At 39.7% G+C, this 57,671-nt stretch carries 57 protein-coding genes and 3 riboswitches; of the genes, 19 read left to right on the top strand and 38 right to left on the bottom strand.

Annotation, left to right across the window (positions count from 1 at the left end):
• Positions 1-247: 247 nt before the first annotated feature.
• From brnQ to AC25Y6_RS04935, 3 genes are all read right to left on the bottom strand, one after another.
• On the bottom strand, positions 248-1,603 hold the full coding sequence (gene brnQ / locus AC25Y6_RS04925; protein WP_482105079.1) for a branched-chain amino acid transport system II carrier protein: 1,356 nt from the start codon (positions 1,601-1,603) through the stop codon (positions 248-250).
• A 360-nt stretch (positions 1,604-1,963) separates the two neighbouring features.
• Positions 1,964-5,041: an AAA family ATPase gene (locus tag AC25Y6_RS04930; protein WP_488142221.1), complete on the bottom strand. Its 3,078-nt coding sequence runs from the start codon at positions 5,039-5,041 to the stop codon at positions 1,964-1,966.
• Positions 5,038-6,198, bottom strand: coding sequence for an exonuclease SbcCD subunit D (locus tag AC25Y6_RS04935; RefSeq protein WP_482105081.1), 1,161 nt, complete (start codon positions 6,196-6,198; stop codon positions 5,038-5,040). Before AC25Y6_RS04935 ends, AC25Y6_RS04930 begins: the two co-directional genes overlap by 4 nt.
• A gap of 148 nt (positions 6,199-6,346) precedes the next feature.
• Positions 6,347-6,450: riboswitch (TPP riboswitch) on the top strand.
• A gap of 107 nt (positions 6,451-6,557) precedes the next feature.
• On the opposite strand from AC25Y6_RS04935, the gene tenA reads away from it, so the two are divergent.
• Genes tenA through AC25Y6_RS04955 form a run of 4 tightly spaced genes read left to right on the top strand, consistent with a single transcriptional unit; the run spans position 6,558 to position 9,694 of the window.
• Complete coding sequence (gene tenA, locus AC25Y6_RS04940; protein WP_482105082.1) at positions 6,558-7,250, top strand: thiaminase II; 693 nt, start codon at positions 6,558-6,560, stop codon at positions 7,248-7,250.
• A complete protein-coding gene (locus AC25Y6_RS04945; protein ID WP_482099860.1) occupies positions 7,237-7,986 on the top strand; it encodes an ABC transporter ATP-binding protein in 750 nt (249 codons plus the stop codon). Before tenA ends, AC25Y6_RS04945 begins: the two co-directional genes overlap by 14 nt.
• Complete coding sequence (locus AC25Y6_RS04950; protein ID WP_482105084.1) at positions 7,983-8,723, top strand: ABC transporter permease; 741 nt, start codon at positions 7,983-7,985, stop codon at positions 8,721-8,723. The genes AC25Y6_RS04945 and AC25Y6_RS04950 overlap by 4 nt, the downstream gene beginning before the upstream one ends.
• Positions 8,720-9,694 carry an ABC transporter substrate-binding protein gene (locus AC25Y6_RS04955; RefSeq protein WP_488142222.1) on the top strand — a complete coding sequence of 325 codons (975 nt, stop codon included), beginning with the start codon at positions 8,720-8,722 and terminating at the stop codon, positions 9,692-9,694. The genes AC25Y6_RS04950 and AC25Y6_RS04955 overlap by 4 nt, the downstream gene beginning before the upstream one ends.
• 48 nt (positions 9,695-9,742) lie before the next feature.
• On the opposite strand, the gene AC25Y6_RS04960 is transcribed toward AC25Y6_RS04955, so the two are convergent.
• The 6 genes from AC25Y6_RS04960 to AC25Y6_RS04985 all read right to left on the bottom strand — a co-directional run bounded on the left by AC25Y6_RS04960 (position 9,743) and on the right by AC25Y6_RS04985 (position 15,212).
• Entirely contained in the window at positions 9,743-10,678 is a 936-nt protein-coding gene (locus tag AC25Y6_RS04960) for a metal ABC transporter substrate-binding protein (RefSeq protein WP_482105086.1), read from the bottom strand.
• Positions 10,679-10,710: 32 nt separating this feature from the next.
• Positions 10,711-11,571 (bottom strand): metal ABC transporter permease, encoded by an 861-nt coding sequence (locus AC25Y6_RS04965; protein ID WP_488142223.1) that lies wholly within the window; start codon positions 11,569-11,571, stop codon positions 10,711-10,713.
• Positions 11,568-12,308, bottom strand: a complete 741-nt coding sequence (locus AC25Y6_RS04970; RefSeq protein ID WP_488142224.1) for a metal ABC transporter ATP-binding protein — start codon at positions 12,306-12,308, stop codon at positions 11,568-11,570. The genes AC25Y6_RS04965 and AC25Y6_RS04970 overlap by 4 nt, the downstream gene beginning before the upstream one ends.
• 208 nt (positions 12,309-12,516) lie before the next feature.
• Positions 12,517-13,779: a hypothetical protein gene (locus AC25Y6_RS04975; protein WP_488142225.1), complete on the bottom strand. Its 1,263-nt coding sequence runs from the start codon at positions 13,777-13,779 to the stop codon at positions 12,517-12,519.
• Positions 13,780-13,919: 140 nt separating this feature from the next.
• A complete protein-coding gene (locus AC25Y6_RS04980; RefSeq protein ID WP_482099867.1) occupies positions 13,920-14,294 on the bottom strand; it encodes a nucleotide excision repair endonuclease in 375 nt (124 codons plus the stop codon).
• Positions 14,295-14,372: 78 nt separating this feature from the next.
• Entirely contained in the window at positions 14,373-15,212 is an 840-nt protein-coding gene (locus AC25Y6_RS04985; protein WP_482105090.1) for a TetR/AcrR family transcriptional regulator, read from the bottom strand.
• 145 nt (positions 15,213-15,357) lie between these two features.
• Between AC25Y6_RS04985 and AC25Y6_RS04990 the strand changes: the two genes are divergently transcribed.
• On the top strand, positions 15,358-18,474 hold the full coding sequence (locus tag AC25Y6_RS04990) for an efflux RND transporter permease subunit (RefSeq protein ID WP_488142226.1): 3,117 nt from the start codon (positions 15,358-15,360) through the stop codon (positions 18,472-18,474).
• Positions 18,475-18,930: 456 nt separating this feature from the next.
• Positions 18,931-19,791, top strand: coding sequence for an SAM hydrolase/SAM-dependent halogenase family protein (locus tag AC25Y6_RS04995; protein WP_482099870.1), 861 nt, complete (start codon positions 18,931-18,933; stop codon positions 19,789-19,791).
• A 79-nt stretch (positions 19,792-19,870) separates the two neighbouring features.
• On the opposite strand, the gene AC25Y6_RS05000 is transcribed toward AC25Y6_RS04995, so the two are convergent.
• Entirely contained in the window at positions 19,871-20,302 is a 432-nt protein-coding gene (locus tag AC25Y6_RS05000; protein ID WP_482099871.1) for a YkvA family protein, read from the bottom strand.
• Positions 20,303-20,949: 647 nt separating this feature from the next.
• Here AC25Y6_RS05000 and AC25Y6_RS05005 point away from each other — a divergent pair.
• Positions 20,950-21,612: a DUF3298 and DUF4163 domain-containing protein gene (locus AC25Y6_RS05005; RefSeq protein WP_488142227.1), complete on the top strand. Its 663-nt coding sequence runs from the start codon at positions 20,950-20,952 to the stop codon at positions 21,610-21,612.
• Positions 21,613-21,805: 193 nt separating this feature from the next.
• On the opposite strand, the gene AC25Y6_RS05010 is transcribed toward AC25Y6_RS05005, so the two are convergent.
• The 7 genes from AC25Y6_RS05010 to AC25Y6_RS05040 all read right to left on the bottom strand — a co-directional run bounded on the left by AC25Y6_RS05010 (position 21,806) and on the right by AC25Y6_RS05040 (position 28,837).
• On the bottom strand, positions 21,806-22,513 hold the full coding sequence (locus AC25Y6_RS05010; RefSeq protein WP_488142228.1) for an NAD-dependent deacylase: 708 nt from the start codon (positions 22,511-22,513) through the stop codon (positions 21,806-21,808).
• Between the two features lie 15 nt (positions 22,514-22,528).
• Positions 22,529-23,203, bottom strand: coding sequence for an SOS response-associated peptidase (locus AC25Y6_RS05015; protein WP_488142229.1), 675 nt, complete (start codon positions 23,201-23,203; stop codon positions 22,529-22,531).
• 154 nt (positions 23,204-23,357) lie between these two features.
• Positions 23,358-24,959, bottom strand: coding sequence for a BCCT family transporter (locus tag AC25Y6_RS05020; protein WP_482099875.1), 1,602 nt, complete (start codon positions 24,957-24,959; stop codon positions 23,358-23,360).
• 324 nt (positions 24,960-25,283) lie between these two features.
• The gene (locus tag AC25Y6_RS05025) at positions 25,284-26,471 is read right to left on the bottom strand and encodes an MFS transporter (RefSeq protein WP_488142230.1); all 1,188 of its coding nucleotides are present in this window, start codon (positions 26,469-26,471) and stop codon (positions 25,284-25,286) included.
• Entirely contained in the window at positions 26,464-26,874 is a 411-nt protein-coding gene (locus AC25Y6_RS05030; protein ID WP_482099877.1) for a MarR family winged helix-turn-helix transcriptional regulator, read from the bottom strand. Before AC25Y6_RS05030 ends, AC25Y6_RS05025 begins: the two co-directional genes overlap by 8 nt.
• Positions 26,875-27,134: 260 nt before the next feature.
• The gene (locus AC25Y6_RS05035; RefSeq protein WP_482099878.1) at positions 27,135-27,605 is read right to left on the bottom strand and encodes a DinB family protein; all 471 of its coding nucleotides are present in this window, start codon (positions 27,603-27,605) and stop codon (positions 27,135-27,137) included.
• Positions 27,606-27,616: 11 nt separating this feature from the next.
• Positions 27,617-28,837 (bottom strand): MFS transporter, encoded by a 1,221-nt coding sequence (locus AC25Y6_RS05040; protein ID WP_488142231.1) that lies wholly within the window; start codon positions 28,835-28,837, stop codon positions 27,617-27,619.
• Positions 28,838-28,972: 135 nt separating this feature from the next.
• On the opposite strand from AC25Y6_RS05040, the gene AC25Y6_RS05045 reads away from it, so the two are divergent.
• Together AC25Y6_RS05045 and AC25Y6_RS05050 are read left to right on the top strand one after the other, a co-directional pair.
• Entirely contained in the window at positions 28,973-29,551 is a 579-nt protein-coding gene (locus tag AC25Y6_RS05045) for a nitroreductase family protein (protein WP_488142232.1), read from the top strand.
• Between the two features lie 41 nt (positions 29,552-29,592).
• Positions 29,593-30,516, top strand: coding sequence for a DsbA family protein (locus AC25Y6_RS05050; RefSeq protein WP_488142233.1), 924 nt, complete (start codon positions 29,593-29,595; stop codon positions 30,514-30,516).
• A 2-nt stretch (positions 30,517-30,518) separates the two neighbouring features.
• Here the strand turns inward: AC25Y6_RS05050 and AC25Y6_RS05055 are convergent, their stop codons facing one another.
• A complete protein-coding gene (locus AC25Y6_RS05055; protein ID WP_488142234.1) occupies positions 30,519-30,644 on the bottom strand; it encodes a hypothetical protein in 126 nt (41 codons plus the stop codon).
• 132 nt (positions 30,645-30,776) lie between these two features.
• Here AC25Y6_RS05055 and AC25Y6_RS05060 point away from each other — a divergent pair, with 132 nt between their 5' ends.
• Positions 30,777-31,139: a hypothetical protein gene (locus AC25Y6_RS05060; protein WP_482099882.1), complete on the top strand. Its 363-nt coding sequence runs from the start codon at positions 30,777-30,779 to the stop codon at positions 31,137-31,139.
• A 28-nt stretch (positions 31,140-31,167) separates the two neighbouring features.
• Here the strand turns inward: AC25Y6_RS05060 and AC25Y6_RS05065 are convergent, their stop codons facing one another.
• Positions 31,168-31,773, bottom strand: coding sequence for a YitT family protein (locus AC25Y6_RS05065; protein ID WP_488142324.1), 606 nt, complete (start codon positions 31,771-31,773; stop codon positions 31,168-31,170).
• A 216-nt stretch (positions 31,774-31,989) separates the two neighbouring features.
• On the opposite strand from AC25Y6_RS05065, the gene AC25Y6_RS05070 reads away from it, so the two are divergent.
• On the top strand, positions 31,990-33,585 hold the full coding sequence (locus AC25Y6_RS05070) for a catalase (protein WP_488142235.1): 1,596 nt from the start codon (positions 31,990-31,992) through the stop codon (positions 33,583-33,585).
• Positions 33,586-33,825: 240 nt separating this feature from the next.
• Positions 33,826-35,682: an LTA synthase family protein gene (locus AC25Y6_RS05075; RefSeq protein WP_488142325.1), complete on the top strand. Its 1,857-nt coding sequence runs from the start codon at positions 33,826-33,828 to the stop codon at positions 35,680-35,682.
• 84 nt (positions 35,683-35,766) lie between these two features.
• Here AC25Y6_RS05075 and AC25Y6_RS05080 read toward each other — a convergent pair whose 3' ends face one another.
• The 3 genes from AC25Y6_RS05080 to AC25Y6_RS05090 all read right to left on the bottom strand — a co-directional run bounded on the left by AC25Y6_RS05080 (position 35,767) and on the right by AC25Y6_RS05090 (position 36,636).
• Entirely contained in the window at positions 35,767-36,072 is a 306-nt protein-coding gene (locus AC25Y6_RS05080; RefSeq protein ID WP_482099886.1) for a magnetosome magnetite crystal formation protein family, read from the bottom strand.
• Positions 36,073-36,217: 145 nt separating this feature from the next.
• Entirely contained in the window at positions 36,218-36,373 is a 156-nt protein-coding gene (locus AC25Y6_RS05085) for a DnaJ family domain-containing protein (protein WP_488142236.1), read from the bottom strand.
• Between the two features lie 23 nt (positions 36,374-36,396).
• Complete coding sequence (locus AC25Y6_RS05090; protein ID WP_482105107.1) at positions 36,397-36,636, bottom strand: hypothetical protein; 240 nt, start codon at positions 36,634-36,636, stop codon at positions 36,397-36,399.
• 151 nt (positions 36,637-36,787) lie between these two features.
• On the opposite strand from AC25Y6_RS05090, the gene AC25Y6_RS05095 reads away from it, so the two are divergent.
• The gene (locus AC25Y6_RS05095; protein WP_488142237.1) at positions 36,788-38,050 is read left to right on the top strand and encodes an erythromycin esterase family protein; all 1,263 of its coding nucleotides are present in this window, start codon (positions 36,788-36,790) and stop codon (positions 38,048-38,050) included.
• A 361-nt stretch (positions 38,051-38,411) separates the two neighbouring features.
• Here AC25Y6_RS05095 and AC25Y6_RS05100 read toward each other — a convergent pair whose 3' ends face one another.
• Both AC25Y6_RS05100 and AC25Y6_RS05105 read right to left on the bottom strand, forming a co-directional pair.
• A complete protein-coding gene (locus AC25Y6_RS05100; RefSeq protein ID WP_488142238.1) occupies positions 38,412-38,897 on the bottom strand; it encodes a PaaI family thioesterase in 486 nt (161 codons plus the stop codon).
• A 49-nt stretch (positions 38,898-38,946) separates the two neighbouring features.
• Positions 38,947-39,666: an AAA family ATPase gene (locus AC25Y6_RS05105; protein ID WP_488142239.1), complete on the bottom strand. Its 720-nt coding sequence runs from the start codon at positions 39,664-39,666 to the stop codon at positions 38,947-38,949.
• 122 nt (positions 39,667-39,788) lie between these two features.
• On the opposite strand from AC25Y6_RS05105, the gene AC25Y6_RS05110 reads away from it, so the two are divergent.
• The 3 genes from AC25Y6_RS05110 to pepF all read left to right on the top strand — a co-directional run bounded on the left by AC25Y6_RS05110 (position 39,789) and on the right by pepF (position 42,610).
• The gene (locus tag AC25Y6_RS05110) at positions 39,789-40,217 is read left to right on the top strand and encodes a hypothetical protein (RefSeq protein ID WP_482105109.1); all 429 of its coding nucleotides are present in this window, start codon (positions 39,789-39,791) and stop codon (positions 40,215-40,217) included.
• Positions 40,218-40,368: 151 nt separating this feature from the next.
• Positions 40,369-40,665 (top strand): hypothetical protein, encoded by a 297-nt coding sequence (locus AC25Y6_RS05115; protein WP_482105170.1) that lies wholly within the window; start codon positions 40,369-40,371, stop codon positions 40,663-40,665.
• 124 nt (positions 40,666-40,789) lie between these two features.
• Positions 40,790-42,610: an oligoendopeptidase F gene (gene pepF, locus AC25Y6_RS05120; protein ID WP_482105171.1), complete on the top strand. Its 1,821-nt coding sequence runs from the start codon at positions 40,790-40,792 to the stop codon at positions 42,608-42,610.
• Positions 42,611-42,674: 64 nt separating this feature from the next.
• On the opposite strand, the gene AC25Y6_RS05125 is transcribed toward pepF, so the two are convergent.
• Genes AC25Y6_RS05125 through AC25Y6_RS05135 form a run of 3 tightly spaced genes read right to left on the bottom strand, consistent with a single transcriptional unit; the run spans position 42,675 to position 45,179 of the window.
• Positions 42,675-43,487 (bottom strand): MetQ/NlpA family ABC transporter substrate-binding protein, encoded by an 813-nt coding sequence (locus AC25Y6_RS05125; RefSeq protein ID WP_488142240.1) that lies wholly within the window; start codon positions 43,485-43,487, stop codon positions 42,675-42,677.
• A gap of 17 nt (positions 43,488-43,504) precedes the next feature.
• A complete protein-coding gene (locus AC25Y6_RS05130) occupies positions 43,505-44,176 on the bottom strand; it encodes a methionine ABC transporter permease (protein WP_488142241.1) in 672 nt (223 codons plus the stop codon).
• The gene (locus AC25Y6_RS05135) at positions 44,166-45,179 is read right to left on the bottom strand and encodes a methionine ABC transporter ATP-binding protein (RefSeq protein ID WP_488142242.1); all 1,014 of its coding nucleotides are present in this window, start codon (positions 45,177-45,179) and stop codon (positions 44,166-44,168) included. The genes AC25Y6_RS05130 and AC25Y6_RS05135 overlap by 11 nt, the downstream gene beginning before the upstream one ends.
• Positions 45,180-45,281: 102 nt before the next feature.
• A riboswitch (SAM riboswitch) is annotated at positions 45,282-45,392 on the bottom strand.
• Positions 45,393-45,561: 169 nt separating this feature from the next.
• Here AC25Y6_RS05135 and AC25Y6_RS05140 point away from each other — a divergent pair.
• Positions 45,562-46,728 (top strand): aminotransferase class I/II-fold pyridoxal phosphate-dependent enzyme, encoded by a 1,167-nt coding sequence (locus AC25Y6_RS05140; RefSeq protein ID WP_488142243.1) that lies wholly within the window; start codon positions 45,562-45,564, stop codon positions 46,726-46,728.
• A gap of 189 nt (positions 46,729-46,917) precedes the next feature.
• Here AC25Y6_RS05140 and AC25Y6_RS05145 read toward each other — a convergent pair whose 3' ends face one another.
• Both AC25Y6_RS05145 and AC25Y6_RS05150 read right to left on the bottom strand, forming a co-directional pair.
• Complete coding sequence (locus AC25Y6_RS05145; RefSeq protein ID WP_488142326.1) at positions 46,918-47,760, bottom strand: aldo/keto reductase; 843 nt, start codon at positions 47,758-47,760, stop codon at positions 46,918-46,920.
• Between the two features lie 68 nt (positions 47,761-47,828).
• Positions 47,829-49,028, bottom strand: coding sequence for an MFS transporter (locus tag AC25Y6_RS05150; RefSeq protein ID WP_488142244.1), 1,200 nt, complete (start codon positions 49,026-49,028; stop codon positions 47,829-47,831).
• A 189-nt stretch (positions 49,029-49,217) separates the two neighbouring features.
• On the opposite strand from AC25Y6_RS05150, the gene AC25Y6_RS05155 reads away from it, so the two are divergent.
• Positions 49,218-49,589 (top strand): winged helix-turn-helix transcriptional regulator, encoded by a 372-nt coding sequence (locus tag AC25Y6_RS05155; protein ID WP_482099897.1) that lies wholly within the window; start codon positions 49,218-49,220, stop codon positions 49,587-49,589.
• Positions 49,590-49,708: 119 nt separating this feature from the next.
• Here AC25Y6_RS05155 and AC25Y6_RS05160 read toward each other — a convergent pair whose 3' ends face one another.
• From AC25Y6_RS05160 to AC25Y6_RS05170, 3 genes are all read right to left on the bottom strand, one after another.
• On the bottom strand, positions 49,709-50,305 hold the full coding sequence (locus tag AC25Y6_RS05160) for a hypothetical protein (protein ID WP_488142245.1): 597 nt from the start codon (positions 50,303-50,305) through the stop codon (positions 49,709-49,711).
• A 52-nt stretch (positions 50,306-50,357) separates the two neighbouring features.
• Positions 50,358-51,119, bottom strand: coding sequence for a class I SAM-dependent methyltransferase (locus tag AC25Y6_RS05165; protein ID WP_488142246.1), 762 nt, complete (start codon positions 51,117-51,119; stop codon positions 50,358-50,360).
• 183 nt (positions 51,120-51,302) lie between these two features.
• Entirely contained in the window at positions 51,303-52,154 is an 852-nt protein-coding gene (locus AC25Y6_RS05170; protein ID WP_488142247.1) for a GNAT family N-acetyltransferase, read from the bottom strand.
• 142 nt (positions 52,155-52,296) lie between these two features.
• Between AC25Y6_RS05170 and AC25Y6_RS05175 the strand changes: the two genes are divergently transcribed.
• Positions 52,297-52,884 (top strand): uracil-DNA glycosylase, encoded by a 588-nt coding sequence (locus tag AC25Y6_RS05175; protein ID WP_488142248.1) that lies wholly within the window; start codon positions 52,297-52,299, stop codon positions 52,882-52,884.
• A gap of 116 nt (positions 52,885-53,000) precedes the next feature.
• On the opposite strand, the gene AC25Y6_RS05180 is transcribed toward AC25Y6_RS05175, so the two are convergent.
• The 6 genes from AC25Y6_RS05180 to ribD all read right to left on the bottom strand — a co-directional run bounded on the left by AC25Y6_RS05180 (position 53,001) and on the right by ribD (position 57,374).
• Positions 53,001-53,444, bottom strand: a complete 444-nt coding sequence (locus tag AC25Y6_RS05180) for a hypothetical protein (RefSeq protein ID WP_488142249.1) — start codon at positions 53,442-53,444, stop codon at positions 53,001-53,003.
• Positions 53,445-53,452: 8 nt separating this feature from the next.
• Positions 53,453-53,800, bottom strand: coding sequence for an ASCH domain-containing protein (locus tag AC25Y6_RS05185; RefSeq protein WP_488142250.1), 348 nt, complete (start codon positions 53,798-53,800; stop codon positions 53,453-53,455).
• A gap of 150 nt (positions 53,801-53,950) precedes the next feature.
• Positions 53,951-54,415, bottom strand: a complete 465-nt coding sequence (gene ribH / locus AC25Y6_RS05190; protein ID WP_482099903.1) for a 6,7-dimethyl-8-ribityllumazine synthase — start codon at positions 54,413-54,415, stop codon at positions 53,951-53,953.
• 13 nt (positions 54,416-54,428) lie between these two features.
• Positions 54,429-55,622, bottom strand: a complete 1,194-nt coding sequence (locus AC25Y6_RS05195; protein WP_488142251.1) for a bifunctional 3,4-dihydroxy-2-butanone-4-phosphate synthase/GTP cyclohydrolase II — start codon at positions 55,620-55,622, stop codon at positions 54,429-54,431.
• Positions 55,623-55,634: 12 nt separating this feature from the next.
• Positions 55,635-56,288 carry a riboflavin synthase gene (ribE, locus tag AC25Y6_RS05200; RefSeq protein ID WP_482099905.1) on the bottom strand — a complete coding sequence of 218 codons (654 nt, stop codon included), beginning with the start codon at positions 56,286-56,288 and terminating at the stop codon, positions 55,635-55,637.
• 270 nt (positions 56,289-56,558) lie between these two features.
• Positions 56,559-57,374, bottom strand: coding sequence for a bifunctional diaminohydroxyphosphoribosylaminopyrimidine deaminase/5-amino-6-(5-phosphoribosylamino)uracil reductase RibD (ribD, locus tag AC25Y6_RS05205; protein ID WP_488142252.1), 816 nt, complete (start codon positions 57,372-57,374; stop codon positions 56,559-56,561).
• A gap of 59 nt (positions 57,375-57,433) precedes the next feature.
• Positions 57,434-57,582, bottom strand: a riboswitch (FMN riboswitch).
• Positions 57,583-57,671 lie beyond the last annotated feature (89 nt).

The following is a 57,671-nucleotide window of genomic DNA, read 5'->3' on the forward strand; positions in this document are numbered from 1 at the left end:
CCTTCGGCAGAAAGGGCTTTGTTTTGTACAGCAAACTCACCCAATTGTACATAGCCTTATATGAAGTTCGTGTTCCTCAGACCGGAGGTTTGCCGCTCGCTTCCTTCAGATTCCATGTCACCATGGACACCCTTGCGTTAAGCTAACTGTTACTTCTGCCTTCACAGTTCGGGACTTGCACCCTATAGACTACGCCCATGCTGGGCACACTGTAAAAAGCCGGCCCTCAATGAGGACCGGCTTTTTATTATGCTTCTGTTATCGTTTTTTTCTGTATGCGTGCAATTATTCCAGTTATTAATATGACTATGAACACCGGTAGTAACCAGCCAAGTCCTTGACTATAGAAAGGAAGCACTTGTTCATAAAATGATACAATTGGCGCTAACCAGCCAAAATAATCTATTTCCAGTGAAGTACAAAGTGTTTTGAATCCATCAATTACACTAATCATAAATGCTACGACCGTAGCTGATACATACACCATACGTGAATGGTTGAATAATGGTGATAAGAACGTTAGGATCATTAATACGACTGCGAGTGGATACAAAAACATCAATACTGGAATTGAATACGTAATGATATTTGCCAATCCAAAATTCGCAATTACAAAACAGAATGTTGAGAAGAAAATTACGAATGCTTTGTAGCTGATTTTCGGTAGAATTGTATTGAAATATTCACCACATGCTGTGATCAATCCGATACTCGTGGTCAAACATGCGAGAATGATTACAACAGCGAGCATAACTAATCCAAATGTCCCTAAGTAATGAGAAGATGCGCCACTCAAGACTGGGCCACCTGTGTCTAGCAGACCAAATAATTCCGTGCTTGTCGCCCCTAAGTAAGCAATCCCCACATAGATAAGACCCAGAAATGCTGTCGCAATCGCTCCTGTTTTGGCTGTAGCTAGTAAAATATCACGCTTACTCGTCACACCCATCGCACGGATGGCGTTAATGACGATGATTCCGAAGACGAGTGAAGCGAGTGCGTCCATAGTATTATAGCCTTCCATTACTCCTTTTACTAATGCGCCACTTGTATAATCGCCTTGCGGGGGCTGAATTACACCCATTGGTTTTATAATAACCATGGCCAACAAAGCCATTAGCAGAACGATGAGTGCTGGTGAAAGGATTTTACCAACCCGATCAACAATTTTCGCGGGATTTAATGATAACCATAATGTTAGACCGAAGAATAACAAAGTAAAGATGATTGAACCAATCTGAATATAATCCTCGCTAATAAATGGAGCGATTCCGATATCAAATGCAACTGCACCAGTACGTGGAGCTGCGAAGAGCGGACCAATTGTTAAATAGAGAAGTGATGTGAAAATAATTGCATAAACTGGATGAATCCGACTTGCTAGTTGTTGTAGATTTTGGCTTCCTGAGAAGCCCATCGCTAGGATACCGAGAAATGGAAGCCCAACGCCAGTAATCAAAAACCCGATTACAGCCGGCCACATGTTCGTTCCAGCGTATTGTCCAAGCTGTGCTGGGAAAATAAGGTTCCCTGCTCCGAAAAATAGTGCGAATAGCATCAAGCCAATGGCAAGATACGATGAAAATGATAACTGCTTTTGCATAATTCTAGTTCCCCCTCGATGTTAGCGTCCATTTTATGTATGCAATATATTGCTAAAATAATAATACGCTTATTTCTTCCTAAATGCAATATATCACTTTAAGTTAATTAAAGATACCTGTTGTAGCTCATAACAGCAACAGGTATCTTTTTACAACTCTAAATATTCCCTTTTATCCTTAAAATCGTCATCAGTCTACCCTTTTCTGGAACCCTTATTCAACTTTAGTCCGAGATCTAAATTAACTCATGTAGCAATCTCGAAAATGCGCAACGCCCTGACAAATAACGATTTCGTCCGAAGCATTAATTACAATCCTGATTCCGTAGAAAGTTAACTTCACCTAAGCTACTCAATGGGTTACTTAATCAAAAACTTTGCTTGACTATGCCCTTCTTTCGACTTTTTCACTTCAAGAATCGCAGGGAATGCCGCTTTCAGTTCTTCAACGTGAGAAATGACACCAATCATGCGCCCTGACTTTTGCAGGTCAATTAGCGTATCAATCGCTTTGTTCAGTGACTCTTCATCAAGTGAACCGAATCCTTCATCAATGAACATCGTATCGATTGAAACCGATCCTTGGAAGCTTTGAATGACATCCGCCATACCTAATGCCAAGCAGAGAGATGCATTGAACTTTTCACCGCCTGACAGTGTCTTCACATCCCGCGTTTGCCCTGTATAAGCATCGTAAACGTCAAGACCTAGCCCACTTTGCCTGCCTCTCACTTCCTGCCTATCACTTCTGATTAAGGCAAATTGGCCATTCGACATTTCTTTCAACCGTTCATTCGCAGATTGAATGATTCGTTCCAAGTATTCAATTTGAATATAGCGTTCGAATGATAGCTTCAATCCGTTCTGTCCTCTAACAACATCGTAAAGGTCAGTAATTTTTCCGTATATCCGCTCAAGTTCAATCACTTTTGCAGACGATTCCACAAGTTTCGCTTTCAAACCAAATGCAATCTTTTCATATTCCGATGATGCATTGTAATCAGTAAGGGCTGATTCATAACCATTTTTTAATTCAGTCACTTTTATTTCCAGGGTAGCTAGATCCGTCATTTCTTTTCCTTCGAGCATCAATCGTAACTCAGCTACAGTTTCGCGCAAAGTATGAAGCCGCTGTTTAAACTCCACAACTTGTTCCTTCAATGAATTACGGTCTGCTTCAGTCATTTTTGACTCACGATAAGCCTGTTCAGTCGGAAACGCCGATTTCTGTAATACTTCTTTGAATCTATTTTCGGCATGGTTTCTCTTCTCTTCTATTTCCTCTAAAGATTTTACTGCATGAATTTCAGAGGATTTTGCCGTTGTCAGTTGTTGTATTGCTTCTTCACGTACTTTCTGCACCGTTTCCCAAGCACGGTCCAACTCCGATTTACTCTTTTCTGTTTCGAGAATTCGCTGCTGTAAAAGAGAATGGATGCGGACGTCTTCCGGGATTGTCTGTACTGTCGATTGCAAAACGGCTAATTGAGTATTGTAAGAAGATTGCTGTTGAAACAATGTAAGTTCCATCTCAGATTTAGTTGTCACGAATCGCGTGGCAATTATTTCTTGCTTTTTTGCTTTCTCTTTTAGTTCAACCAGTAGTTTCCTTTCATTACGAAGAACAGCTACTTCTCTTTCTAAATTTACTTTGGACTCATGCAGATTATTTTCATCTACTTCTATTGTAAGCCGTTTCATTTCCAATTCTATGCCATTTCTCTGTTCGACCGCATTTTGATAGGTGATTGTCGTATTTCGGAATTGCCCCTCGACTTCTGTTAACCGAGCTTTTTCCGACTCAAGCTGTTCCCTTGATACGACCACTTCAATTGTTTTATGCGATTTGACGGGATGATGTTCGCTTCCACACACCGGGCACGATTCCCCGTCTATAAGTGACTCTGCCAACATCGCTGCCTGGTTATCCAACCACAGTTGTTCCACTGCATCATATTCCGATTTACACGTCTTATAATTCGTTTCTTGGACGCTCTTTTCTTTTTCCAATACATTCACCCGATTTTGCATGGCGATGAATTCATCCAGCACTTTACATTTTTCATTCACTTCATTTAGTTGATCAATACGTTCATCATACATAACAAGCCTTTTTTCAAAGTTATCGATTTCTAGTTTCAAACTGTCAAGCTTACCATTTTCTTCTTCTGTTTTCCCAACCAATGCAGCGAGCTCTTTTTCTAAACGAATGTTTTCTTTTTTCAGTACATCTAAAGCCTCTTCTTTAGCCGCTAAACTTGCAACTGCCGGAAGATAGTCATTTAATCGAGTCAAGTTTTCAGCCAGTTTTTCACGTTGCACTTTTCTTCCTTCTTCAACATGAAATTGGTGTTTAGCATCTTCCATCTTTTCTGCTGCAACCTGCACTGCTTGCTTGGCTATCTTAAATTCATTTGATTTGGTTACAGCTTCCGCTTTCAATGAGAGAAACTGCATCTCGATTTCACCAATGGAAACAGCCCGTTCCGCATTGACTATCTGGTGCTCTTTACGCTCCATAATTGGCAATTGTTCTATTAACCCATTTAAATTCGACTCTTTTTGCTGCAGTTCAACGAAGCGTTCATTCATGCTTTTCGCAGCGTGATACATTTCTTGCATTTTTGTATGCTTCAAATAGGCGTCATCATAGCTTTTTTTAACGATAACTGTATTTTCTTGATAAAATGTGAGTTCCTCTTCCAATCCTAGTACGACTTGGTTCACGTTATAATATTCATTTGCCAAGACAGTAAAAACTGAGGATTCCCGTTCCGGCAGTAAGGATGTTATTTGACCAATATGCCCTTCGCTTAATTGCATTTCTTTGGTAAGCGTCGCCTGTGCACCGTCTTTCTGCCCTTTCAACTGCTCCACAATTTCACGGTACTGATCCGTCTTGAATATTTTACGCATAATTGTTTCTTTGTTTTCTGTATCAGATGTCAGAAATTTCCGGAACTCTCCTTGAGGCAACATAACAATCTGACTGAATTGCGCCTGTGTGAAACCAATCAGTTCTTCCGCCTTTTTGTTGATTTCAGAAACGATTTGCCTATCGACCAGCGGTACTTCCCCGTTTACCGTAAGTTCATAAAACTCGCTGCGCGCAGCCGTTTCGGACTTGTTTCCTTTTTTCAGATAAGGGATTTGACGCATGATACGGTACTTCTTGTTATGTATCTCAAATGTCAGCTCGACGGCTGTCTGGACTGTATCGTCAGCAAAGTCGCTTCGCATCGCCCGGATATCCGTCCGGTCTTCTCCACTCGCCTGGCCGTACAATGCAAAACAAATTCCATCGAATATCGTCGTTTTCCCAGCCCCGGTCGCACCTGAAATGACGAATAGCCGATTGTCTTTCAATTCCCTAAAATCGACTGTTTCCGTCCCTTTATACGGACCGAACGCTGTCATCGTCAATTGAATAGGTCTCAAAGTCCCGTCCCCTCCTTCTGCATAACTTCATGGAGAACTTGCGCAAACAATTCTTCCGTTTCCGCATCTGCCGCCTCGCCTTTCATTTCTTCGTAAAATGCTTTAAATAATGTTAAATCATCGTGTTTACCATGTTCCGTCCTCTGTTGTTCGTCCACTCTATTCGCAGTCAGCTTGACCATTTTACGCTCAACATGCATCGCATTCGGATAGACCGAACGAACTTTTTCCATTGGAAATAAAACCGGCGTTTCATCCAGCAATTTCACGAAAACATAATCCTCACTTATAGGATGCAATAAGATATCTTCCATCGTACCTTCGACCGTCCGCATATCATGTTCCGGTTTCAACTCACGTTTTTCAATAATGGTGTGTCCATCAGCGTCCATATCGACAATGAAAAAACCTTTTTTATGATGTTCTTCTGAAATCGAATATTTCATCGGCGAACCTGCAAAACGGACTGACTCATTCAATACATAATGCGCCTGATGCAAATGACCAAGTGCCGTGTAATGGAACGGTTCAAAAAGATGTGCCGATACGTATTCCGCACCGCCAATCGCGAGTGGCCGTTCCGAATCACTTGTGTTGTCTTCGCTTTCTCCATGAGGTGTTACAAACGCATGTCCAACAAAAACGTGTCGCGCACTATTTGACATCTGGGAGCGAATCCCTTCTATCACTTTTTTCATCGCGTCATTATGATTCGCAATCGTTTCATCTCCATGTATATGTTTCACGACGGAAGGATCTGCAAATGGAACCAGGTGAAAATGGACTTCGCCGAATTCATCCGTCAAAACGACCGGCTCAATAACTTTCGTCAGTTGACCGGCTATATGATAACCGTTTGCTCGCATCAATCCGCTGCCAAAATGGAGACGCCCAGGACTATCATGGTTACCGCTAATAGCGAGGACCGGCGTCCCTAGTTCTATGGTGATTCGTTCGAGCACTTCATCGAGCAACGCAATGGCTTCTGTTGGCGGTACTGCCCGGTCATACAAATCCCCTGCGATGACGACCGCATCGGGCTTCTCCTCTATGATTGCCTCTATAAATTGGTCAAGAACATACCGTTGTCCGTCTGTCATGTAAATGCCTTGAACAAGCTTACCTAAATGCCAGTCTGCAGTATGGAAAAACTTCACTGTCATTTCCCCTTTCAATGATCTTTTCTACTACTTTACAGGACAAACCGAGAAAAATGAAACATGCATTCCTTTTTTCAATTCCAAAATTAAGGTTGACCTCCCAATTTTTCTATGCTTATATTAGAGATGAATCCAATTTCATAAGATCCACCGCTAGGGGTGCTCTAACAGAGCTGAGAGAGGCATGTGTCTTGACCCTTATAACTTGAACTGGTTAATACCAGCGTAAGGAAGAGGTGCTGACACAATATTTCTGCCAGTCTGTTTTTGCAGATACAATTGACAGTCTACAACCCACTTCTTTTTCAAGGAGTGGGTTTTTTGGTTGGCTATCAATTTTAGGGAGTGTTGGAGAGATGAAGTTTACTGACCGCTTACTGGAAAAAATAACACCAATTTGGAGACAGAATCACAGCCATCCGTTCGTTCAAGGGATTGGCAATGGTACCCTAGACCCCGATAAATTTAGATTCTACATGGTACAAGATTATTTATATTTGATTGATTATGCAAAAGTTTTTGCAATTGGTGCTGTAAAAGCCGACGACTTGGAAACAATGGGCAAGTTCGCTACGCTACTTGATGGCACACTGAATACAGAAATGGCACTACATCGTAGTTATGCGCTCCGGTTCGGTATTTCTGAACATGAACTAGAAAATGCAAAGCCCTCTCCTATCGTGCTTGCCTATACGCACTACATGTTACATGTCAGCCAAAACGGTACTGTCGCCGAAGTTATGGCTGCACTTCTTCCATGCGCGTGGAGTTACTGGGAAATAGGTAAAGAGCTAAATGCGATTCCAGGTGCAGCTGAACATCCGTTATACGGTGATTGGATACGCATGTATTCGTCCGAAGATTTCGGCGACCTCGCAATCTGGTGTATCGATTTGATGAATAAATCTGCAGAAGGAAAACCTGAACATGAACTATTAAAGCTCGAAGAAATCTTCCTTAATACAACTCGCTATGAATATATGTTTTGGGATATGGCCAATACGAAACAGATGTGGCCCGAGGTTGAAAACTCCAATGTTATCGTTTGACAATGTATCATTCGCTTATCATTCAAGCAACAACATACTGGAAAATCTATCATTTAATGTACTACCCGGTGAATTCATTTCAATAATCGGGGTTAGTGGTTCCGGTAAAAGTACCATCTTCCGACTTGTAACAGGATTAGATGAACCTACTTCTGGCACCATTTCACTCGATGGGGTTCAAAACAACCGCCGCCTTGGTAGCGTCGGTTATATGCCGCAGCAGGATTTGCTTCTGCCTTGGCGCACGATTTTAGAAAATGCATGTCTCCCACTTGAACTAAAAGGGATGAAACAGCAGTCTGCAAGCAATCAGGTATTACCGTTATTAAAGGAGTTCGGTCTTGGCGGTACAGAAAAAAAATATCCGGCAGAACTTTCTGGCGGGATGAAACAGCGAGTCGCTTTTTTGCGCGCTGTCCTTTCCGGAAATTCCCTTCTCCTGCTGGATGAACCCTTTTCTGCATTAGATGCAATAACTAAGTTATCAATGCAAGAGTGGCTAATTGATCAATGGAAGATACATCAATCTACTGTGTTATTCATTACACATGACGTTGAAGAAGCGCTATTTTTATCAGACCGTATTTTCCTGTTAAGAAATGAGCCGGTGACTTCATTCGAAGAAATCAGAGTTCCACTTGAAAGGCCTAGAACAAGAAGTGATTTACATCGAACGGATTTGCTTGAGCTAAAGGAACAATTGCTAAATACGCTACGTAGGGAGGTAATGCAATGAAAAACATTACCCCCCTTCTGATCATTGCATTATTCGGTAGCATCTGGGAGCTAGGTGCAAGACTTTACGATAAACCATTCATCTTGCCTTCTCCTATTCAAATTTTAATCCGTTTTTGGGAGCTAAAAGAAATACTGTTGTTAAAGCACTTACCGATGACTTTGCTAACAATTATCATCGGACTAGCCATTTCAATTATTTCAGGAGTTGCAATCGCCGTTTGGATGTCTTCCAGTCCCAGAGTTCGAAAAGCGCTCTATCCGATTTTAATAGCTTCACAAATGATTCCTATTATTGCACTTGCACCTATTTTTGTACTCTGGTTCGGATACACAATTTGGAGTAAAGTCGCAGTTACAGTACTCATCACCTTTTTCCCGATTACTGTAAATACATACGACGGGCTATCTTCTGGAAGTAAAGAAATGCGCGAGCTTTTTTTAACAATGGGCGCAAAAAAACAGGATATTTTCTTGAAATATTCTGTTCCCACTGCCCTACCCCACTTCTTTTCAGGATTGAAGATTGCCGTTACACTGAGTGTGATTGGCGCAGCAATCGGGGAATGGCTCGGGGCGCAGGCTGGTCTTGGATACTTTAGTCGCCGAATGATGACGCAGTTCGATGGTGCAGCTGTATTTGCACCTATTCTTGTACTGACCCTCGTTGGAATTACATTTTTCATGGGAATCACATTCATTGAAAATCGACTGTTAAAATGGAGGACTAAAAATTGAGGAAAATCATATTATCCCTATCATGCATCGCACTTATTTTACTGCTGAGCGCTTGTAATGCAGAAAAAGACAATAAAGTAAGCATCATGCTCGACTGGTATCCAAATGCAGTTCACAGTTTCTTGTATGTCGCACAGGAAAAAGGCTATTTTAAAGAAGAAGGAATTGAAGTTGATATTCAATTTCCTGCAAATCCAACAGATCCCATTAATCTTGCAGCCGCTAGTAAAGTAACTATGGGAATCACCTATCAACCGGATGTCATTATTGCAAAATCCGAGCAGAACATAGATGTTAAATCGGTCGGAGCCCTAGTCCGATCTCCGCTTAATCATGTCGCATTTTTAAAAGAAACCGGGATTAAAACACCTAAAGATTTAGAGGGGAAGACAATTGGTTATACAGGGATTCCACTGAACGAAGCCATTCTCCAAACAGTGATGGAAGCGGACGGAGCCGATTATAATAAAACGAAAATGGTAGATGTAGGATTTGAATTGAATTCATCACTCGTTTCGAAAAGTGCAGAAGCTGTAATTGGTGCATACATCAATCATGAAGTACCCCTGCTCGAATTTGAAGGTTACCCAACTGGGGTGATTGATCCTACAGATTACGGCGTACCCTCGTTTTATGAGCTTGTTGTCGTAACGAGTGATGATACATGGGAGAAAGATCAGAAGAACATTGAAGCATTTTGGCGAGCTTCCGCAAGAGCGTTTGATGATATTGAAAAAGATCCTGAAGCAGCACTATCGATTCTATTGAAAAATCAGGATACAGCCAATTTCCCACTCGTAGAAGAGGTTGAAAAAAAATCTCTGTCAATTCTACTGCCCAAAATGAAAGCTCCTCATACATTTGGGGAACAAGATGAAGAAACATGGAAAGTAACTGCCGAATGGATGAAGGAATATGGATTATTAAAGAAAGATGTAAATCTAGATGGTATTTTTATTAATCTAAAATGACAAAAGCGGTCTGAACTTTCCATTTGAAAGTTCAGGCCGCTTTGTAGTCTATTGGTCATTCAAACCATTAAAAATCATGTCCGTGTTCCATTTCAACATTTTTATATACGTATCCCCATCTTCACCTGGTTTCCCTAAGGAATCTGTAAATATTTTCCCTTTAATTGGCACATTAGTTTCGCGAGATACCATTTCCATGCTTCGGGGATCGACACTCGTTTCTAAAAATAAGCCCCGAGCATTTTCGCTTTTAATTGTAGAAATGATATTTGTCAGCTGTTCAGGAGTTCCTTCATGATGTGAATTGATTTCCCAAATGTAAGCCGCACTAAAATCATACGCATCTGAGAAATACTTGAACGCACCTTCGCTAGTTACGAGTATACGGTGTTCTTTAGGAATTTCATTCATTTTTTGTATAATCTCTTCATGAAGGGCTTGAAGTTCAGCACTATAAGCATCCGCATTAGCATCATACTTAGCCGCATTATCTGGGTCTAATTTCTTCAATGCGTCACGGACATTCTCTGTGTACTTTATGCCATTTCGTACATCGAGCCAAGCATGGGGATCTTCTTCCCCTTTATGGTCCTCCGAATTGAGGAGCATCGGCTTAACTCCTTCACTTACACGATATACTGGCGCATCAACGCCCGACTTCCCGGCCGTTTCCATCAATTTCGTAAACCATGCATTTCCTTCTTCTAAATTTAGCCCATTATAAAAAACAACATCCGCATCTGTCGTCAAAACGACATCTTCCGGAAGTGGATCGTATTGGTGTGGGTCTGATCCAATCGGTGCCAGACTTCGAACATCAACCAAGTCTCCTCCGACATTTTTTACAATATCGTAGATAATTGAATACGTTGCAACAACCTGCAGTTTTTCACCCTTCTCTTTTGGAGCAGACGTACCTTGGCCACATGCCGACAAAAAGACTCCTACAACAATCATCGCAACCAGCATAATATTTTTTTTCATAAAAAAACTTTCCCCCTATTTTGAATTTGCATTTAAGAAACGGCTGATTTTTGTTTATTTGTTCGAATAGCCCGCCACAATAGTCCTTGTTTCGGTGATAATATAAACGCTGTAAAAAATAATGCAGTTGCGACGAGTACAATCGTTGCGCCAGAAGCGAGATTGTACGTAAAACTCAAATACAAACCGATGACCGCTGAAATCGTTCCACATATTGCTGATAAGAAGATCATTGAAGATAGTCGGTCAGTCAATAAATAAGCTGTAGAAGCAGGTGTAATGAGCATCGCAACTACTAAAATGATGCCTACTGTTTGTAACGATGCAACAGTGACAAGTGTTAGCAAAACCATTAAAAAGTAATGAATCATTTTAGTCGGAAGTCCATATGCCTGAGACATAATCGGGTCAAACGAGCTGACAAGCAATTCTTTATAAAATAAAAACACACTTAACAAAACGAAAATACCAACAACAAGTGTCATCCACATATCAGAAGGTCTAACCGCCAACACATTCCCAAAGAGGATATGATACAAATCCGTGCTGCTCTTTAGAAAAGTGATTAGAATAATCCCAGCTGCAAATGCTGCTGTAAACATGATGCCTATTGCTGAATCATTTTTGATACGGCTATTCTGGTTGATGAAACCGATACCTACAGCCGTTAAAATACCTGTTATTACTGCCCCGATAAAGAAATTGATGCCCAGCATAAAGGAAATTGCGACACCAGGTAATACAGCATGAGATATCGCATCCCCCATGAGGGCCATTCCTCTTAAAATGATAAAACAACCAATGACGCCACTAATGATACCAACCATCACAGATGTAATAAGCGCTTTTTGTAGAAAACCATATTGCATGATAGCTTCTAAGAAATGAATCATTTCGCCATCACCTCATCTAAAAATGATAATTGTCCGCCGTACGCTTTTGAAATCATTTTAGGCGTGAACACCTCTTTGACACTGCCCTTCGCAATTAATTCCTTGTTTAATAACAGCAGTTCATCAAAATACTTTTCCGCTTTATTCAAATCATGGTGAACAACAATGATCGTTTTCCCTTCATCTCGTAACTCTTTTAAAATCTTCACAATCATCTCTTCACTCGTAGCATCAATCCCTACAAATGGTTCATCGAGTAAAAACAAATCCGCCTGCTGAGCAAGTGCTCTGGCCAAGAAAACACGCTGCTGTTGGCCACCAGATAACTCTCCAATTTGCCGATTCTGAAACTCTTTCATATCTACCTTCTCAAGACATTTCAGAGCCAATTCTCTCTCTTTCCGACCGGGTCTTTTCAATAGTCCAACTCTCGGATACGTACCAATTAGAACTGTATCTTTTACAGTAATAGGGAAATCCCAATCGATTGTACTGCGTTGCGGTACGTATGCAATTCGTTTACGTACGTCTTTCAACGTGGAGCCAAGGATTGTAATATCACCTTTATCTTTTGAAATCAAATTTAGTAATACTTTAAGCAAAGTGGACTTCCCTGCTCCATTCGGTCCAATGATCCCAACTGATTTCCCCTCAGTTATCCTAAATCCAATATCATGTAACACTTCTTTTCCGAAATACGACACATGCAAATTCGAAACTACTATTGCATCTTTCATATTTACACACCTCCATATATCTATATATATATGCAAAAGTTTCCTTAAGGCAACTTTTATAGTAAATTTTTTTGCCCTAGGGAAACTTTATGATTAAAAAAATGAATCTCACTTTTGTTTCCCTAAGGAAACTTATTATCTTCATAATAAGTTATAACAGATTAAATGTAAAGTATTAGTTTTGCAATTTTTCACATGTAGTAAAGTCTTATATATCTTCCAATAAAATAATTTCACCAGTTACTGCATCTACCGCTTCTGCAGCATCAAGCAATCCGCATAGGATATACTTACCTGTGATTTCGTCATAGACATATGTAGGGTCAAGCGTAATGTAAGAAATCATTTTCTCGAAAGCTTCAACATGTGTCACTACAGTTTCTTCAGCAGGTGAAAATGCATCAAAAATTTCGGCCATCGACCCGTTATCAAAATAATTTAGCACCGCCATCGTTTCAGGGTTCATGAATACTACTACTTTTCGATTGAAAGGCGTTGAATCTATTTCTTTGATTTTACAGTGTGCTTCGATGAATTTTTCTTGACGCTGAAGCTTGGATAGCGTCCATTTTCCAGAGTCATTAGGATATTCTGTCCGTAAGACATCACGAACGATGCTTTTACTCTGTTCAATTTGTTCTTCTGACATCGTCAGTTTTTCTTTACTATCGACGTTGCCGAATGCATCTTCTACGCTTGCTTCAGAAAAAAATGTGATTTCTTCACGATTGATAGGCTCTTCCAACGGCTTGTCCCATTCAATTATTTCTTCTATTTTCATTTCAGAACGTTCATGTTCCATAAACGGGATTACCCGCTCTCCATCCACCGTTACATATACTTCTTCCATTGCATAGACAGGAATAAACCGTTTCTCCGATTCAGATGGAAATTTTACGAGTTGAAGCTGTTTTTTTACGATGGGTTCAATTTCTTCAAGTGTCAACGTGAATTTTGTTTGCTCAACGAGCTCATGGGAAGGCGGTGTTCCGTACCACTGATACGAAGTCAGCTTTCCTGCATTATCAAAATCAACTTCAATCATACAATTCGGAGAAATATAGATTCCTTCGATATCTGATTTAAATTGAAAACCATTTGCAGTCGCTTGCGTTAATTTGAAATCTCGTTTGTAAAGCAGTTCAGTTTCTTTTTCAAGCCACACGGTTACTTCCTCCACGCTTTGATTGGGAAAGTGAGTTTTTGTGGAAAATGATTTACCTTGCACGAATAACACAGAACTAAAGCATTGCTTTTGAATTGCATATTCAACAATCGCTGTGCCCTCAGGATTATAATCTTCTTCGATTGGCTCATTTAACGCTTTAGGAAACCACTCCATATTGAACGAATAATATGCATTCCCGGAAGTGTCCCTTTCTTTACGGATCGAATGTCTTTCCAAGTTGTACGCATCTAAACCAAAAATTTCTTGCGCTTCATCGACAATCTTTTGTAATCTCTTGTCCATGTCTCCACCCTTTTCCTATGTATGTAGTCAAAAAGAAGAGCTGATTGCACATGGCAGTCAGCTCAGTAGTTGCTTAGAAGTTCATGAAATCACATATATTGAATAAATGTGATTTCATTCCTAGGCGCTTCCGCTTTTGATTACTCAAAAAATACTTTATCAACGTTATATTTCGCGCGTTGTGTATTAATGATATACGTTTCATAAATTTCACGGTCCATCGGTTCTTCGACAACGATAATTGAAATCTTATTCACTTCATTGCGGTGGTCTTTAATTGGTGAGACAGCATCTTCAAAGTGCTTTTTCACGCGCTGACGAAGTTTGCGGGCTTTTCCTGCAAATAACAATTCATCTTTGTTGTTATAAAACAAGATGATTCCGCCTTTATCACGCGGTATTTCATGTAAATCAATAAATCCATAAACTGGTTTGATTGGCGCAGCATCCGGACCCATTTCTTGTTTGCGTTGTACAATCGTTACATCAGGATTTGGTATTGTAATTGTGATCAATTAAACGTCACGTCCTCTTCTTTTATGAACTTAAATTCTACCATAAAACTGCTTAGAAAGCGAAGAATGGCTAAGTAGTCACTGATTTAGGAACTGTGTTATTTTATTTACTAGCTCCTCTGTTAAGTCACTTTCCCGCAAATTTGAAATCATACCGAAAATGACGGGTTTTCGAATATTGTTATTTAAAAGTTCTGCTCCAATTACATCTAAACTTATATAAATCCCGTCATCCTTATCTTCAATTTTCTCTTTAATCATGTCAATATCTTTAACTATTTCCTCAAGCTTAATCGAACACACAACTCCGCCAGTACTTATTAACTGTTCTTTCTTTAACAAAGGTTGTGTTAACCCATTAACAATGGAATCCGACCGTTCAACGATGTAGTTTGCCAATTCTGGATAATTCAGCATTTTTAAATTGAACACAACAATTTCCGCATAACCATGGATAATACCATTCAACATGACAACGAGATCAGGCAAATGCACACGAATATCTTCACCATACACTCCTAATAGAAGTGTTTCTAACATCTCATATGCTTTTCCACGTAATTTATTCATGAGGCGAAGCATTTCTTCATTAATAGGACTGGTTTTTTCCTTCATCTGCATTAGAATAAAATCCGAATAACGGGCTATTTCTTCAAATTGAATAATGAAAAATTGTTCATAACGACCTCTTGGTGTGATTTCCATTTGATAGATACCACTCATTCGGTCAAGTAACTTTGTACTAAAGTATTCAAATATCGAAAAAAAAAGACTCTCTTTAGATTTAAATGAGAGATAAAAAGAACCTTTTGAAATTCCACATGCATCTGTAATCTCTTGAACCGACGTTGCCTCAAAACCATGTTTCGCAAAAAGCTCCGATGCTTTTTCGATAATCAATAACTTTTTATCTGACAAATTAAAACCCCCACGTCTAATATTGTTTCACTTGACTCATGACTGACCGGTCAGTTATTATGAAAAGGCATAGTTTTACTAATTATATCCAATGATAAACCATAATGACTAGTAGGTCAAAGCAAAAATTTCAATGGAGGTACATATGAATTCAATTATTAATTTTGTAATGAAGAACAAATTAGCTGTATGGCTTGTCACACTTATTATAACTGCTGCCGGTATTTATTCCGGTTCGAAAATGAATTTGGAAACAATACCAGATATTACAATTCCTATCGTTAGTGTAACAACGGTTTACCCAGGTGCCACACCTGACCAAGTGGTGAATGAACTATCAGAACCACTTGAAAAAGCATTAAATAGCTTAAACGGAGTTACATCGGTTAGCTCCACATCATACCAAAATGCTTCCTCTCTACAAATTGAATATTCGTTTGGGACTGACATGAAGCAAGCGGAAGATGACGTAAACGAAGCTCTTTCTAAAATCACATTGCCGGAAAACGCGATGGATCCAACTGTAGGAAGAATCAGCATCAATGCATTTCCGATTCTAGCCCTTAGTGTTTCTGACAGCAATGTTGACCTAGAAGCGTTAACTGTAAAAGTTCAAGATTCTTTGGTACCTGACCTCGAAGGAATTAGCGGCGTTTCAAGTGTTGCAGTTTCCGGGCAACAAATTGAAGAAGTCATTCTGACATTCGATCAAGAAAAACTAGCCGCAAACAACTTGGATGAAGATACTGTGAAACAAATTGTAAAAGGCTCTGATGTGACGATGCCGCTTGGTTTGTTCCAATTTGATGGAGAAGAGCAATCGGTAGTCATTGATGGTAATATCGCGACTGTTGAAGATTTGGAGAACATACTGATTCCAGTAATGCCAGCTAGTACTCCAAGCGCTGCAATACAACCCGAAGCATCACCTACACCCTCTGTCGGCACGAATCCTACAACTGCACAACTGCCTTCAATTAAACTGGGTGAGATCGCAACGATTGAACATATCGGAAAAGCCGAATCCATTTCAAGAATGAATGGTAAAGAAGCGATCGCTGTTCAAGTTGTAAAATCTCAAAATGCCAATACATTAGTGGTGGTCGATGAAGTAAAAGACCTCATGAAAGATTTTGAAAAAGAGAACGATGGCGTCAAAATTTCAACAACACTTGATCAAGGTGAACCCATTCAACAATCCGTTGATACAATGATTAGTAAAGCATTGTTCGGTGCAATCTTTGCGGTAATTATTATTATGTTGTTCCTACGTAACTTTAAATCGACACTAATTTCAATTGTGTCTATTCCAATGTCTCTTCTAATTGCAATCATATTCTTGAATCAGATGGGTATTACATTGAATATGATGACACTTGGTGCAATGACTGTTGCAATTGCGCGTGTTATCGATGACTCCATTGTAGTTGTAGAAAATATATTTAGACGTATGTCTCTTCCAACAGAAAAGTTAAAAGGTAAAGAACTTGTACGAGAAGCGACAAAAGAAATGTTTAAACCAATCATGTCGTCCACACTCGTTACGATTGCAGTCTTCTTGCCAATCGCTTTAGTTAGCGGCATGATTGGCGAATTGTTCATGCCTTTCGCTTTGACTATCGTATTTGCACTGCTTGCTTCATTAATTGTAGCGATTACAATCGTGCCAATGCTTGCACATTCATTATTCAAAAAACAGCTTTACTCGACTACGAGTAGCCACAAAGAAAAACCGAGTAAAATGGCCGCTTCTTATAGAAAGATATTAAATTGGACATTAAATCATAAACTGATTACTTCTCTCGTTTCAATCGCACTTTTGGTTGGTAGCTTATTCCTTGCTCCTGTTATCGGTGTGAGTTTCCTTCCAGATGAAGAACAGAAAACAATGTATATTACGTTTACCCCAGAACCTGGCGAAACGCTTGAAACTGTAAACAATTATGTTGAATCAGCGGAAGAGTATCTATTGGATTTGAAAGATGTTAACGTCGTTCAAGCTTCCGTCGGCGGAGAAAATCCGATGGCGCCTGGCGCTTCAAACGGGGCTCTCCTGTTTGTGACGTTCGATAATGATACGGCTGATTTTACGAAGGTGAAAGAAACAACAATCTTAGAACTCCAAAAACGCGCAACTAAAGGTGAATGGAAATCACAGGACTTTTCAACAAGCGGTTCCAGTAATGCAGTGAGTTATTACGTTTACGGAAATAACTTAAAAGAAATTGAACCTGTTGTTGAAGACATCGAAAAGATTATGAATGATAACAATGACTTAAAGAATGTCAAAACAAGTTTAACTAGAAAATATAAAGAATATACACTCGTTGCCAATCAAGAAAAGTTAACACAGTATGGTTTAACTGCTGCACAAGTCGGAATGGTCCTCTATCCGAACAACCAGCAAGAAGTGTTGACTAAAATTGAAGATGGTAATAATACAATCGAAGTATTAATCAATGAAGATAAGAAAGAACATAAAACAATCACTGAATTACTTGAAGAAAAAGTACAGTCACCACTTGGTATGGAAATCGCCATTTCTGAATTAGTTGACTTACAAGAAGGCACAACTTCCGATACAATTTCCCGTAAAGATGGTAAATTATTTGCGAGTGTTTCAGCGGAAATAACAACAAAAGATGTTGCAAAAGCGTCTACAGCTATCCAGGAAAAAGTAGACAATCTCGATATCCCTTCAAATATAGAAGTTAATACGGCAGGCGTAACAGAAGATATCGCAGAGGCGTTTACTCAGCTTGGGCTTGCAATGCTTGCTGCCATTGCTATCGTGTATTTGATCCTGGTCGTAACTTTTGGCGGCGGACTTGCACCATTAGCAATCTTATTCTCTCTTCCCTTCACAGTAATTGGAGCGTTGGTTGGTTTATGGATTGCTGGTGAAACAATCAGTGTTTCGGCAATGATTGGGATGCTAATGCTAATCGGTATTGTCGTAACAAATGCGATTGTTTTAATTGACCGCGTCATAAATAAAGAAAATGAAGGAATGGCAACTAGAGACGCCATTTTGGAAGCGGGCACTACAAGACTGCGTCCAATTCTAATGACAGCACTCGCTACAATAGTTGCATTGATTCCTCTAGCTATCGGTGGAGAAGGTAGCGGACTCATTTCCAAAGGACTTGGTGTTACTGTTATCGGTGGCCTAACAAGCTCGACATTGCTTACACTAATTTTTGTTCCAATTGTTTATGAGTTTTTAGGGAAGTTCCGCAAGAAAAACAAGAAAATAGTATAACTTAGAAAATACCAGTCCATCCAGTGACTGGTTTTTTCTTGGTATCTCATTAACCTCGAATCATTTGACTTTTCATTCGAAACCATGTAAATTATTCATTAATATGAATAGGCGATGAAGAGAAAAGTAAAGTGTGTACATTTCTGACAGAAAGCTTCGGCAGATGAAAAGAAGCAGAATGGTTCCACTAGAAAAATGGTCTCTGAGCTCTTCATTGAACGTGCAATTTAGCATTAGTAGATGTTTGCGGGTTTTGGTACCCGTTACCAAAACCACAGTTTAGAATCCGTTATGATTGGATTCTGCACTTGTTGAGGCTACGCATGTGAATGAGTAGCGAAAAAAGGTGGTTACACGAGTTTATATCTCGTCCTTTTCAATCGATTGGCGATTGATTTGGGCGGGATTTTTTTGTTTAGAAGTACATATTATATAAAAATGAGGAGTGGTTTAATAATGACAAAAGGTTTATTAGTTTTTCAATCGGATTTCGGAAAAAGTGATGGTGCAGTTAGTGCAATGCATGGAGTAGCAAACTCAGTTCAACGTGGAATTCCGATTTTTGAGATTACACATCTAATTCCTCAATATAATATTTGGGAAGCGTCCTATCGTTTATTGCAATCGATTGGTTATTGGCCGAGCGAAACCGTATTCGTATCCATCGTAGATCCTGGTGTAGGTTCTGATCGGCGTGCTGTAGTTGCAAAAACAGCAAATGACCAATACATCATTACACCGGATAACGGAACATTAACGCACGTTTCGCAATTCATCAACATTACTGAAGTCCGGGTAATCGATGAAACAAAAAACCGGCTCCCTAACTCTGGCGAATCCCATACGTTCCATGGCCGTGATATTTTTGCTTACACGGGTGCCCGGCTTGCTGCTGGGGTAATCCAATTTGAAGATATTGGTCCTTCAGCTGATCCTTCAACGATTATTACACTACCTTTAAAAATGTCGACAATTACGAATGAAACAATTACAGGGATAGTCGATATTATCGATCGCCCATTCGGCAATCTGTGGACGAATATTAGCAGGTTACAATTCGGGGAAATTGTGGAGCAGTACGGTGATTCAATTGAAGTTTCTATAACAACAGATGGCCGAACCATATATAACAATATAATGACCTTCGGAAGGTCATTTGCAGATTTGCATATCGGTGAGCCCCTCGTCTATGTAAATTCACTCGACAATATCGGTATCGCCATCAATCAAGGTTCTTTTGCGGACGCATACCGTGTTGGCACAGGAACAAACTGGGAGGTTGTTATTCGTAAAACAACGCGAATTGGGTATGAATAACTTTTTATTATTCCAAGAAAACCATTATACCAATCAAAAAATGCTAACGCGGAATTCATTCCCACGTTAGCATTTTCCTTTACAAGAATCGATTGTCTATTTCTTCATCGTGTAATTTATCACCAAATAATTTTTCCAATCTCACTTTTGCTTTTAATTTCATATCAGCGTCAATATGAGAGATAACCTTATATACAGCAGTTGCAATGACACTCGCATCATCAACCAATCCGACTGCAGGTATAAAATCTGGAATGAGATCGATTGGGAATATCAAATAACTAAGCGCCCCTACAATTATCAATTTCGTTGATTTTGGTACCGCTGGACTTTTCGCCGCATAATAGAGGAGCAAACTGTAATAAACGGTTGTCTTCCCTGCTTGCTTCCCGTGCTTCTTCACTTTGTTCCAAAAGTTTTCATCAGAGTAATGGTTTTCTGCCACATGGTTAGATAGTTCCGGATTGAAATTCTTCATAGTATCTTCATAATCTTTTTGTTTTTTATGCATACCTAAACCTCCACCTTAAATGTCCGTTCCCTTAATTGTACACGGAACAGCGTGGAGTGTCATTCGACAGGATACGCGAGTTGCCTATAAAATACCATTTCATTACATAACCAATTGCTTATATGGTGATGAATGAAGTTTGATTAAGCCTTAATTTTACGTAAGAGGAAGTTTATGAATCACAATCCAACTTGAATAGTATTTAAAAACGCTTGCCAAAAGTTTCGGGAGATAGATTTTGATTTGAGTAATACGTTTGAAGTCCAAACAGCAGAAATTGAAGCTCAAGGTTAAAATCTGAAAACTGTAGAAGCAATGCGCGAGATTGGAATTGATATTAGCGAATAATCTTCTCAGCTAATTGATGAAAATGTTCTAGTTATGGCTTAGTTACGTCATCACACTATGTGTAAATCCTAACGACAACTGTCCGATAACTCCTCCTCACATCTCTCACTTGCACTGGGGTTTCAATGATCCTGCTCGTGCGACAGGATCTGAAGAAGAGAAATGGATGGTTTCTCCAAAAAGTACGGGATGAAATTAAAGACCGAATTCAGAAATTTGCTGTGTCCTACAAAAGAGTGTGTGTGTGAAATTCTAATAACATTAGGATTTCATTCTCTGTTTTTTGACTTTCCTAATCCATGCTTACATATGATGAACTACCTCATATAAAGGAAAGGATTGCTGCTATGGATTTACCTGTATCAATTGCAACAAAAAAATTGCCCCACGCTATACCAAACGTCAAAGTCTATTATCCAGTTGTTACCCAATTGCCCAACTCAAATGTTCAAAGCAAAATTAATCACGCTATTATATCTGCACTGAATAAAATACTAGTAGAGCAAAGTTTTTACGATAAAGACCTTGTGGAATTATTAGCCTATTACGAGTTAAAAAACAATCAGCGCGGCATACTCAGTTTGAATTTAATCGTTTATTCATTTACAGGCGGTGCGCATGGGATGACTATCATTAAGTCACTCACATTTGATACAAAAACAGGTAAAGCGTATTCGTTGAAAGAATTATTCAAAACGGACAGTGATTATGTGAAAAAATTGTCAGGTATTATTGAAGAAAGAATTAAAGATTGGGATATCGACCTTCTAGATCCTCCTTTCAAAGGTATTCGCGGCGACCAAGACTTTTATATTGCAGATACATCTCTTGTCATCTATTTTCAGCTTTATGAAATCACGCCATACTATTGGGGATTCCCTTACTTCCCGATTCCTATACTGGATCTCGCGGATATTATCCAACCAGATGGCCCACTTGACCGTATGATGGCGTTCACTTAATTTCACAGTAATAAATAGCCTAATTCTAAGAATCCTATACAGTATTAGGCTTTTCTCTTACTTTTTAAAGTAAATTTAAACATAATAGAATTACACCCAATCTCTTGCTCATAATAAATCTCCTATCGTGTCGATTTATTATTAGTTCGTTTGGCAAACGAGTAAGTTTCGCTTCTTCTGCTTGATTACGGAGTTAATTGAAGTCCGCTTCCATTAGTACTTCACCAATCAGTCGACCATTAATGACTAGATTTGCGTAATCATCAAATAACGTTGGTTCCATATTAACTATAACGAGCTTTGCCCCATTTTGTTTTGCTAGAAGCGGAAACTGATTTGCGGGTGTGACAGTCAGTGATGAGCCTAATACAATGAATAACTCGGCCCGTTCGCTTTCTTCCACTGCCTTCATGAAAGTATCTTCCGGTAGCCCTTCTCCGAATAGAACAACAGATGGTCGCAATTTTCCACCACATTTACAATAGAAACGTTCTTCTTCATACATCTCATTTCCGAATTCTTTCCCACAAGATTCACAATGGACTTGTTGCAGCGTGCCATGCAGTTCCATCACATTTTTCGAGCCAGCAACAGAATGAAACCCATCAACATTTTGGGTAATTACCCCTTGTATAAGCCCATCCTTTTCCCATTTAGCTAAGATACTATGGCCTTTATGCGGTCTACAATCTTTTACTCCAAGCACACGTTGACGGTAAAAGGAAAAAAACCGTTCTACATCAAGATTTAAAGCTTCTGTACTTGCAACTTGATCAGGACTTTCATTTTCCCATAGCCCGGTTTTTGCAGACCGAAAATCAGGTAAACCGCTTTCTGTGGACATACCAGCACCTGTATAGACAATAGTATAATTTGATTTCTCCATTAACTCCGCCAACATTCGAAGTCCTCCTTCTTAACAAACTTCAATAATTAGAGATTTTTCATTGTTTTTCGGCGAATTAACTGCAGAAGAAACAATGTATGCCTCCATTTGTTTTTCATCGAATGGCATCAATAGACTTTTTAATAACTCGATATCTTCAATTTTAGGATCAAGCCAAGCCGCCTCATTTTCACGTTTTAGTATGACAGGCATACGATTGTGAATAGGTTTTACTAACTCATTTGGCACTGTCGTAATGGCTGTACACGAATGAATGATACTTCCATCCGTTGAAACCCATGACTCCCATAGACCCGCAATAGCAAATACCTCATCAGATTTCAATTTGATGCGCATTGGTACTTTTCCATCCTCTACTTTCTGCCATTCATAAAAGGAGTCCGCTGGAATAAGGCATCGTTTCTTCTTAAATGAATTTCGAAAACTCGGTTTTTCTGAAACAGTCTCAGCTCTTGCGTTGATCATTTTATATCCAATTTTCTCATCCTTTGCCCAAGGAGGGATAAGCCCCCACCGCAAATGACCCAATCGATTTTTCCTCCCATCATTGATAATGGCAACAACTTGTTGGGAAGGCGCGATATTATAACTCGGAATATAATCATTTTCCTGAAATGCTACTTCAATGTCAAAGCGTTCGATCATTTCAAAATAAGGGGCAAACAATGTAAATCGACCACACATAGAAATCCTCCTTTGTAAATGGAATTTGTTTACCTAACTCTACCATTGTTGTATGTTTGAATCATGTGAAACGTCGTTAACTGATGAGTATGTAGTCTAATAAAAAAAAGTGCAAGCCCTAATCACCTAGAGGCTTGCATTTTTTGATTATAATTTACTTTTTCTGTTGGTTCCTTCTTTTAGATGAAGGTACTTGCGGTTTATCAGTTCCTGCCTTTTTCTTCGCTTCCTTTTCCACACGTTCAAAATTTCTAATATCTGAAGGTCTGACTGTAATAGGTTCCTTTTTCAACAATTTCCCCATTCCGAATACCAGTAGTAGAAGGAGTACCGTGAATGGCAAGGCAGCCACTAGAGAAGCGGATTGGAGCGCATCCAGACCTCCCGCGTACAATAACACCGCTGCGATTGCGGACATAAGTACTCCCCAGGTCATCTTGACAATTAGGGGCGGAAATAGACTCCCATTTGTTGTCATACTAGCAAGGATATATGTTGCAGAATCTGCGGAAGTGACAAGGAATGTGAATATTAATAGAATTGCCAAACCAGACATTAATCCTGTAAAAGGCATGTGTTCAAATGTCGCAAAAATTGCCGATGTAACATCCGCTTCTACAGCTTCTGCTATTTTTGTGCCGTTATTCAAGTCACTGTATAGCGCTGTCCCACCCAAAGTTGCAATCCACATACATGCGAAAACCGGTGGAAGAACCATCACTCCAACGATGAATTCTCGAATCGTTCTCCCTTTGGATACACGTGCAACAAAAGCGCCCACGAAAGGTGACCAAGCAATTGTCCATGCCCAATAGAATATTGTCCAGTCTTGTACCCAGCTTCCTCCTTGATAAGGTTGCAAACGTAAACTGTATTGAATGAAATTCGTTATGTAATCACCAAGTGCTAAAGTGAACGTTTCTAAAATAAATACTTTTGGACCTACAATAAAGAAGAATAATAGCATCGCAATTGCCAATACTAAGTTGAAATTCCCCAAATACCGAATACCTTTATTCAATCCTGAGGATGCGGAAATCATATAAGATATAAATACAATAAAAATGATGATTAACTGTATAGTGAACGTACTTTCAATCTTGAAAACTGACTCTAATCCCCCACTCATTTGTAAAATTCCGAGCCCAAGTGAGGTGGCAATACCCATGACAGTTGCTATGACAGAAAAGGAATCAATGCCAATCTTCACTTTTTTATTGTTTCCAATGAGTGGTTCTAATGCAGTTGAAATGAGTCCATCTTTTTTCTTTCGGAACTGCAGAAAACCGATTACTAATCCAACAATTCCAAAAATTGCCCATTGTGAAATGCCCCAGTGGAAGAATGAGTAACCCATCGCAACCCGCGCCGCCTGTTCTGAATGCGGCTCGACGCCCTCAATCGGTGAGGTGAAATAATGACTCATCGGTTCCGCTACACCCCAAAAAACAAGACCTACTCCAAATCCTGCCGAAAATAACATACCAATCCATGTGAAAAATGGATAATCAGGTCGCTCTTCATCTCCACCTATTCTAATTGCACCAAATTTACTGATTGCCAGACCAGCTAGAAATACGACTATAATAAATACAGTAAGCAGGTAAAACCAGCCAAAGTTCACCGTTGTAAAATCATACAATAAATTTGCTACATATCCGAATTGTATCGGTGAAACCGCTCCTAATAGCACTAGCACAAAAATAACTGATGCTGAAATTGAAAATACTGGATTCTTCCAAAACTTTTTGTCCAAAGAAAACCGACCCCTATTAATTTAGTTAATAACTATATACCCTAAAGCACTTCACTCTAAAGTGCAAATGTCTACCTAAATGAAATATATTTAAAATATCTCAGTTTTCTTCAAAAAAAAAAAAGATGAACCCATATATTCCAGGTTCAACTTTCACTTATCTATTTTGAGCGCTAATGCCTTCTTAGGGGGAGCCGAAGCCGTTAGACTAGCGGTTAAACCACTTGAGGCGGCCAAGAAAAAGAAATTGTTTAAAACATATTTTTATAGGGAATGAGACTATCTAGGCGGAGTGCATCCTATCAACTCGACTTTTCTATCAAATTATATTGTTTGTTCGTTTCTTTTTCTTCTTCGTATAATTAGTAAATAAAGGATAAATACAGCGAATACTAGAGCACTTGACATGACGTAAACTGATTGATAACCATAATGGAAAGCCACCAAACCTAAAACGTACGATCCAAGAGCAAGTCCCGTGTCAAAAAACGTGAAAAATGTAGCAGTCGCATACCCACTTCTCTCATGCTTTGTCGACTGTACAGCAAGTGTTTGAAAACTAGGTATGAGCGCTCCATAACCAAATCCAATAAACGCTCCTGCCACTAAAAAGGACACTGCCGAATCCATATTTGCTAATAGGAAAAGACCAAGTGCAAATGAAATAAAACCGGGAATGATTACATATTGTGAACCTTTTTCGTCAAATAGCATACCTGTAAATGGACGAGTCAGGAGCATCACAGTTGCAAACACTAGAAAAAAAGCGCTCGCGAGTGCTAGGAGACCTTTTTCCTGTGCGTAAATTGATAGATACGACAATACGCTTGCATATGACAAAGCGATTAAGCTACCAAGCATAGCAATCGGCAACGCTCCTTTTTCAAATAAGTCTCCTATTTTCAATTTAGTTTGTCCAATACTTTTTGCTGAAACATTTCCGGCCGGCGCCAATAAGGATGTAAGGACACCTATAACCATTAGAATACTTAGAACAATAAACAACACATCGAACGAGTAATTTTGAATTAGATATAACGCAATTAATGGGCCAAGAACAACAGCTAAATTGGTCGACATATTAAAATAACCAAGGCCCGCGCCTCTTCGTTTCATCGGTACTATGTCTGCAGCTATTGACAGCGCCGCCGTAGTGATAATGCTAAACCATATCCCCTGCACAAATCGCAATACTAGAAGTCCTGCAAATGGTTGGATAAAATAATAGAGGATTGTGCATATCAAATAGAGGACTAGGGCACTCCATAACATTTTCCGCTTCCCTACAATATCCAATATCTTGCCCGTAAAAGGTCTGACAACAATTGCAGATAGTAAGAATATCGTCATTAATAAACCCGCTTCTTCGTCTGTGCGCTTTAACACGCCAATCGCATATAGTGGCAATGTAGTGACGAGTCCGTAAAATACGATAAAAACTGAAATATTTGTGAAAAATAAACTTATAAAAGGTTTTGTCCAAATGGGTTCTTTTTTCACTAATTTACTCACTTCTTTCCTTATCAAGGCTTTTTAATAAACCCATTAATAACAGCTCATCTTCTTTTGACAGTTCTTTTAGAAACTCATTCTCAAATTCAATAATTGATGCCTCTATTAGCGGGAACTTTGTTATCGCTTCTTCAGAAAGACATACCACTTTTTCTCTTCGATCTATTCCTTCAAATGTCCTGACCCACCCGAGGTCTTCAAGGCGACTGACAGTCCTCGTAATTGTTGGGGCTTCCACATTTAAATACTTCCATATATCTGTTAATTTCATTTCCTCATGCTGCTTAACACAATATAACACCGTCCATTGCGCCGCAAATAAATCATACTTTTTCAGCGTTTTATTTAACTCTTTACTCAACATACGGGTCTTTTGAAATAGTTCATGAAATAGCGGATTCATCCATATTAACTCCTTTGTTTACCTAGCTAACTATTTAATCATACTTCGCCAACCTAAGCTTGTAAAGTAAACAGAAAAAAACAAGCAATCCCAATGTACGGGGATCACTTGTCATATTAATTCAATAAGTTTATAGGACCTTTCCACTTCATCTAGATGAATAGTGTAAGTAATGATACTGCCAACCTTAAAATATATGGAAATGAATTTTAACAATAGACAACTAATTTCTAAGTATCTATGCACATGTTTAGCTACGACTATTCAAATAGCTGTACGTCATGATCCAGCCCACAACAATGGACTAGCATTGAATGAAGTTGCCCCCGATGATGATAGACATGAGCCACTATTTCTAGCAACCATTCATATCTTGAATATGTAGTCCCCCAATAAGAAGTCATTTTCATATGCAATTCTTCAGCATTAAATGTGGCGAATTTTTCTTCTAAAAAAGTATAATTACTCAACAATGCATCTTTAATTTCTTCTAGAGAAGCCAATTTAATCGTTGAATAATACGCTGTCATTTCATCCCTGCTTGCACCTTCAGCGATTTGGTAATCTGCTACACAAATTGTTGCCAAATGCTCCAATAACTCTCCAATTGAATATTCATTAGGCGTAGGTCTAATTTGTAATGAATGGTCATCTAATTGATCTACTAACTCACTAATGGAGTTAATGGAAACCTTCAGCTGGTTTAGTGCATATCCACAATATTTATTCATCACGTTTCTCCTTACAAAGCAGTTTCAGCCGTCATTTTCCGATCACGTGGTAGCGCTAAACCGACAAGACCAATAATCGGCAAGAATGAAACGATAATCATTGTCGGGAAAATACCAAGCTGGTCCATCAACATTCCGATGACGACGGATCCAATCGCTCCCATACCAAATGCCAGACCCACTGTGAGCCCTGCCATCGTCCCAATTTTGCTCGGAACGAGTTCTTGAGCATAGACGACCGTAACTGAAAAGCTGAGCATAATGAAAAACCCAATGGTCATGAGTAATAGGGCAACAGCCCATAACGGGACGTATGGGAGCAGTAGACATAAGGGTATCGGCACAGCGAGCGAAAGAACTATGATATTCTTTCTACCAAATTTATCAGCCATTGGCCCGCCGAAAAACGTCCCCACCGCTCCGAGTGCAAGAAACAAGAATATGTATAATAGCCCTTCTTTATCAATAAGATTATACTTATCCATTAAATGAAAGATGAAAAAGCTAGTGATATTCGTAACGTAAAATGAACGGGCAAAAATGATGACAAGCAGTAATACAAGCGCTGTTCCCACTTGTTTTTTTGTTAGCTTTCCTATGGATGATAGCAACACTTTCTTGCGATTGTTCAACTTCTCCTGATCAAGCTGTTTTTTATACCATGCGGATATTTTTAGTAAGATGAAAATACCAAGTGCTGCGACAAGCATAAATAACGCCGCTCCTATTTGTCCAAGTGGCACTAGAATAAATGCACTGATCAATGGGGCTAGTGCCTGTCCAGAATTTCCACCTACTTGATAAATAGATTGAGAAAGTCCACGCTTCGATCCTGCCGCCATGAAAGATACTCTTGACCCTTCCGGATGAAAAATTGCGGAACCGAACCCGAGAAACATAACAGAGACAATAATCATCCAGTAGTCCGGGGAAAGGGCAATCCCTCCTATTCCTACAAATGAGAACATCATCCCTATCGGTAATGCATATGGTTTCGGTTTTCGGTCACTGAAATACCCGACAACCGGTTGTAAAACGGATGCAACCATATTCAAAGCGAAAAAAATGAACCCAAGTTGAGTGAAGGTAAGTCCCCTTTCCTTTTCAAGGACGGGAAACATTGCAGGAACCACTGCTTGCAGCGTATCGTTCAGCAAATGGACACCACCGATTGCAAACATGATTGGATATACGGGATTTCCCAGTGGACCTGCTTCTTTTATTTTTGTCATTTGGTTCTCACGTCCTTTCTTTGCTGATAAAAACTTCATAGAACAAGTATATATCAATTTCAGAGTATTTGGATGCTTTATAATTCGAAATAAATGATTATAGCTTCTTATGTCGATATACTTATGTAGTAATGATTGACCACCAATAGAAAGAGGCGACTCATCAAAACACGAAGAAGCATTCCACTAGTAACGGAACAGGCTGTACCAGTGGATCTTATTGAAAAGATTATTGAATCGGGTACTTATGCACCCAACCATCATAGGACGGAACCTTGGCGATTCTTCGTATTGCGAGGAAATGGCAGAACAAAGTTAGGTAAAGTCCTAGGAGAGATTACAAGTGCTGAACAGGAAGATCCGCTGTCCGAGAGTAGTCAATCGAAAATTGAACGAAGCAAAAGGAATCCCCTGCGCGCCCCCGTTATTATCGCGGTTGGTATGGAACCGGGAGAAAAAGAGAATATCATTGAAAAAGAAGAATATGCCGCTGTCAGTAGCAGTATCCAAAATATGCTGTTGACTGCTCACGCGTTAGGCCTAGGTGCAATCTGGCGAACAGGTGCAATTTGTTATCATCCGAATGTAAGAGACTTTTTTGGACTATCCGAAAAAGGTGAAGTTCTTGCATTTATCTACCTCGGTTATCCCGAAATGGAACCGAAGTCTTTTAAAAAGACCAATTTTAGTGAATTCACAACTTGGATTGATTAAAAAAATTTGAAGTAGTCATAATATAGAAATGAGGAATCGAAATGGAAACGAAAAACAACATGATGTGCGACTTAGAAACAGGCATATGTGGGCCTGGTGGTGATACCGTAATGGAATTCATCGACCTCTCTGCACCTACCAAAAAAGTCGATCTGTATTATGTAACGGATCCAATTTGTTCCCATTGCTGGGCATTGGAACCCGTACTCCGCAAATTTGAATCGCAATACGGTCAATACTTCAATATGCATACATTGATGGGTGGATTATTGGAAAACTGGGATGGCTTTTCGGATACTGCAAATGGCATCAATGGGCCTGTGGACGTTGCCGATCACTGGAGAGAGGTTGGTGAACATTCCCGCATGCCGATTGATGGAACTCTCTGGCATGATAATCCAATCAAATCTTCCTTCATTCCTTCCCGCGTTTTTAAAGTGATAGATCAGCAAAGCCCGGATCTTGCAAACGCATTTTTACGACGTGCACGGGAGGCTCTTTTCGCTTTCAATAGAAACATTGCAGAAGACGACATGTTAATAGAGCTTGTCGATAGTGTCGGACTTAACGGGGAAGAAATCATTAGACAATCGAAACTGCCAGAAGCGGAAACTTCTTTGCATGAAGATTTTCAGCTTGTGCGGCAACTAGGCGTTCGTGGCTTCCCTACAATCGTTATATTGAATGAAGAGAAAAAAGGTGTCAAAATTGTAGGAGCACGTGCGCTTGAACAGTACATTGCAGCACTACAACAAATCCTCCCGGGGGATACTATACAACCGAAACAACTATCCAACTTATTGACCTTAATCCAAAAAGAGAAACTGTTATTCTCACGTGAAATCGAAGAGTTTTTTGCAATTGAGGAAAAAGATTTTGAAGCTTTCGTAAGTGAACAATTGGTCAATACCGATTTTGAAACAAAGGAAGTACTTGGCGAAAAGTATATTACAATCATCGGATAGCACTACTCGATGATCAATGCAGCGAGACATCGATAGTATTTGAAATCATGAATAATGACAAAAACAAGACCTAGTGGATCGACACTCGGTCTTGTTTTTGTATCCCCTCTTTCACTATCCAACTCCAAATTCCGGTTAAGTTATTCATTCATATCAATCATTCCTAGTTTGTCTCAAAAAACATATCCGCGAGCTTATTTTTCATCATTAATTTGGCAATACTTTAGGATAATCATACAACGGCGGAAGGGAATGCTTTCATGTTTGCTTTGAATGGGGATACTATGCTTTATTACTTTCCTTTCTTATTAATATTAATTACGTTTGAATTGTCTTTGTCTGTTTATAAATCCACTGGTTTAGAATGGACAACTAGAATTGCAGGCGGAAATTTTATTGTCAATGTACTTTGGACTGCGCTACTTTTGTCCATTATATTAAATCCGAACTTGTTCAATCCTGAATTTGTACCGTATATGGTAGAACTCTACGACAGCACTACAGAGAAAATCACTTTCATAATCGACATAAGTAAGACTTCCATCTTATTAGCGATCATCGTGACAAATTCAATTGATATTTACAACGGATTCAATAATGTCGGAGTTAAAGAAGAAACATAAAAGATTTAATTTCATTCAACATATTTGTTCAATTCAGCTCCATATTTGCACCTCTTACTTTCCCAGTTTTAGCTACAATCAGACTCATTGTTAGACCGGCAAAGAACACTGTCGCAATTGACAATACTATGTGAATTGAAGGTATCAGCAGACTTCCTATTGTAACAATCAGTATATCAACGCTAAATATCATAATGCCTGGATTAATCATCAATTTTCTTGCGAACATTTGGGCCAGTAAATCAGTTCCTCCAATACTAATGTCGAGACGGAGCATCATGCCTATTCCCGTACCGATAATGATTCCGCCACAAATCGCGCTTACTAGTGGAACAGTTACCAATTCCCTTCCAATCATATGTAATGGATACAATAGATCTATAAGTAGGGATGAAAGTAACATGCCATGGATTCCGTGGTAGAAAAACGAACGATAGTACTTCCAAGCCAACATGAAGATTGGAATGCTTACGATAAGAAACGTAAGACCCACCTTAACATCCATCGCATAATGAAAAATCAAACTAATCCCAAGTGCACCGCCATCCAACAACTCAAACGGAACAAGAAACATATTCACACCAACTGCGACTAACAAACTGCCTAGAAATATAGTTAACGCTTTTTCGAACATGTACACAGGATCCCACCTATTTTATTTACTTTATAGATGTATATGATTGACTTGGACATTTCTTAACCCAATAACGACAATTCATTATAATTAAAGAAGGAACTGGAATTAATCCCTTTAAAATAGTGCAAAGAATGAATGAAATACCTTATTAAGGTAAATCAGCGGTTGAGTTGCATCGCCTACGTTTCGTCACATCAAAGAGGAGGCTATCATTTGTCTGAAAATCCATCTAATAACAAATCATCTGAAGAACATGAAGACACATTGACGAATAGACAGGGGCACCCTGTTACAAAAAACCAGAATATAAGGACTGTCGGCAATCGAGGTCCTGCCGTTTTGGAAAACTACGATTTTCTGGAGAAGATTAGTCACTTCGACAGAGAACGAATTCCTGAACGCGTCGTTCACGCTCGTGGAGCGGGCGCACACGGCTATTTTGAAGCATATGGAACAGCTGGCAAGGTACCGGTCTCCAAGTATACACGCGCGAAACTTTTTCAAGAAAAAGGGAAACAAACACCTGTATTTGTTCGCTTTTCTTCCGTAATACATGGTGGGCACTCGCCTGAGACACTTCGTGACCCACGTGGTTTCGCCGTAAAGTTTTATACAGAAGACGGTAACTGGGATCTTGTCGGGAACAATTTAAAAATTTTCTTTATCCGAGATGCGATTAAGTTTCCCGATATGATTCATGCTTTTAAACCCGATCCAATTACGAATATTCAAGACAGTGAACGATTTTTCGACTTTTGTGCGAGCTCACCTGAATCGTTCCATATGGTAACATTCGTTTATTCACCTTGGGGCATTCCTGCCAACTACCGCATGATGCAAGGCTCCGGTGTCAATACGTATAAATGGGTGAATAAGGACGGGGTCGCTGTACTTATTAAGTATCATTGGGAACCGAAACAAGGTATTAAAAACTTGACACAAAAAGAAGCAAGTGAAATCCAAGGAACTAATTTCAATCACGCGACACAGGATTTATATGACGCTATCAAAAACGGCGAATATCCCGAATGGGAGCTGCTAGTCCAAGTTATGAGCGACGATGAACATCCTGAACTTGATTTCGATCCGCTTGACGATACAAAGTTATGGCCTGAGGATCAGTTTCCTTGGCTACCTGTCGGCAAAATGGTCCTAAACAAAAATCCTGAAGATTACTTCACGGAAGTGGAACAAGTTGCATTCGGTACAGGTGTCCTTGTAGATGGCCTCGATTTCTCTGATGATAAAATGCTCCAAGGGCGTACATTCTCCTACTCTGATACGCAGCGACACCGCGTCGGTGCAAACTATTTGCAACTTCCGATCAACGCACCAAAAAAACGGGTTGCGACGAATCAGAGCGGTGGGCAGATGCAGCTTAAAGTTGACCGAGCCCCTGGTCAGAACCCGCATATTAACTATGAGCCTTCAATTTTAGGCGGATTGAAAGAAGCTACACAGGATGGAACAGAACACTCACCTTACATTCAAGGTAATCTCGTTAGGGAGTCGATTGATCGACAAAGCAATACAAAACAAGCAGGGGATACGTATCGCATGTTTGAAGACTGGGAACGAGATGATTTAATATCAAACCTGGTGTCAGACCTTTCCAATTGCGACCAGCGCATCCAAGAAAAAATGATTGCTCTTGCAGAAGAAGCTGACGAAGAATACGGGCGTCGTTTACGTGACGGATTGGCCCACTCGACAAAAGAAGGTTCGAGTCAAAAACCTCTCGGTAATAGAGACGGTGATAAGGCACCTGATGAAGCGGTGCGAAAGGGTCATAAAGCCGATCCTTATTAAAAAACAGCTCACTCGAATGGGTAATTCCATTTGAGTGAGCTGTTCTATTTCAGGTGCTTTTGCATGAAAGAAAGAGTTCCATTACTATGACTTCTTTTTTGAAATTCTCTACCAATGTACATTGAGGGTTATTCTTTCCACTCTTTATTTCACACCAAAAATTATTTTTGGTACACTGAGTTTATAGATTTTTTATCGGAGGTGTTTTAGGTTAAGAAGTTCAGCGAAACTGTTAAATCTATCCTAACTAATCCTTATATAATCATTTTGACATTCCTATTCATCAAAATAATCGGCTTCCGATTGGTCGTTTTTCATAATAAATCCATCTTACATATTGCACTCATTGAATTCCCTCTATGGGCATTCTTCCTGTCTCTAGTTATTTTCTTAGCAAGAAAACGAGTATGGACGGGAATCCTTCTATTTAACATTACATTATCCGTCTTATTCATAGCGATTATCTACTACACACGTTACTTTTCAACGATTCCTTCCTATTATGACTTACGTCAGATTTACCAGTCAAATTCTGTGGGAGGAACTATCGGACTTCTTAGCAAGCCATATGATTTTCTATTTTTCCTAGATATGGTGCTGATACTTCCCATCGCTTATTACTTTACTAACAAAAATATTAAACCCTCATTCAAAGTCGGCAGGCGTTTAACCATACTATTCGGCGGCATCAGTCTCATTACAACGTTATTGGCATTCCGGCAACCACTCATCGATGTTTCATATTTTGCAAAAGAGAATGGCTATTTGCAATCACAAGCCGTCCAAGTTTTCACACGTGGCTTCGGAATTGCACTTGCCTCTGATGTTAATTTATCTGAAATTGACATTGAAAAGCTAAAAGGAAATGATTATGTCCCAGCGGATAAGCATGCCTCGTATGGAATTTCAAAAAATCGACATGTTTTCGTCATACAAGTTGAATCGCTGCAAGGCTTTGTAATCGGTGAGAAAGTGAACGGGCAAGAAATTACACCGAATCTAAATGCCTTATTGAAGGATAGTGTCTATTTTGATAATGTCTATCAGCAAATCGGTGCTGGCAACACATCCGACACTGAATGGCTTATGCATACGTCCATCTATCCCGAAGGCATGGACCCGACCGTCAATGTCTTAACTGGTGATCCCGTTCCCTCCCTCCTACACACTTTAGGGGAAAAGGGTTATGGAACGGCCACGTATCATGCAGATAGCATCACCTATTGGAGTCGTGATAAACTATACCCTGCACTCGGTTTTGATTATATCTATACAGATGAAGAAATTCCGGAAAAACTAGAAATAGGCTTCGGACCGGCAGATGAAGTGCTGTTTGATTTCGTTTTAAAACAACTGCCTCCGCAATTAATAAAGAACAAAAAAATGTATTCTAACATCATAACGATGACGAGCCACACTCCATTTGAAATGCCTGAAACTCTTCAGTATCTCACACTGCCAGGCAGTTATGACGACACGTATGTTGGCAATTATTTTCAATCCATCCGATATACAGATGAACAAATCGGGAATTTTGTTGATACACTGAAAGAGGATGGTCTGTATGATGAGTCGCTGATACTTATTTACGGGGATCATTCAGGAATTCACGGGGCTCCTGTCACAGATAAAGACGAGTCAATACTTTTGGATTTGCTCGGTCATCCCTATAACTTGTCTGACCGTTTTGTCATCCCGGTCATTTTTACTGGAGGTGGACTTTTCAGCGGTGAAACGATTAACCACTTGGGCGGGCAAGTTGACTTGATGCCGACCTTATTGAATTTGCTCGGAATCCAACATCATGAGCAGATGATGGGTCACAATTTGTTTCACTACGAAAATAATTTACTTGGTATGCGTTATTACTTGCCTGGCAGTTCTTTCATAAACAATGACTCACTATACGTTGCACCAAGTGCTAGATTACCCGCAACCCTCTATAACTTGGAAACAATGATAGAGAAACCACGTAACAATAAAACTCAGCAATCTATCGATAACACGCTACAAATCATGCAACAATCAGATCAAATCTTAAACTCCTATACTACTCGAAATAAAAAAGCCAATCACAATAAGTCTGGTAGTAAGTGATTTAATCCAAGCGATAAGCTGAAAAACTTAACAATGATTAAAAGACACGTTCCAATATATGGAGCGTGTCTTTCGTTTTCACTATTAAATCCATCTACCAACAATCGGATAATCGTACGATTCCCCATTTAGTGCCTTAATAATTCCAATGATTGGAACGATAAGCCACATTAAAAGAAACCCAAGAATTAATGGAATACCAATAATTACGACTATCAGTAGTGCAGATACGAAAATCAATGCTCCCATCACTAATTGAAAAAGGATTGCTTGTATTGCCACTCTTTTAACTTCTAAATCATCAATAATAAGATAAATAACGAATGGAACCAAAAATGGAGCGAAAAAAGCACTCGCATGAACCAATACTTTTAAACCTGTCTTTTCCAAATACAAAAACCTCCCCCATTTATTCCATTAGCTTATAATACGGTTGAAAGAAGGGGAAGTTTCATTTATCTCAAGATTCACTATCACTCTTTTGTTCATGCTGCAAATTTAACCAATGCGTTTTATAACCTTCATCTTTTACAATTCATTGAAAGTGCAGAAACGTATCATCAGCAAAATACTCTTGCGATAAAGGTTTTCCATGTCCCGCCAAATTATCCATTCGGCCACGTTTTGTATATTCCTTTAGAATATCACCTATTAACTCATTGTATGGAGGATTCAACTTATCTTCGCTCATACTCGTTAACGACTCTTTTTCTACTATTTTAAAACTTTCATTATTTCACTGCTCCCTGTTGTATAGTCCAGTTTCATCCGTTCCAATTCTATCTTCATCTTTTCTGTTTCCATGATATAGTTTTGCTGTTTCAGTTTTTCCAACTCAATTTCATCGCGCATAAACTCCCCTTTTATTTTCACAATACGACGCTGGTGATCAGTAACAATAGCAATAATCGGTACACACATGACAAGCCCAACAATTATGACTCCTTCTAGCATATAAATCCCCCTTTACCATATTGTTAGTTCCATTGTACATTATCGGAATTATCAGTCACAGGAAAGTTAATTATTTTATTCAACTTAAATAAGGGTACGATAAAAATTTCGGGGCATACTTTTATAATACATTGCAAGAAAGGCGGGCAAAATGTTGAAATATACACTTGAAGAAGCAGTGATAAAATATGCAATTCCAATGGATTCTGATGCGGAATTTGCCGCACTAATCGATGCAATTGGAGATGCTTCGATTGTACTATTGGGTGAATCGAGTCACGGTACTTCTGAATTCTATAAAATACGTGCTGAAATTTCTAAGAAGTTGATTGAGCAAAAAGGATTTACGGCCATTGCTGTGGAAGGTGATTGGCCTTCTGCACAAATAGTCAACCAATATATAAAGGGTTACAGCGAAAGTGATGCAAGTGCACAAGAAATAGTCAAAGCATTTAAAAGATGGCCAACTTGGATGTGGGCTAATGAAGATATAGCTGATTTTGTTGAATGGTTAAAAACGCATAATAACAATAAAAACCCGGATAGAAAAGTGGGTTTTTACGGCATTGATATATATAGTCTATGGGAATCGATGGAAGAAATTATTAGTTATCTAACAGAGACTAATCCTGAAGGTGCGGACCTTAAGCTTGCGAAGAAAGCTTTTTCCTGTTTTGAGCCTTTTAACGGTATGCCGGATCATTATGCAATTTCCACAGCACATTTTTCACAAGTCTGTACTAATGAAGTTAGCGAATTACTATCGTCAATTCATTCGAATATAAAAAACTACGATGAAACCAATGAAGCCGATTTGAATTTAAAAGTGAACGCAATTATAGTTGATAAAGCTGAGGAATATTACCGCACCATGATTAAAGACAATACACGATCCTGGAATATCCGCGACGAACATATGGTGAATGTAATTAATGAAGTGAAAAATTATTACGGAACAAATTCCAAAATAATCGTTTGGGAGCATAATACACATATCGGAGACGCACGTGCCACAACAATGCAAGACGATGGAATGCTAAATGTCGGTCAATTGCTCCGCGAACAGTATAAAGATGACGAAGTCTACGCGGTGGGGTTCGGTACACACCAGGGCACTGTCATTGCAGCCGAGGAGTGGGGTGTCCCATATAGAATCATAAATGTACCTCCTGCACGAAAACATTCTTGGGAAGCTTTGCTACATCAAACAGGAGCATTCGATAAGTTATTTATCTTTGACGAAGAAAACAAGGAACACTTCATCAGCTGGATTGGTCATCGAGCAATTGGAGTCGTTTACAACCCTGAGAATGAGGCATACGGAAATTATGTTCCTTCCCAAATGGGAAATCGATATGATGCATTTATATTTATAGATCAAACCAAGGCACTCACCCCGATAGTTGAAGCATAGAAAAAGAACAAGCCAGTTTGAATACTCAATTTGGCTTGTTCTTTTGGCTTCTTACTTTAGATATGCAAAGCGTCAATTACAACGGCATTTCTATCAACGTTTCATGGTGATTAAGTCGCTCTCGCGTTTTCCTCCAATAACAACGAGTAAGATGGTTGCGAGGATTTCGACTATTGTCTTCATTTTCATTTCCCTCCTTGCCCCCTATCTTGTTCTATATAATTATAAGGAGCTGAAATCAGTCTACCCAACTGTTTCATTTGGCATTCATTTTCAATACTCTTTAATTATTTATATACTAATACGAAAAAAAAGCCGACTGCCTAATGGCAATCAGCATGTACTATTATTGTTTTAATGATTATTGTGCAAAGGTGGCTGGCATGACAACTGCAACGACTTCTCCTGTTGCAACAAGTGACTCGTCCGCTAAAACCTCAACTGATACCTTAAATTTCTTTGGATGGATTTCTTCTACTTTACCTACCGCTTTTAATAATGTTCCTTGTTTAGTAGGTTTTAAGTAATTCACGTTCAATGATGCAGTGACGAAACGTGGTGGTTCTACTTCGCTCTCCGGTTCATTACCGTTTTTCCGGTGCAAGGCAAGCGCAGCCGAGCCCGTCCCATGGCAGTCAATAAGCGAAGCAATAAGTCCCCCATAGACAAACCCTGGAATTGCAATATGTTTTGGTGACGGTTCGTAAAAAGTTACCGTCTCCTCCCCCAGCCAACCTGTACGGAAGTGGTAACCGTCTTCATTTAATCTACCGCAACCAAAACACCAAGAAAAATCATCAGGATAGTTATCTTGTATTGCATTTACTACTTCTCTTTTCGTCTCCATTATTCCAACCTCCCCCATTCCATATTAATTATAACATTCTGATAAGTAATTAATCATACAAAATATCTTTTAAAAACTTTTCTCTATGATCAAGGAAGTATTTTGTAATCTGATAGTGCTCTGTCATTTCATATTCCGTTTCTTTTATCACTCCATCATCAAAACTCAAAATGGTTGCATCAGGATAGCCTAAAATGATTGGTGAGTGAGTGGCGATGATAAACTGACATTCCTCTTCTTGGACAAGATCATGCATGATACGCAGAAATGCCAACTGCCTTTGCGGTGATAATGCGGCTTCGGGCTCATCCAACAGATAAACGGCTTTTCCATTGAAACGATTTAAAAATAATGACAGGAAGGATTCCCCATGTGACTGTTCATGTAGAGACTTACCGCCATAGCTCTCAAGCGCGGCTGCTCCTAAACTGTCAATATGTGAAGCAAAATGATAAAAAGATTCGGCCCGTAAAAAGAACCCTTTTGTCACTTTAGGCATCCACGACAAGCGTAGATACTCACTAATCGCACTTTCAGATGCGTCTACATCGTAACTATTATTTCTTCCGCCACCCGCTGAATTAAATCCGCATAAATCTGCAATCCCTTCAAGTAACGTTGATTTACCCGACCCATTTTCTCCTACAAAAAACGTAACGCTTTTCTTTAAATCCAGTTTTGACATTGATTGAATAGATGGAATTGAAAAAGGATACTCATCTAGTGAACTTCCTTCATCATGCATTAGCGTAATTCTTTTCAAAAACAATTGCTCACACTCCCTTCTATTAACCTTTTTGTATGAATAAGCATAATAGTATTGGTCACAGTACTATTCAAAACACAATCGTCTGCGTATACTACATAAACGAGTTACAGGAGGAATTGAAGATGATAATTAGAGGACTTATACTGCTTGCCATAATGATGGGTGGAACTTACGCAATGGTCCAGTCCCTCCACGATTACGATGACAAGGAGTTTATAGTACTTCTCGACGCTATTCAAAACCCTTTCACTTCACTTATACTAACAAAAGCTTCCCCCCTCGGCTACAATATCGAATATACCAAGGATGAAGATAAAATTGAAAGTTTGCTTAATTTTCTCCAAGACTATAAAATCCGGAAATTGAAGCCGGAAGATATTAGACTTGAGGACAATATCGAAGAGTACAGCATTATGTTACAAGATGAAGACGGTAACGAAATTACGATTATCCTAAATGAGAATTTAATCATCCAAAACTCATTACTCTATTACGAAGTCGTTGACGGACCACTAGATGTTGACTGGTTAGTTCAGTTATTTATAAAATAGGTAATTTGCAAGGACAAGAAACCTGAAACTTTCTTGTCCTTTTTTTGTTGACTTGCTTATCGTTTTTAATACAATTGTATATTACTCGTTGAATGTTTCAGCTATCGTATATACTTGTTAATAGGCATTAAAAAAGGAGTGCATTTCCGTGATGGAATTTAAAAGTATCGATGATCAAGTCATTCAGAAATATCAGCAGGATGAACAGCTGATGATCAGGTTATTTGTGCAATGGTGTTCAAATAACGACTTAAATCCACATGTACTGTATGGCAAAGCTTATCCAGAGCAACAAGAAAACGAAACGATGAAAAAAATAATAGAAGAAGCAAAATTTGAAGAAGAAATAGACATTGACAATGAAACAATGCTCGATGTATTGCAGCTTTTCGGCAATGATGAACTTGCTTTTGTCGTAACCGATGAAATTCAAAGGCTTTCAAAGTAACGCTTTTATCTTTCTGAAGGTTAAGAAAAGATAGACTCAATCTTTTATTATTATCAATTCTCCTATATACTAATATTTAGTTCGACATCCGTAATAAAAAGGAGTGATTCGATTGGTTAAAAGTATGCCACTGCGTTCAGAAGTACAGCTAGAAGAAACGTGGAATTTACAGGATCTTTTCAAAACTGAAGAAGCATATAACAATGCAATAATCGAGCTAGAAAAGGACGTTGAAGTATACGTTGAACAATTCAAAGGAAATATTAAGGACGCCGCTTCTGTAAATGACGCACTCAAAGGCTTTGCAGCAATTTACGAACAAATTGTTCCTGTCGGTACGTATACAAGTTTATCGTTCAGTACGGATCAGACAGATGATGAAGCACAAATGCGTTCAAGTAAATTCGGTTCTACTGCGGCAAGAATGAACAGTAAACTTTCCTTCATTGACAGCGAACTTTCCCTCTTACCTGTCGATGTATTAGAAAATGCAATGAAACAATCTGATGTGTTCAAAAATTATTTGGAGAAATTAATCCGTAAAAAGAAGTACCAATTGCATCCTGAGGTTGAAAAAACATTGGCTGCGTATTCATCAACATTCAACGCTCCTTACGGCTTGTATAATACGACGAAAATGGTCGACATGTCGTTTGATGATTTTGAAGTCGATGGAAAAATGTATCCATTAAGCTATGTATCGTTCGAAGGTGACTGGGAATCGGAAGCAGACACGGACAAGCGCCGCGCTGCGTTTGACGCATTTTCTGCAAAATTAAAAGACTACCAGCATACAACAGCAAAAACGTACGATATGCATCTTCAAACAGAAAAAACAACATCCGATTTACGTGGATATGACACGATTTTTGACTACTTATTATTCAATCAAGAAGTTGATAAATCCATGTATGACCGTCAAATTGACTTGATCACGAACGAACTTGCACCTCATATGCGTAAATATGCAAACCTTCTAAAAAAAGTCCATGGACTTGATAAAATGACTTTTGCCGATCTGAAAGTTCCACTTGATCCGACTTATGAGCCGAAGATCACAATTCAGGAATCGAAGAAGTATATAGATGACGCTCTTGCAATCATGGGCGAAGACTATGTTAACATGGTGGATCGTTCGTATAATGAACGATGGATAGATTTTGCTCAGAACAAAGGTAAATCGACGGGTGCTTTTTGTTCGAGCCCCTACGGTAACCACCCATATATTCTCATTTCATGGACCGGTAGCATGGAAGACGTATTTGTACTTGCTCACGAACTTGGTCATGCAGGTCATTTCTATAATGCGAATCGTGAGCAGAATGTATTCAATGCACGTCCATCCATGTACTTCATCGAGGCCCCTTCAACGATGAATGAAATGCTTGTTGCAAACCATTTGTTAAAAAACTCGGATGATCTCAAATTCAAACGTTGGGTCATTTCATCCATCGTTGCACGCACGTATTATCACAATTTCGTGACACATTTGTTGGAAGCTGCATATCAGAGAAAAGTGTATGAACGCATCGATTCAGGTGGTAGTGTCAATGCGGGTGTCTTAAATAACTTTAAACGCGGAGTCCTTGAAGAGTTCTGGGGGGACACTGTAGAGATTAATGAAGGTGCCGAGCTAACATGGATGCGCCAGCCCCACTATTACATGGGCTTGTATCCATACACATATAGTGCTGGACTTACGATTTCCACACAAGTGTCTAAACGTATTTTGAAAGAAGGTCTACCTGCTGTCGATGAATGGCTGGATGTCCTCAAAGCGGGCGGTACAAAATCACCTGCTGAACTCTCAAAAATGGCAGGTGTGGATATTACAACAGAACAACCATTACGTGACACAATTGCTTACATCGGTGATTTGATTGATGAACTCATCGTTTTGACGCAAGATATCGAAGCAAATGAAAAGGCGAATGTCTCACAATAAATTCAAAAAAAGCTGACGAAACCGTAATGGTCTCGCCAGCTTTTTGCTATCTATTTTGAAATTCTTATTTCATCCACTCGGGTTTACCAAAACCTTCAAAATCCGAATCAATCACTTTTTCAAATTCTGCTGACTCTACGATTTCAATAATATCTTTAGCAAATTGTTTATCGGTATTTTCCGTTTTTACTGCAACAACATTTCTGTAAATATCGAGCATATCTTCCAGAACCAACGCATCCAATAAATTCATGCTTGCAGCAAGTGCGAAGTTTCCAGGAACGGCTGCTAAATCAGTGCCATCAAGGGAGCGTGGAAGCTGTCCCGCTTCGATAGGTTGAAATACTAAGTTCTTCTTGTTCATTGTGATATCCTTTTCGGATACTTTTAATACTTCTGCATTAGGATCGAATTCAATCAGACCCACGTCTTGTAACACTAATAGAGCACGAGCCCCATTGACAGGATCGTTTGGAATGGCAATTTTTGCGCCTTCCTCAATTTCTTCGATAGACTTGAATTTATTGGAGAATATCCCCATTGGAGCTGTTGGAACGATAATCAGTGGTGACAATTCCGCTTTAGTTTCTTTCACAACATTCTCCAAGTAAGTCGTGTTCTGGAACAAGTTTGCATCAATATCACCACTTGCTAAGGAGTTGTTCGGCTGAATATAATCGCTGAACTCGACTAGTTCCACTTTATATCCTTTTTCTTCAAGTCCGGGAATAATCGCCTTTTTTAACATATCGCTGTACGGTCCTGCAGTCGAACCAAGCTTCAAGGATTTATCATCAGATGCTTCTTCTTTACCACCACAAGCGGCAAGCACTGTTCCAAGTATAATGACTACTACAACAAATAGAAACTTTTTCATAATTTTTTCTCTCCCTATCATCTTTTATCAACAACTTTTGAAATACGATCTCCTGCAAATTGAATTAGTTGTACAAAAATTATTAATATCACGACAGTGACAACCATAATCGTATTGTCGTAACGATAATAACCAAACCGGATTGCTAAATCGCCGATTCCTCCACCGCCGACAACGCCTGCCATCGCCGAATAGGCGACTAAACTAATGACTGTCATTGTCACACCTTGAATAATACTTGTTTTCGCTTCCGGCAGTAGCACATCTTTGATAATCATCCATGGCGTCGCACCTACCGCGATTGCAGCTTCAATGACACCTTTATCAATTTCACGTAGCGAAGTCTGCACGATTCTAGCAAAAAATGGAATCGCAGCAGCAGATAACGAAACGCTCGCTGCGCCAGGACCAATCGGAGTTCCTACTATTAAAATAGTCAACGGGATCAGCGCGACTAGTAAAATAATGAACGGAACAGAACGGACCATATTGACGATAAAACCGAGAACTGAATTCAATACCCTGTTCTCTAAAAACAGTCCTTTTTCCGTGGTGAACAATAGGATTCCTAACGGCAGTCCAATAACTAGCGCGATGGCAAGAGAAATACCTATCATATAAAGCGTCTCACCAAATGCTTTCGTAATATCAGGCATTAGCTCCATAACATGTTGAATATCAATTCCCATATTCAATAACCTCCACTTGGGCAGCCCGCGATGACATATAGGCAATGGCCTTTTCTATTTCGTCATCTTCCCCTTTAAGTTCCATTAAAAAAGTACCTAGAGGCATTTCTTGAATATATTCAATCGAGCCATGAAGGAAATTACCTTGTACCCTAAATTGCTGGACCATATCTGAGATAATTCCCTCGCCCGCCACATCCCCTTTAAACATAACTTTAACGAGTTGTCCCGTACACCTACTCAATATTGCTGATGGAACATCAAACGATACGACACTACTGATAAACTCCTTGGTTAATGTTTCTTGAGGGTTTGAAAAGATATCATATACTTGTCCTTCTTCAATCACTTTGCCATTTTGCATAATCGCCATTCGATCGCAAATTTCCTTCACTACATTCATCTCATGCGTAATAAGAACAATTGTAATACGCAATTCCTTATTGATTTTTTTCAAAAGCCGTAAGATTGATAGCGTTGTATTCGGATCGAGTGCGGAAGTTGCTTCATCACAAAGCAAAACGGATGGGTTATTCGCAAGCGCACGAGCAATGCCCACTCTCTGCTTTTGGCCACCACTTAACTGTGCAGGATAGACGTCACGCTTATCAGAAAGGCTGACCATTTCAAGCAACTCTGTCACCCGTGTATTTATTTTATCGGGAGATGTTTTTGCAGCTCGCAATGCAAATGCAATATTTTCAAATACAGTCTTTTGGCTGATTAAATAAAAGTGCTGAAAAATCATTCCGATTTTCAAACGCGCCAGACGAAGTTTATTTCCTTTTAGATTCATCAGATTTAAACCGTCGACTAAAATCGTTCCACTCGTTGGTTTCTCCAATAAGTTGAGGCATCTGATAAGTGAGCTTTTCCCTGCGCCCGAGTAACCGACGATTCCGAAAATCTCTCCTGTGTTTATGTCTAACGACACATTATCAACGCCGGTAACAACTCTCTCTTTTGTTGTATATACTTTCGACACGTTTTGTATTTGTATCATATAAATCTCCTCTTTCTTTAAATGGAAGTATGAAATCTCTGGATGCCTGACCATATAAAAATGCTTCTTTCATAATAAGAAAGAAGCACCGAAAAAGGTTTCAGCTCATCTTTCAGAATGAATTTCACTCTGTAGGAGTTAGCACCTTCCTTGCTTTACACAAGGGGTTGCTGGACGTCATCGGGCCTATCCCTCAGTCTCTCTTGATAAGTACCATTATATTATTGTTTTGATGATATACCATTAATAGTAGTCATTTCTAATTAATTTGTCAACCTATCATCATGCTATCCTTTTCGGAAGTATTGTCAATTAAGTTGCATTCCATGTATACTAACCTTAAAATAATAGTTTTTTACTATATAGAAAACGGGGTTATTAAATGGCACTATCAAATCGATTAAAAAACTTACCGCCGCACTTTTTCGCATCACTTGTACGAAATGTTGAAGAAGCTCTTTCGGAAGGTCGAGACGTTATTAACTTGGGGCGTGGTAACCCCGATCAACCTACTCCACCTCACATTGTAAAAGCACTTCAAGAAGCGGTTGAAGATCCAGCAACACACGGGTACTCCCCGTTCAGAGGAACGCCCGAATTAAAACAGGCGGTTGCCGACTTTTATAAGCGAGAATACGATGTTCAAATTGACCCGACAACAGAAGTCGCAATTCTATTTGGTACAAAACCCGGCTTGGTTGAGTTACCGCTTGCCATAATGAACGAAGGTGAATTACTTTTGCTTCCGGATCCTGGATATCCCGATTATTTATCAAGTGTAAGCTTGGCAAACATTAAATATGATTTAATGCCATTGGTAGCTGAGAATGATTTTTTACCTGATTATAATGCCTTAACGGAAGAACAAAAAAAACAAGCAAAATTAATGTATCTGAACTACCCGAACAATCCAACCAGCGCAACTGCCAATATACCTTTCTTCGAAGAAACGGTTGCATTGGCAAAAGCCAATGATATTGCCATCCTTCACGACTTCGCTTACGGTGGAATCGGTTTTGACGGCGTTAAGCCTGTCAGTTTCCTACAGGCGGAAGGCGCTAAAGACGTTGGCATTGAAACGTACACGTTGTCAAAGACCTATAACATGGCCGGTTGGCGGGTCGGCTTCGCTATCGGTAATGCCGATATCATAGAAGCAATCAACTTATTACAAGACCATCTATTCATTGATATTTTCCCGGCTGTTCAGCGCGCGGCTGCGGCTGCGTTAACAGGAAGCCAAGATTGTGTAGATGAACTCGTATCCCTCTACGAAGGTCGCAGAAATGTCCTAATTTCCGAATGTAGACGAATCGGTTGGGACGTCGTTGCCCCAACAGCTTCTTTCTTCGCTTGGTTGCCTGTTCCAATAGGATATACAAGTGAGTCTTTCACCAATTTACTATTGGATAAAGCGGACATTGCCGTTGCACCAGGGCACGCCTTCGGAAAACATGGCGAAGGTTATGTACGCGTAGGCTTATTAGTAGAAGAAGATCGTATAGTTGAAGCAATTGCAAGGATTGAAAAACTCGGTCTATTTTCTTAATGATTATTGTGTATGTTGAAATATAGAATCATTTTAACTTCGCTTGCGCTAAGGAATGGCTCTGGCTGCCCTTGAATGGAGCCTATGCACAGTTTATACACCGTATTCACTATTTCCACTCATCTAATTACCAAAGTAAGGGATCAAAACTTGTGTAGTTTTGATCCCTTACTTTTATGTTAATTCATATTAAAATTTAATGTTATCCGGGTCTGGACCAACTCGATGATTCTTATTCAAACTATCGATGCGTGCCATATCTTCTGCTGTTAACTTGAAATCGAACACGGTAGCGTTTTCGGCGATGCGATGTTCTTTCGTAGATTTCGGAATTGTGATAACGCCATTTTGTAAGTCCCAGCGTAAAATGACTTGGGCTATGGATTTACCATATTTATCGGCAATTTCTTGAAGTTCCGTATTATCGAGCAACCCTCCCTGCATAAGCGGAGACCATGCTTCCAATTGAATATCATGTTGTCGGCAAAATGCATGCAGTTCTTTTTGTGTCAAACGTGGATGATATTCCACTTGGTTTAGCATCGGTTTAATTTCCGCATCTTTCATCAAATCTTCCAGGTGATGAATCTGGAAGTTACTTACACCGATTGCTTTAACCCGACCATCCTTATAAAGGGTTTCCATTGCGCGCCATGCTTCTTTATATTTACCAGCTACTGGCCAATGAATTAGGTATAAATCCAAATATTCTACACCTAGTTTAGTTAAGCTTTCTTCATAAGCTGCGATTGTCGTTTCGTACCCCAACTCTGAATTCCAGACTTTTGATGTGATGAATAGATCTTCTCTTGCAACTCCAGATTCCGCCATTGCTTGACGAACACCTTGTCCCACGCCAACTTCATTGCCATAAATCGCGGCTGTATCGATACTGCGATAGCCATGTGTAATTGCAGTTTTCACTGCATTCACCAGTTCTTGTCCCTCTTTAACTTTAAATACCCCAAGACCCAACCAAGGCATTTTCACGCCATTTTGCAATTTTGTTGTTGATTGTAAGTTGTTCATAATTCAATTCCCTCCAATGTTGTAATTACCACTATATTGCAATCATTTCTCATCTAAAATTGCTTCCTTATTCAGGATGTACCTAGTTTTTGCTGATCTTTCCTTTCCAGCGCTCCGCTGATTCCTGTTAATAGTGCGGCAACCAGTACCATTGTCCCTCCAATCCAAGCCGTATGAATAAGCCCGATTGAATCTGTTACTACTCCGCCTGCGTAGGCACCTATAGCAATTCCCGCATTAAATGCAGCTATGTTCATTGCGGAGGCTATGTCTACTGCACCTGGCACAAAACGTTCGGCTAACATGACGACATACACTTGAAGTCCCGAAACGTTCATAAATGCAAACAAGCCCATGAAAATTATTGTGATAAGACCTGCGACCTTAAATGGTACCGTAAACGTCAAAACAATAAGCACAATTGCCTGGGCAATAAACATATAGAATAGCGAGCCGATCGGGTTTTTATTTGATAGTTTTCCGCCTATCATATTACCGATTGCAATCGCGATTCCATAAACAAGTAAAATCATCACGATTGTTCCTTGTTTAAATCCTGTTATCGTTTGAAGCATCGGTGATAAGTATGTGAATACGACAAATGTTCCTCCGTACCCAAGTGCCGTAATCGTCAATACTAGCAATATCCGACTATTTGTCACGAGCTTGACTTGGTTCCGAATAGATGTGGGTTTGCTTTGACGTAAATCGGATGGTACAAGAATACTATTCGCAATTAACCCTATAATCCCTATAATTACGATTGCCACAAAAGCATAGCGCCAACCAAATTGCTGTCCAATAAATGTACCGAATGGAACTCCTGTAATCGTAGCAACTGTGAGTCCTGTAAACATGATTGAAATTGCGCTTGCTCTGCGATTTTCGGGAACGACGTCAGCGGCAATCGTCGATCCAATCGACATAAATACACCGTGTGAAAATGCAGAAATGACACGGGCAAGCAGTAAGACCGAAACACTTGATGCACTTGCCGCGATGCCGTTCCCTATAATAAAGACTACCATAATCCACAGCAGTAATGATTTCCGCGGCATTCTAGAAGTGAGTGACGTTAAAATTGGCGCACCAACCATTACGCCTAGTGCATAGAGCGAAACAGTCAGCCCAGCTGTTGTAACCGATATATCGAGATCTTGAGAAATCAGCGGCAATAGCCCCACACTGATAAACTCCGTTGTTCCAATTGCAAATGCACTGACAGCTAAGGCAAGCAGTGCAAACATACTTCTCTTTTTATCTAAAGTCATTCTTTTCCTTTCCTTTCTATTCCCACGTTATATGATTAAATCGACGAAGAGCTAAAATTTATATCGTGTAACCCACCGCTTATGTTAGTATGATTCACAAGGGTCATAAAGAAAAGTACGCACTTTAAAGTGCTGTAGGTACCAATTAGTGATATAGGTACTTTTAGGTTCCTATAGAGGAGGATTATAATGACAAAAAAGAAGTATAATATATCTGTCGAAGCGACATTAGAAGTGATTGGCGGAAAGTGGAAATGTGTGATCCTCTGCCATTTAACTCATGGTAAAAAACGAACCAATGAATTGAAACGACTCATGCCTGATATTACGCAAAAAATGTTAACGCAACAATTGCGTGAACTGGAAGCGGATGGCGTTATTAACCGGATTGCATACAACCAGGTTCCCCCGAAAGTGGAGTATGAGCTAAGTGAATATGGTTTAAGTTTAGGGAGCATTTTGGATGCGCTATGTGCATGGGGTGATGTTCATATCACGAAGGTATATGGAGATAAATTTTCTGTCCTAGGTGATAGCGTTTTGAACGATAAGCTGAGATAACTGACTGCATAAAAAAGAGATTCCATTCACACGGAATCTCTTTTTCCACTTTGCGGGGAGGTTATTTTCAACTGCATTATTTTCATTGTCATAACATCTCTGCCCTTCTTTGTGGTGCGTTAAAAATCACTCTTTATGATTTTTTCAAGCTCACCATAATCCTGATTATAGCGAATCTCTTCTATTTTACCTTCCTCGGGTAATACTGCAAGGCCCGTTATCTCGGCTTTCTTTTTGTTGCCGCCCTCTTTTTTATACTTTACATGAACCGTAAAGCCGTAATCACTGGGCCGATCCTCGCTTTGTTCCACATCAATCTTGTCGACAGTAATTTGATAGCCTGAGTTATCAGCTGCAACTTGATAATTCAAAGGGTAAATTAGAATGTGTCTGTCATATCCTAATTCGGTGAAATGCGGTCCGTATATCTTCTCCAGATAGTTGGTGAACTCTGTATCATCCGGCGGTGTATCCGGATTGTTGCGTTGTTGTTTTATCAAATCGTTAAAAATTCTAGTAAATTCCTTGTCGGGAGCAGTAAATTCATGTTCAAGTACAGTTTGAATGGCAACCTTATTTTTGTCTTCTGGTTCCGTTACCGAACATGCTGCAATCAGCAATGAAAAAAGTGCGAGGGAAAGCAATAATCCGATATCTCGATGTTTGTTTCCCCTTTGAGTGGTAGATGGATCCCTCCTAAAGAATTTACGATACATAAAGTCAACTCCCCGTATAATGTATGGTCAATTTATTTCACAAAGATAGTATCTACTCTTTATTAGCCACAGCTTCAAACGTTATTGCCTGTTTTGGGTTCACCGGATACTCCCCAAAATTATAGTCCGAAGAAATTGTGATATTTTCAAACCCTATATCTTCTAAGATTAGTTTGAATTCTTCTATTCCATACCAGCGTAAAGGAAATTGTTCAAGTTCGGTTTGTAAAAGCGTACCGTTACGCCATTTCTCATATCGCCCATGCGCTATTGAGTACTGATGGATATAGTCAATTTCAACAGTTTTTTTTTCCAATGTGATACTATCACCGTTTGCACATTCCCAAGTTCTAGTCGAGACTTTGCCTATCGTGACATCGGACTGCATAAATAAATCAACAATTAACCTTCCACCATCTGTAAGATGATGGTGAAAGTTTTTCAACGCTTCAATAGACTCCTCTCTTTTATGCAGTAACAAAAATGTACCCGCAGGGATAATTATGGCATCATATTTCTGACTTAATGAAAATGACTCCATATCTCCTTCGAAAAGGTTAGGAGTTAGACTCCTTTTTTCGCAGTTGGTACGACAGATAGTTAACATATCAGCCGAACTGTCAAATCCATCAACCTTAAATCCTTTTTCCATAAGTGGTATCAAGATTCGACCTGTACCGCTGGCGGGTTCGAGAATACGCCCTGTGCAAGAATCTAATCTATTTAAATAATATTCCACATCCCCGAATGAATGCCCTACAGGTTTGTCTAAATCATAGACTTCAGAGGATAACTTACTATAATAACTTAACAATTTACTTCTCCTTTCAACTTCCACACTTATTTACCATCAAATACAATTATTTTTAAATACTCCAACTATTTAAATGTATAGGTGACGGTATATTTAAGAACTAATCGCCTATAGCACATTAAAATGGTGATTTTTATTTTAACTTAATAAGATACTTTCGTACGGCAGTGCTAAATTTCACATTTATTCCCCTACAAAACCAAGCTGTACAGAATTCGTAATTTTTTGATAACCAATTTCCTGGTAGATTTTGTTCGATGTCTGATTCAATAAATCTGTATAAAGAACGCAGAACTTATATTCTTTAAGAAGTTCTTGTGTTCCAGTAGCAACCATCGTCCGGGCATAGCCTTTTTTTCTCTCTTCCCGAGGTGTAAATACGAGAGACACTGTAACGCCATGATTTGTCGGGCGCGCTTTTTTCATCATTGATACGACTTTCCCGCCATCCTCCCACAAAAACACTTCCTGTTCTTCTACAAATGATGCAACTCGTTTTTTTACATCTGCTTCAGCAGAAGATGGTAATTCTGCATCTTCTTCAAACAAGTTGTACCACTTTTCAATTAGCGGACAGTCATCTTTATCTGCAAAACGCCAGGAACCCGGGCTGTGCTTTAATGACTCATTTACGTTATCCAGTCGGTATATTCCTTGATCCATCAACAATTTATGAGTCATACCTATTTTCGCTTCCCATTTCTTTGCAAAAAAGTATGCCCATGGTTTCAAACTAATGATAGAACTAATTTCGATTCCAAGTTCCATTAATTCTCTAATTAACAAATCCATACATTCTTCCAACCTGTCTTCATCGGTAAAAACAAGGTTTAAAGGATGTGGAGGTGTCATTTGAAATAGTGCTAGCACTTCCCCATCCTCTTCAATTATTGCCATGAAGGGGTTTTCATACCTTCCTGCTTTGATAGCATTCAACACCCCTAGAAAAAGACTGTAGACATCTTCTTCTTTAAATAAAGTCGGTTCCGCTTTTAATGCGAATTCATTCACGTCTGTAAATTGCTTCAATTCCATTCCCACCAACTCCATTCACAGTAATTAGTTTCTTCGAAATCTTATGCCAATTTTACCATAAACGACCAGCACACTGTAGCGTAGTTTGAAATCCATTGATTAGAGGAAAGCTTTAAAGATTGAGTCTGACCAGTAAAGGGAGATGAAAACCATATTTGACTTTTGTCCAAAAGCATTGACGGAGGAACCAACCCCTAATCAGCTTGTAGATTGTAAGTTATGCGGTTTATATGAACACGGAACACGGATGGTCTGGGGTGAAGGTAATCCGAATGCGCCCATTATGATTATTCTCGATAATCCCGGAGCACGTGAGGACCGTGAAGGTGAGGAATTTCTTTGCGGGACACGGCAAACTCTACAAGAAGTTGCCAGCGAGGCAGGCTTAAAATTAGATGATTTGTATGTCACTTTTATCTTGAAAAGAAAACCCGTGCGCGCCTATGAAAAAGAGGTAACCCGTCAAATCTGTATGCAACATTTAGATCAACAGCTTACAGAAAAGAAACCCAGTCTAATTCTTTGCTTGGGAAATGTGGCGGTCCAATCTTTTTTTCAAAATATCGAAGCCGATGTGAAGTCATTACGGGGTAGTTGGCATGATGTACGAGGATTTCAGACGGCCGTCGCTTACCATCCACTTGCTGTTAGACGTCGACCTAACTTACGTTCATTATTTTTACAGGACTTGAAGTTCGTTGCAGAACGGTATGGTGATTTAGTTCGGTAATAGGCACCCTTTCAAATAATAATCTATTCATCCAACTCACTATAAATACAAAAAAGACATGCACCAGCTAAGATGCATGACCTTTTCTATGTATAATGAGTACTTCTCATTCATATTCACCAAAGCATCGGTTTTTGAACCATGAGCCAAAGCATAATCAGCATAAGACCAATATATATCCAAGAAGTTGTATTCAAACGATTAAGTATTTTATTTTTATCAATATCCGGATTTTTAAATTTCCGTAAAACAATTGTAAATCCTTTGGCCAGAAAAACTCCAGATAAAAGCATTACTGCAAGCGTCAAAATTACCCATGATGTATACCATGGCCAAGGTCCAAATATTAATAAGAGGGCACCGGTGTAGACAAGAGAATGTCCTGCATGCATGACGATGCGGATGATGACGTTGATAACGGATAAATAAGTTTCCTCTATTACAGTTTCAACGTCACGCAATCGCTTAATAATCGGCATTAATATAAATAATGGACCTATGGCGAGGACAGCACTGATAACGTGCAGAAAGACAATCGCACCATAGATTCCCGAATTCATTCAGAACGTCATTTCGCCACGGGGCTGTATTCATGCACCCATACGCTCATCGTCGGTATCCATGGCATTTTATCATGCATCGCAAGAATGGATTGTTTATATTCCTCCATCGATGTGTAGCCCTCTTGCTTTGCATTTTCGTCCGTCATTTCACCAAGCGTCTGTGAATATATTGCATCTACTTTGAACTCTTTACCTTCGAGTACCATTATTTCACCAAGATCTGCATAAACGCCATTACGACGTGTAGCCGTCTTTTCGCCATTTATCACTTTCTCAACGTCTTTTGGAATCGTAACAAGCCTCTCAATCGAACATGTTTTTTCAGGAATTCTAACATTTGATTGTTCACTCATGTAAATCGCCTCATTTCATAAAATAACAACTCCCTCTATCATAACTATTCCGAGCGAAATTAGCGAGACTTCTGGTCACCGATACTAAAATAAAGACAAAATAGGCCCAGTATCCAGGTAACCGGATACTGAGCCTTCACTTATCAGTAATTAAATCTGTTTCAACAAATTCGCCATCTCAATTGCAGAATTCCCTGAATCCCATCCTTTATTTCCAGCTTTCGTTCCTGCCCGTTCAATTGCTTGTTCAATTGTATCCGTCGTCAAGACACCGAAGATGACTGGGATGCCTTCCTGCAGATTGATGGCTGCGACTCCTTTAGCAACTTCATTACAAACAAAGTCAAAATGCGGTGTTGATCCGCGTATGACTGTGCCAAGTGTGATAACAGCATCATACTTGCCGGAAGCAGCCATTTTCTTCGCGATTAGCGGGATTTCATAAGCACCCGGTACCCACGCAACAGCAATATCACTTTCATCCACTCCGTGACGATGCAATGCATCTTCCGCTCCGCTCAATAATTTACCAGTGATGAAATCATTGAATCTAGCAACGACGATACCGATTTTAAGCCCTGTTCCAATTAAATGTCCTTCATAAATTGTTCCCATTATTATTTCCCCCTCAACTATTTAGTATATGGCCCATTTTACTTTTCTTTGTGTCCATATACGCTTTATTTGATTCTTTTACTGGCATTTCGATTTGAATACGCTCCGTTACTTCCAAGCCATGTCCACCCAGACCGGCGATTTTACGCGGGTTGTTCGTCAAAAGATGAATTGTTGTTAAACCGAGTTCCCGTAGGATTTGTGCGCCGATTCCGTAATCTCGGAGGTCATCCGGGAATCCTAATTTTTCATTAGCCTCAACCGTGTCGTATCCTTCTTCTTGTAGCTTGTATGCTTTCATTTTATTGACAAGACTGATGCCCCGCACTTCCTGACGCATATACAGCAGGACGCCTCTTCCGGTTTTTTCAATCTGCGTGAGTGCTGCCTGAAGTTGAGGGCCGCAATCACATCGGCATGAGCCAAAGACATCGCCTGTCAAACATTCCGAATGAACGCGGACTAGTACATTTTCAGCATTTTCAATATCACCCTTTATCAAAGCAATATGTTCATGCCCGGTTTCTGTTTCTTTAAAAGCGACTGCTTTGAAATTACCATAATCCGTAGGCAAATCAATATCCACGATACGCTCGACAAGTTTTTCAGTTTTTCGGCGATAAGCAATCAGTTCCTGAATCGTTAAAATTACAAGGTCATATTTATCCGCGATTTCTTTTAGCTGTGGCCCTCTAGCCATCGTTCCATCGACATTCATAATTTCAACTATCACACCCACCGGCTCTGACCCAGCAAGCTTCGCAAGGTCGACCGCCGCTTCTGTATGACCTGACCTTTTTAAGACACCGCCAGCCTTGGCAATCAATGGGAAAATATGACCGGGTCTTGTGAAATCAGTCGGTCTGGCTTCACTCCCCAGCATCTTCAACACGGTTTCTGATCGTTCAAATGCAGAAATACCAGTGTGACACTGCGCGTGATCGATGCTTATCGTGAAAGCTGTTCCGTTTACATCGGTATTATTATTTGTCATAAGTCCAAGATCAAGCTGTTGGGATTTCTCTTCATCTATCGGCACGCAAATCAATCCACGACCTTCAGTCGCCATGAAATTAATCATTTCCGGCGTTGCAAATTCACCAAGCGCAACAAAGTCCCCTTCATTTTCGCGATCCTCGTCGTCAACAACAATTATCGCTTTTCCTTTTTTCAGATCTTCGATTGCTTTTTCTACGGTAGTGTACATCTTTTTTCCTCCTTAACTGAGGAATCCGCTTGCGACAAGTGTATCCATTGTTAAACCGCCAGTTGATTTCTCTTTGTTAGTAGTAGTCATAAGCCGTTCAATATATTTTGCAAGCATGTCGCATTCTACGTTCACTTTATCCCCTGGTCTTTTCCGACCGATGATTGAGTCATCTTGTGTAACCGGAATTAGTGAGATGATAAAACTTTCTTCTGTCACACCAAAGACAGTAAGCGAAGTCCCATCCACTGTTACTGAACCTTTCGGGATGAAATACTTCAACAATTGAGGCTCGACACTGATTTCAACATAAATGGCATTTTCTTTTTGTCTTACTGACACGACTTCTCCGGTGCCATCAACATGTCCGCTGACGATATGTCCACCGAATCGACCATCTGCCGCCATTGCACGCTCTAGATTGACGGGACTTCCCGTTCGCAATGCATGAAGCGTTGTCGCCTTGACTGTTTCAGGCATGACGTCGGCAGAAAAATGATTACTTGAGAAGTCCGATACCGTCAAACAGACACCGTTCACTGACAAACTGTCGCCTTTTTTAACATCGCTCAGCACTTTAGCGCAACGAATTGATAGTTGCATTGAATTCGATCCTGGTCTGACCGCTGAAACTGTTCCTATTTCTTCGATAATTCCAGTAAACAATTATAGTCAATCCTCCTTCAGGAACTTGGCACGCAATCGAATATCGTCCCCGATTTATTGCACATTAAAAAAACGGAGTGATTCTCATCCGCCATCCTGTTCTGCGTGTCGTCCACATAGATAGATGCCTATTGCCAGTCAATCTCGGTGCCATTTACAAATACAGTTCATCCGCCAAGCCTTCAGTGATGAAACTGCAAAGGAAACGGCTGTCGCCTTCGACTAACATCTTCATGCTTCTAATCTTTACAAGACGATTTAAAATTACATTCAAAAAAGGTACATTTTCTGAGATCCTTTCAATTGAAACGAGAGGATATTCGAAAAAGCAGGTTCCGACTCTGGTGAATCGAGTGTAAAAAAAATTGTTTCTGTAGCGCAGTCAGTTACGACAATAGCTGTTTTGGGCGTCCTGAGATGCCGTTCTAAAATAGTTCGAATTGGATTCTTTCCACCATGGGGCAAACGGGTGGTGAGGAAAGGGTTATTGTGAAGTACGGTTTGTACGCCAACCAAAATAGCATCATGGATATTGCGGAGGTGATGGACTACGGTTCGTAATGCAGCCGAAGTAATCCATTTGCTGTCCCCATTCTGCGTTGAAAGTCTACCGTCAAGAGTTGCGGCGGCTTTCAAGGTGTCGTATGGTGTCCCGTATTTGCTGAAATACAAAAATGCTTGGTTTGACTGCTCTGCCTCTTGTTGTAAAATGCCGGAGATGACTTCGATTCCCGCTACTTTAAGAAGCCCGACTCCTGTTCCTTTTACGGAAGGATTCGGATGGAAAGACGCAACAAAGAAACGTTGAATTCCTGACGATCTAAGTAGATCTGTACACGAAAGTGTTTTCCTTCTATGGAAAAACTGTTCTAGTGCCAAATATAGATCTGCACCAACAGAATTCAAACCTGTCATCGTCAGTGCCTGCACTTCTGTATGAGGTGTTCTAGCTCGCAAATGTGCACCGGTCCCTAATATCAGACCGTCTTTCGCGCAAACAGCACCGACGAGTAGATTCGGCGAGGCTTGTCCCTGTGCAGTCCGCACCAGTTCAAGAGCAACTCTCATATAATGTTGAGGTTCCATTTGCATTCCCCCTTTCACTATTTGAAAGGGCAGAGCTTGCAAGCATAGTACGTATAGCCAAAACAATTCTCCCATCCAGACTGTAACTGTCGGTGCCGGAATTTCACCAGCTCCACCGCCTTCCTAAACGAAGAAGGACGGGTCACGGACTTACGAGCTATGCTCGATCACCGTCGGTAAGGAATTTCACCTTGCCCCGAAGAGTTTGTTTATACGTACCGATTTAAAGTTAACATACTTTTATAAAAAAAACAAAAAAACTCAGTTCGTTTCAAAACGGAACTGAGTCTCAGTCAT

Source organism: Sporosarcina sp. Y1004, assembly GCF_057669665.1.

What these genes read in the sequence shown, in the direction of transcription:
- brnQ (WP_482105079.1), bottom strand. Translation starts at nt 1,603, where the DNA reads ATGCAAAAGCAGTTATCATTTTCATCGTATCTTGCCATTGGCTTGATG.
- tenA (WP_482105082.1), top strand. Translation starts at nt 6,558, where the DNA reads ATGAAGTTTACTGACCGCTTACTGGAAAAAATAACACCAATTTGGAGA.
- AC25Y6_RS04945 (WP_482099860.1), top strand. Translation starts at nt 7,237, where the DNA reads ATGTTATCGTTTGACAATGTATCATTCGCTTATCATTCAAGCAACAAC.
- AC25Y6_RS04950 (WP_482105084.1), top strand. Translation starts at nt 7,983, where the DNA reads ATGAAAAACATTACCCCCCTTCTGATCATTGCATTATTCGGTAGCATC.
- AC25Y6_RS04960 (WP_482105086.1), bottom strand. Translation starts at nt 10,678, where the DNA reads ATGAAAAAAAATATTATGCTGGTTGCGATGATTGTTGTAGGAGTCTTT.
- AC25Y6_RS04965 (WP_488142223.1), bottom strand. Translation starts at nt 11,571, where the DNA reads ATGATTCATTTCTTAGAAGCTATCATGCAATATGGTTTTCTACAAAAA.
- AC25Y6_RS04970 (WP_488142224.1), bottom strand. Translation starts at nt 12,308, where the DNA reads ATGAAAGATGCAATAGTAGTTTCGAATTTGCATGTGTCGTATTTCGGA.
- AC25Y6_RS04975 (WP_488142225.1), bottom strand. Translation starts at nt 13,779, where the DNA reads ATGGACAAGAGATTACAAAAGATTGTCGATGAAGCGCAAGAAATTTTT.
- AC25Y6_RS04990 (WP_488142226.1), top strand. Translation starts at nt 15,358, where the DNA reads ATGAATTCAATTATTAATTTTGTAATGAAGAACAAATTAGCTGTATGG.
- AC25Y6_RS04995 (WP_482099870.1), top strand. Translation starts at nt 18,931, where the DNA reads ATGACAAAAGGTTTATTAGTTTTTCAATCGGATTTCGGAAAAAGTGAT.
- AC25Y6_RS05000 (WP_482099871.1), bottom strand. Translation starts at nt 20,302, where the DNA reads ATGCATAAAAAACAAAAAGATTATGAAGATACTATGAAGAATTTCAAT.
- AC25Y6_RS05005 (WP_488142227.1), top strand. Translation starts at nt 20,950, where the DNA reads ATGCTTACATATGATGAACTACCTCATATAAAGGAAAGGATTGCTGCT.
- AC25Y6_RS05010 (WP_488142228.1), bottom strand. Translation starts at nt 22,513, where the DNA reads ATGTTGGCGGAGTTAATGGAGAAATCAAATTATACTATTGTCTATACA.
- AC25Y6_RS05015 (WP_488142229.1), bottom strand. Translation starts at nt 23,203, where the DNA reads ATGTGTGGTCGATTTACATTGTTTGCCCCTTATTTTGAAATGATCGAA.
- AC25Y6_RS05030 (WP_482099877.1), bottom strand. Translation starts at nt 26,874, where the DNA reads ATGAATCCGCTATTTCATGAACTATTTCAAAAGACCCGTATGTTGAGT.
- AC25Y6_RS05035 (WP_482099878.1), bottom strand. Translation starts at nt 27,605, where the DNA reads ATGAATAAATATTGTGGATATGCACTAAACCAGCTGAAGGTTTCCATT.
- AC25Y6_RS05040 (WP_488142231.1), bottom strand. Translation starts at nt 28,837, where the DNA reads ATGACAAAAATAAAAGAAGCAGGTCCACTGGGAAATCCCGTATATCCA.
- AC25Y6_RS05050 (WP_488142233.1), top strand. Translation starts at nt 29,593, where the DNA reads ATGGAAACGAAAAACAACATGATGTGCGACTTAGAAACAGGCATATGT.
- AC25Y6_RS05060 (WP_482099882.1), top strand. Translation starts at nt 30,777, where the DNA reads ATGTTTGCTTTGAATGGGGATACTATGCTTTATTACTTTCCTTTCTTA.
- AC25Y6_RS05065 (WP_488142324.1), bottom strand. Translation starts at nt 31,773, where the DNA reads ATGTTCGAAAAAGCGTTAACTATATTTCTAGGCAGTTTGTTAGTCGCA.
- AC25Y6_RS05085 (WP_488142236.1), bottom strand. Translation starts at nt 36,373, where the DNA reads ATGAGCGAAGATAAGTTGAATCCTCCATACAATGAGTTAATAGGTGAT.
- AC25Y6_RS05090 (WP_482105107.1), bottom strand. Translation starts at nt 36,636, where the DNA reads ATGCTAGAAGGAGTCATAATTGTTGGGCTTGTCATGTGTGTACCGATT.
- AC25Y6_RS05095 (WP_488142237.1), top strand. Translation starts at nt 36,788, where the DNA reads ATGTTGAAATATACACTTGAAGAAGCAGTGATAAAATATGCAATTCCA.
- AC25Y6_RS05100 (WP_488142238.1), bottom strand. Translation starts at nt 38,897, where the DNA reads ATGGAGACGAAAAGAGAAGTAGTAAATGCAATACAAGATAACTATCCT.
- AC25Y6_RS05110 (WP_482105109.1), top strand. Translation starts at nt 39,789, where the DNA reads ATGATAATTAGAGGACTTATACTGCTTGCCATAATGATGGGTGGAACT.
- AC25Y6_RS05115 (WP_482105170.1), top strand. Translation starts at nt 40,369, where the DNA reads ATGGAATTTAAAAGTATCGATGATCAAGTCATTCAGAAATATCAGCAG.
- pepF (WP_482105171.1), top strand. Translation starts at nt 40,790, where the DNA reads ATGCCACTGCGTTCAGAAGTACAGCTAGAAGAAACGTGGAATTTACAG.
- AC25Y6_RS05125 (WP_488142240.1), bottom strand. Translation starts at nt 43,487, where the DNA reads ATGAAAAAGTTTCTATTTGTTGTAGTAGTCATTATACTTGGAACAGTG.
- AC25Y6_RS05130 (WP_488142241.1), bottom strand. Translation starts at nt 44,176, where the DNA reads ATGGGAATTGATATTCAACATGTTATGGAGCTAATGCCTGATATTACG.
- AC25Y6_RS05135 (WP_488142242.1), bottom strand. Translation starts at nt 45,179, where the DNA reads ATGATACAAATACAAAACGTGTCGAAAGTATATACAACAAAAGAGAGA.
- AC25Y6_RS05140 (WP_488142243.1), top strand. Translation starts at nt 45,562, where the DNA reads ATGGCACTATCAAATCGATTAAAAAACTTACCGCCGCACTTTTTCGCA.
- AC25Y6_RS05150 (WP_488142244.1), bottom strand. Translation starts at nt 49,028, where the DNA reads ATGACTTTAGATAAAAAGAGAAGTATGTTTGCACTGCTTGCCTTAGCT.
- AC25Y6_RS05155 (WP_482099897.1), top strand. Translation starts at nt 49,218, where the DNA reads ATGACAAAAAAGAAGTATAATATATCTGTCGAAGCGACATTAGAAGTG.
- AC25Y6_RS05160 (WP_488142245.1), bottom strand. Translation starts at nt 50,305, where the DNA reads ATGTATCGTAAATTCTTTAGGAGGGATCCATCTACCACTCAAAGGGGA.
- AC25Y6_RS05170 (WP_488142247.1), bottom strand. Translation starts at nt 52,154, where the DNA reads ATGGAATTGAAGCAATTTACAGACGTGAATGAATTCGCATTAAAAGCG.
- AC25Y6_RS05175 (WP_488142248.1), top strand. Translation starts at nt 52,297, where the DNA reads ATGAAAACCATATTTGACTTTTGTCCAAAAGCATTGACGGAGGAACCA.
- AC25Y6_RS05180 (WP_488142249.1), bottom strand. Translation starts at nt 53,444, where the DNA reads ATGAATTCGGGAATCTATGGTGCGATTGTCTTTCTGCACGTTATCAGT.
- AC25Y6_RS05185 (WP_488142250.1), bottom strand. Translation starts at nt 53,800, where the DNA reads ATGAGTGAACAATCAAATGTTAGAATTCCTGAAAAAACATGTTCGATT.
- ribH (WP_482099903.1), bottom strand. Translation starts at nt 54,415, where the DNA reads ATGGGAACAATTTATGAAGGACATTTAATTGGAACAGGGCTTAAAATC.
- AC25Y6_RS05195 (WP_488142251.1), bottom strand. Translation starts at nt 55,622, where the DNA reads ATGTACACTACCGTAGAAAAAGCAATCGAAGATCTGAAAAAAGGAAAA.
- ribD (WP_488142252.1), bottom strand. Translation starts at nt 57,374, where the DNA reads ATGGAACCTCAACATTATATGAGAGTTGCTCTTGAACTGGTGCGGACT.